General features: G+C 39.8%; 42 protein-coding genes, 2 rRNA genes and 1 other annotated feature (1 of these 45 running past the window's edge). Of the genes, 39 read left to right on the top strand and 5 right to left on the bottom strand.

Going from position 1 to position 49,814, the window contains the following annotated elements:
* The first annotated feature begins 522 nt into the window (after window positions 1–522).
* The 5 genes from rpmH to IGJ52_RS13470 all read left to right on the top strand — a co-directional run bounded on the left by rpmH (window position 523) and on the right by IGJ52_RS13470 (window position 3,936).
* Window positions 523–657, top strand: a complete 135-nt coding sequence (gene rpmH / locus IGJ52_RS13490) for a 50S ribosomal protein L34 (RefSeq protein WP_002356012.1) — start codon at window positions 523–525, stop codon at window positions 655–657.
* Window positions 658–860: 203 nt separating this feature from the next.
* Window positions 861–1,217, top strand: coding sequence for a ribonuclease P protein component (gene rnpA / locus IGJ52_RS13485; RefSeq protein ID WP_002356011.1), 357 nt, complete (start codon window positions 861–863; stop codon window positions 1,215–1,217).
* Complete coding sequence (locus tag IGJ52_RS13480) at window positions 1,217–2,044, top strand: YidC/Oxa1 family membrane protein insertase (protein WP_002356010.1); 828 nt, start codon at window positions 1,217–1,219, stop codon at window positions 2,042–2,044. Before rnpA ends, IGJ52_RS13480 begins: the two co-directional genes overlap by 1 nt.
* A gap of 14 nt (window positions 2,045–2,058) precedes the next feature.
* Complete coding sequence (gene jag, locus IGJ52_RS13475; protein WP_002361456.1) at window positions 2,059–2,835, top strand: RNA-binding cell elongation regulator Jag/EloR; 777 nt, start codon at window positions 2,059–2,061, stop codon at window positions 2,833–2,835.
* A gap of 378 nt (window positions 2,836–3,213) precedes the next feature.
* Window positions 3,214–3,936, top strand: coding sequence for a response regulator transcription factor (locus IGJ52_RS13470; RefSeq protein WP_002363545.1), 723 nt, complete (start codon window positions 3,214–3,216; stop codon window positions 3,934–3,936).
* 42 nt (window positions 3,937–3,978) lie between these two features.
* On the opposite strand, the gene IGJ52_RS13465 is transcribed toward IGJ52_RS13470, so the two are convergent.
* Both IGJ52_RS13465 and IGJ52_RS13460 read right to left on the bottom strand, forming a co-directional pair.
* Window positions 3,979–4,674 (bottom strand): GntR family transcriptional regulator, encoded by a 696-nt coding sequence (locus IGJ52_RS13465; protein WP_002356006.1) that lies wholly within the window; start codon window positions 4,672–4,674, stop codon window positions 3,979–3,981.
* Window positions 4,675–4,807: 133 nt separating this feature from the next.
* Complete coding sequence (locus IGJ52_RS13460) at window positions 4,808–6,205, bottom strand: CitMHS family transporter (RefSeq protein WP_002356005.1); 1,398 nt, start codon at window positions 6,203–6,205, stop codon at window positions 4,808–4,810.
* 403 nt (window positions 6,206–6,608) lie between these two features.
* Between IGJ52_RS13460 and IGJ52_RS13455 the strand changes: the two genes are divergently transcribed.
* The 32 genes from IGJ52_RS13455 (at window position 6,609) to guaB (ending at window position 43,488) form a co-directional block, all read left to right on the top strand.
* Window positions 6,609–6,971, top strand: a complete 363-nt coding sequence (locus IGJ52_RS13455; RefSeq protein ID WP_002356004.1) for a hypothetical protein — start codon at window positions 6,609–6,611, stop codon at window positions 6,969–6,971.
* On the top strand, window positions 6,955–7,356 hold the full coding sequence (locus IGJ52_RS13450) for an acetyl-CoA carboxylase biotin carboxyl carrier protein subunit (RefSeq protein ID WP_010816222.1): 402 nt from the start codon (window positions 6,955–6,957) through the stop codon (window positions 7,354–7,356). Before IGJ52_RS13455 ends, IGJ52_RS13450 begins: the two co-directional genes overlap by 17 nt.
* A gap of 29 nt (window positions 7,357–7,385) precedes the next feature.
* Window positions 7,386–8,501: a sodium ion-translocating decarboxylase subunit beta gene (locus IGJ52_RS13445; RefSeq protein WP_002383526.1), complete on the top strand. Its 1,116-nt coding sequence runs from the start codon at window positions 7,386–7,388 to the stop codon at window positions 8,499–8,501.
* A 21-nt stretch (window positions 8,502–8,522) separates the two neighbouring features.
* Window positions 8,523–8,657 (top strand): OadG-related small transporter subunit, encoded by a 135-nt coding sequence (locus IGJ52_RS13440; protein ID WP_002356001.1) that lies wholly within the window; start codon window positions 8,523–8,525, stop codon window positions 8,655–8,657.
* Window positions 8,658–8,689: 32 nt separating this feature from the next.
* A complete protein-coding gene (citC, locus tag IGJ52_RS13435) occupies window positions 8,690–9,682 on the top strand; it encodes a [citrate (pro-3S)-lyase] ligase (RefSeq protein WP_263306351.1) in 993 nt (330 codons plus the stop codon).
* A gap of 5 nt (window positions 9,683–9,687) precedes the next feature.
* On the top strand, window positions 9,688–9,996 hold the full coding sequence (citD, locus tag IGJ52_RS13430) for a citrate lyase acyl carrier protein (protein ID WP_002355999.1): 309 nt from the start codon (window positions 9,688–9,690) through the stop codon (window positions 9,994–9,996).
* Window positions 9,984–10,871, top strand: coding sequence for a citrate (pro-3S)-lyase subunit beta (citE, locus tag IGJ52_RS13425; RefSeq protein WP_002355998.1), 888 nt, complete (start codon window positions 9,984–9,986; stop codon window positions 10,869–10,871). The genes citD and citE overlap by 13 nt, the downstream gene beginning before the upstream one ends.
* A 2-nt stretch (window positions 10,872–10,873) precedes the next feature.
* Window positions 10,874–12,406, top strand: coding sequence for a citrate lyase subunit alpha (citF, locus tag IGJ52_RS13420; RefSeq protein WP_002355996.1), 1,533 nt, complete (start codon window positions 10,874–10,876; stop codon window positions 12,404–12,406).
* Window positions 12,399–12,935, top strand: coding sequence for a citrate lyase holo-[acyl-carrier protein] synthase (gene citX, locus IGJ52_RS13415; RefSeq protein ID WP_002390266.1), 537 nt, complete (start codon window positions 12,399–12,401; stop codon window positions 12,933–12,935). The genes citF and citX overlap by 8 nt, the downstream gene beginning before the upstream one ends.
* Complete coding sequence (locus tag IGJ52_RS13410) at window positions 12,928–14,325, top strand: oxaloacetate decarboxylase subunit alpha (protein ID WP_002355994.1); 1,398 nt, start codon at window positions 12,928–12,930, stop codon at window positions 14,323–14,325. The genes citX and IGJ52_RS13410 overlap by 8 nt, the downstream gene beginning before the upstream one ends.
* Before the next feature lie 117 nt (window positions 14,326–14,442).
* Window positions 14,443–15,615: an NAD(P)-dependent malic enzyme gene (locus IGJ52_RS13405; protein ID WP_010714967.1), complete on the top strand. Its 1,173-nt coding sequence runs from the start codon at window positions 14,443–14,445 to the stop codon at window positions 15,613–15,615.
* Between the two features lie 6 nt (window positions 15,616–15,621).
* Entirely contained in the window at window positions 15,622–16,491 is an 870-nt protein-coding gene (gene citG / locus IGJ52_RS13400; RefSeq protein WP_002419347.1) for a triphosphoribosyl-dephospho-CoA synthase CitG, read from the top strand.
* 741 nt (window positions 16,492–17,232) lie between these two features.
* Window positions 17,233–22,197: an Ig-like domain-containing protein gene (locus IGJ52_RS13395; RefSeq protein ID WP_202573746.1), complete on the top strand. Its 4,965-nt coding sequence runs from the start codon at window positions 17,233–17,235 to the stop codon at window positions 22,195–22,197.
* Window positions 22,198–22,429: 232 nt separating this feature from the next.
* A complete protein-coding gene (gene mnmE / locus IGJ52_RS13390) occupies window positions 22,430–23,827 on the top strand; it encodes a tRNA uridine-5-carboxymethylaminomethyl(34) synthesis GTPase MnmE (protein ID WP_002355989.1) in 1,398 nt (465 codons plus the stop codon).
* Between the two features lie 19 nt (window positions 23,828–23,846).
* Window positions 23,847–25,745: a tRNA uridine-5-carboxymethylaminomethyl(34) synthesis enzyme MnmG gene (gene mnmG / locus IGJ52_RS13385; protein WP_002355988.1), complete on the top strand. Its 1,899-nt coding sequence runs from the start codon at window positions 23,847–23,849 to the stop codon at window positions 25,743–25,745.
* 171 nt (window positions 25,746–25,916) lie between these two features.
* Entirely contained in the window at window positions 25,917–26,717 is an 801-nt protein-coding gene (locus IGJ52_RS13380; RefSeq protein ID WP_438792172.1) for an SDR family oxidoreductase, read from the top strand.
* A 15-nt stretch (window positions 26,718–26,732) separates the two neighbouring features.
* A complete protein-coding gene (locus IGJ52_RS13375; RefSeq protein WP_010816220.1) occupies window positions 26,733–28,595 on the top strand; it encodes a BglG family transcription antiterminator in 1,863 nt (620 codons plus the stop codon).
* Window positions 28,592–29,077 (top strand): transcriptional regulator GutM, encoded by a 486-nt coding sequence (locus tag IGJ52_RS13370; protein WP_002355985.1) that lies wholly within the window; start codon window positions 28,592–28,594, stop codon window positions 29,075–29,077. Before IGJ52_RS13375 ends, IGJ52_RS13370 begins: the two co-directional genes overlap by 4 nt.
* Window positions 29,077–29,631 (top strand): PTS glucitol/sorbitol transporter subunit IIC, encoded by a 555-nt coding sequence (srlA, locus tag IGJ52_RS13365; protein WP_002355983.1) that lies wholly within the window; start codon window positions 29,077–29,079, stop codon window positions 29,629–29,631. Before IGJ52_RS13370 ends, srlA begins: the two co-directional genes overlap by 1 nt.
* A gap of 16 nt (window positions 29,632–29,647) precedes the next feature.
* On the top strand, window positions 29,648–30,643 hold the full coding sequence (gene srlE / locus IGJ52_RS13360; RefSeq protein WP_002355982.1) for a PTS glucitol/sorbitol transporter subunit IIB: 996 nt from the start codon (window positions 29,648–29,650) through the stop codon (window positions 30,641–30,643).
* Between the two features lie 23 nt (window positions 30,644–30,666).
* The gene (locus tag IGJ52_RS13355; protein ID WP_002355981.1) at window positions 30,667–31,023 is read left to right on the top strand and encodes a PTS glucitol/sorbitol transporter subunit IIA; all 357 of its coding nucleotides are present in this window, start codon (window positions 30,667–30,669) and stop codon (window positions 31,021–31,023) included.
* 27 nt (window positions 31,024–31,050) lie between these two features.
* Window positions 31,051–31,728 carry a fructose-6-phosphate aldolase gene (locus tag IGJ52_RS13350; RefSeq protein WP_174092581.1) on the top strand — a complete coding sequence of 226 codons (678 nt, stop codon included), beginning with the start codon at window positions 31,051–31,053 and terminating at the stop codon, window positions 31,726–31,728.
* A 200-nt stretch (window positions 31,729–31,928) separates the two neighbouring features.
* A complete protein-coding gene (locus tag IGJ52_RS13345; RefSeq protein ID WP_002361446.1) occupies window positions 31,929–33,701 on the top strand; it encodes an oleate hydratase in 1,773 nt (590 codons plus the stop codon).
* Window positions 33,702–34,112: 411 nt separating this feature from the next.
* Complete coding sequence (locus IGJ52_RS13340; protein ID WP_192444915.1) at window positions 34,113–35,099, top strand: DUF3114 domain-containing protein; 987 nt, start codon at window positions 34,113–34,115, stop codon at window positions 35,097–35,099.
* Window positions 35,100–35,346: 247 nt separating this feature from the next.
* The gene (rsmG, locus tag IGJ52_RS13335; protein ID WP_002355977.1) at window positions 35,347–36,063 is read left to right on the top strand and encodes a 16S rRNA (guanine(527)-N(7))-methyltransferase RsmG; all 717 of its coding nucleotides are present in this window, start codon (window positions 35,347–35,349) and stop codon (window positions 36,061–36,063) included.
* 15 nt (window positions 36,064–36,078) lie between these two features.
* Window positions 36,079–36,840 carry a ParA family protein gene (locus IGJ52_RS13330; protein WP_002355976.1) on the top strand — a complete coding sequence of 254 codons (762 nt, stop codon included), beginning with the start codon at window positions 36,079–36,081 and terminating at the stop codon, window positions 36,838–36,840.
* The gene (locus IGJ52_RS13325; RefSeq protein ID WP_002355975.1) at window positions 36,833–37,723 is read left to right on the top strand and encodes a ParB/RepB/Spo0J family partition protein; all 891 of its coding nucleotides are present in this window, start codon (window positions 36,833–36,835) and stop codon (window positions 37,721–37,723) included. The genes IGJ52_RS13330 and IGJ52_RS13325 overlap by 8 nt, the downstream gene beginning before the upstream one ends.
* 117 nt (window positions 37,724–37,840) lie before the next feature.
* The gene (locus IGJ52_RS13320) at window positions 37,841–38,026 is read left to right on the top strand and encodes a DUF951 domain-containing protein (RefSeq protein ID WP_002355974.1); all 186 of its coding nucleotides are present in this window, start codon (window positions 37,841–37,843) and stop codon (window positions 38,024–38,026) included.
* Window positions 38,027–38,082: 56 nt separating this feature from the next.
* A complete protein-coding gene (ychF, locus tag IGJ52_RS13315) occupies window positions 38,083–39,198 on the top strand; it encodes a redox-regulated ATPase YchF (RefSeq protein ID WP_002355971.1) in 1,116 nt (371 codons plus the stop codon).
* Between the two features lie 112 nt (window positions 39,199–39,310).
* Complete coding sequence (locus IGJ52_RS13310) at window positions 39,311–40,000, top strand: DUF1129 domain-containing protein (protein ID WP_002363563.1); 690 nt, start codon at window positions 39,311–39,313, stop codon at window positions 39,998–40,000.
* A 166-nt stretch (window positions 40,001–40,166) separates the two neighbouring features.
* Window positions 40,167–41,849, top strand: a complete 1,683-nt coding sequence (locus IGJ52_RS13305; RefSeq protein WP_438792171.1) for a 6-pyruvoyl-tetrahydropterin synthase-related protein — start codon at window positions 40,167–40,169, stop codon at window positions 41,847–41,849.
* Between the two features lie 157 nt (window positions 41,850–42,006).
* Window positions 42,007–43,488 carry an IMP dehydrogenase gene (gene guaB, locus IGJ52_RS13300; protein ID WP_002355966.1) on the top strand — a complete coding sequence of 494 codons (1,482 nt, stop codon included), beginning with the start codon at window positions 42,007–42,009 and terminating at the stop codon, window positions 43,486–43,488.
* Between the two features lie 211 nt (window positions 43,489–43,699).
* Here guaB and serS read toward each other — a convergent pair whose 3' ends face one another.
* The 3 genes from serS to IGJ52_RS13285 form a co-directional block, all read right to left on the bottom strand.
* Window positions 43,700–44,971, bottom strand: coding sequence for a serine--tRNA ligase (gene serS / locus IGJ52_RS13295; RefSeq protein WP_002355965.1), 1,272 nt, complete (start codon window positions 44,969–44,971; stop codon window positions 43,700–43,702).
* Between the two features lie 87 nt (window positions 44,972–45,058).
* Window positions 45,059–45,267, bottom strand: a binding site (T-box leader).
* A gap of 38 nt (window positions 45,268–45,305) precedes the next feature.
* Complete coding sequence (locus IGJ52_RS13290) at window positions 45,306–46,487, bottom strand: sensor histidine kinase (RefSeq protein ID WP_002363566.1); 1,182 nt, start codon at window positions 46,485–46,487, stop codon at window positions 45,306–45,308.
* Window positions 46,477–47,166, bottom strand: coding sequence for a response regulator transcription factor (locus tag IGJ52_RS13285; protein ID WP_002355963.1), 690 nt, complete (start codon window positions 47,164–47,166; stop codon window positions 46,477–46,479). The genes IGJ52_RS13290 and IGJ52_RS13285 overlap by 11 nt, the downstream gene beginning before the upstream one ends.
* 667 nt (window positions 47,167–47,833) lie before the next feature.
* On the opposite strand from IGJ52_RS13285, the gene IGJ52_RS13280 reads away from it, so the two are divergent.
* Together IGJ52_RS13280 and IGJ52_RS13275 are read left to right on the top strand one after the other, a co-directional pair.
* Window positions 47,834–49,394: ribosomal RNA gene (locus IGJ52_RS13280) — 16S ribosomal RNA — on the top strand.
* A 226-nt stretch (window positions 49,395–49,620) separates the two neighbouring features.
* Window positions 49,621–49,814: ribosomal RNA gene (locus IGJ52_RS13275) — 23S ribosomal RNA — on the top strand; it runs 2,719 nt beyond the window's last position.
* Together the 16S and 23S rRNA genes form the textbook arrangement of a ribosomal RNA operon.

Raw genomic sequence — 49,814 nt, 5'->3', positions numbered from 1 at the left:
ACAGTGACCTCCTATATGTTTAAATTTTGGTTATCTAAAAAATGTGGATAACTTAAAAGAATGAGCATAGTCGATTTTAGCATTTTTTTAAAACTTTTTCCACAAGCAATTGTTCAATGTGGAAAAAAAGTACACAAGGGTGAAAAAAGTTTTCCACAGGGTGTCGACACTTGCGGAAGGAAGTGGTTGTTGAATGAGTTATCCACAAAAAGTTGAGAATAATTAAGCTTGGCACAATCATGTTTCAAGAACTTATCAACAGATAAAAAAACACCTGTGCAAAACTTTTTAACAGGCTGTTTTTTTGTGTAAAACTAGTGGAAAAATGGCTGTGAACAGAAAAAAATGTGGAAAACTATCCACAAGCTACTCACAGGAAAATTTAATTTGTGGATAATTGAAACGAATCTTTCTCAGGAAATATTTCTTAAATTTTATTGACAAAAGACCCTATTACTCGTTATACTATCAAAGTATGTCTATATATTGATGGATAGTTACAATTTCAGGAGGTGTAATTGCATGAAAAGAACGTATCAACCAAACAAACGTAAACGCCAAAAAGTTCACGGATTCCGTAAACGTATGAGCACTAAAAATGGCCGTCGCGTATTAGCAAGCCGTCGTCGTAAAGGTAGAAAAGTTATTTCTGCTTAATGATGGTCTGGTCTTTTAAACAGTCAATTTCTAAGAACCCTTAGTTATCTCCATAATTTTTTGGAAGATGTGAAGATAACTAAGGGTTCTTTTTCTGTTTTCAATAAAAGAAAGCAGGATTCTATAGAAAAGGCTACTAAAAAAGAGCGGAAATATGCTATTATTATTAAGAAGTAAAAAAATATAGAAACAAAGGGATGCCGATGAAAAAGTCCTACCGTGTCAAGAAAGAAAAAGAATTTCAACAGGTGTTTAATAAAAAACAATCTTGTGCAAATCGTCGTTTCGTGGTGTACGTTTTAGAGAAACCACAACAAGCCCATTTTCGAGTGGGGATTTCTGTTGGGAAGAAAATTGGAAACGCGGTCACAAGAAATGCTGTGAAGCGGAAAATCCGCGCGAGTTTATTTCAATTAAAAGACCGTATCTCTCCAGAAATTGATTTTATCGTGATTGCACGTCCAGGATTGGAAAAGTTATCGTCTGAAGAAGTGAAAGCTAATTTAACACATGTGTTAAATTTAGCTAAAATATTAGATGTAAGAGAGGGAATTGAGTAGTGAAGAAGTATAAGCGCTTATTATTAATGGCTGGGTTAGTGACCTTAGTCTTTGTTTTATCCGCCTGCGGAACCGCGCCCGTAAGTGAAAGTAGTACAGGAATTTGGGATCGATACATTGTTTATTATTTTGCCCAAGCGATTAAGTTCCTATCATTAGGCGGCAGTGTCGGAATTGGGATTATCCTATTTACGTTAGTCATCCGGATTATTTTATTGCCGTTGATGCATTTCCAAACGAAGAGTATGCGTAAAACACAAGAGTTGCAACCGCAATTAAAGGCCTTGCAACAAAAATATTCTTCAAAAGATCCTGAAACACAACGCTTATTCCGAGAAGAACAGCAACGTTTGTATGCAGAGAATAATGTGAATCCTTACATTGGCTGTTTACCATTGTTGGTTCAACTACCAATCATGATGGCTTTGTATCAAGCCATTTCACGCGTGCCTGAGTTAAAAGAAGGAACGTTCTTGTGGTTAAGCCTCGATAAGCCGGATCCGTATTTAATTTTACCGATTTTAGCGGCTGTCTTTACGTTTGCTAGTACGTATCTTTCAAGTATGAGCCAACTAGAAACAAATGCCTCACTGAAAATTATGAATTACGTTATGCCAGCGATGATCTTCTTTATGGGGATTTCATTAGCCAGCAGTTTATCTCTTTACTGGGTGGTCTCAAATGCCTTCCAAACAGGGCAAACATTGTTATTAAACAATCCATTCAAAATCCGTAAAGAGCGGGAGGAAGCAGCACGTCAAGCCAAAGCACGGGAGCGAGCGCTTGAACGAGCAAAAAGTCCTAAGAAAAAAGGGAAGAAAAAATAAAGGAGGTCGTTCAGATGCCGATTTATGAAGGAAATACAATCGAAGAAGCAACGCAGAAAGGCTTACAAGCACTTGGTTTAACCAAAGAGGATGTTACAATTGATGTGTTAGACGAAGGAAAAAAAGGATTTTTAGGTCTAGGAAAAAAACTTGCCCAAATTTCAATGGAACCAACGATTAGTGAGCAAGTCACAGAAGCGGTCGAAGAAACAGTGGAAGATATTGTTGTTGCCGATGAAGCAACAGCAGTGGAAGAAGCAGTTGAGGAATTAACCGAAGCAATTCCTAGTCTCTCAGAGGAATCAACACATTCTTTAGAAAATCTGGAAGACGAAGCTGCTATTACTGAATTAGCGATGTATTTAACGAATATTTCAAATGAACTGAACGCCCCTGCCATGGTTCGCATAGCGCGAGAGAATGGCAATATTATCTTCCATTTAGAAACAGAAAAACAAGGTATCTTAATTGGAAAACACGGAAAAGTGTTAAATGCGTTACAGTATTTAGCGCAAGTCTTTATTCACCGCATTGCAAGCAATAAGCTATCGATTGTTGTGAATGTCGGAAATTATCGCGAAAAACGTCATGAAATTTTGGAACGTTTAGCGAAACGCACCGCGGAAAAAGCCAAACGCACTGGGCGGCCAGTCTTCTTGGAACCAATGCCGGCTTTTGAAAGAAAACAAATCCATCACACGCTAAGTAAAGATGAGCAAATCAAAACCCATTCTGAAGGGGATGAACCTTATCGGTATTTAGTGGTTGAACCAGTTAAGAAGTATTTTTAAACAGAGGTCGGGACGGAACCGTTTAGCTCCGAGAAATAAGAAGGAATTTCCGAAAATTGCTTTTTAATTTTTGGAGACCAAGTAGGTATTGTTCATCATCGAATCACTACGTTCTTCGTGATTCTCAACAATTTCGGCTTATTTCCGAAGGACCTTCAACTCTTAGAGCTTTAGCTCTTAGAAGTTGTTGAGATCGGAGCAACGCGTAGTATTGGTTCTGTTCCCGCCGTTTATCAGGTTTTGTCCCAGGCTCTTTCCCAGTTAAATGATTTTTTAGCCGTCTTCGTTTCTTTTTTTATGTTATGATAATCAGTAATTACTCCAGTAGTAAATTCAAATGAAAAAGTTTTGTAAAGAGACGTAGGGGGAGCAACAGGTATGCGTACGGAGAAAATACTGGTTGTAGATGATGATGCAGCAGTTCGTCGCTTGATTTGGAAAGCATTACAATCAACAGGTATTCTTATTTACCAAAGTGAATCAATTGAAAAAACAAAAGATATCGTGTCCAGAGTTACCTTTGATTTGTTCATTTTAGATGATAACTTGGAACATGACAGTGATGGTTACTACTTAGTCCAAATGATTAGAGAGAAATATCCACTGGTGCCAATTATCTTTTTTAGTAGCAAAAAAGAAGAAGAGGATATCATTGCAGCCTTGGAAATGGGCGTGGATAGTTATATAACGAAACCTTTTTCCTTGAATGTTTTTAAGGCTCAGGTGATTGCTTCGTTGAATCGAGCTCGAATGATTCGAAAACAATTGAATGTTTATAAAAAAGAAGAGCTACAGGTAGGCGATTTCCGTTTTGATTATGGTCGTTATCAACTATTTAAAAAGGATTTACCTATTTCATTGTCTTCGAAAGAAGTTCAATTAATTCAATTTTTTCTGGAGAATCCCGAGCAAGTATTCTCTAAAGAACAAATTTATAGCAGTGTTTGGGGTACTGGGGATGTCGATGCGAATACGATTATGGTTTTTATTAATCGTTTACGAAGTAAATTAGAAGAAAACCCGAAAGAACCTTGTTACCTGCGGACCGTTTGGGGCATTGGTTATACCTTTACGCCAGATGGTTGCGTACAAAAAAAATGAAAAAAGGCCCGCAGTTGCACGAGCGACTGCGGGCCTTTTTGCTTATTCAATTTGCCGACGTTCCATTTCTTTCAAAATAAATTGAAGCGAACGATTTAGATGTTCATGGGTTAAAAGTGTGATCTGGTCAATATTCTTTGTTTTCATTCCGCGGAAAATTAACCAATGTTCTTCTAGGGCAATACTACGACGTTCTGAGGCACGAATCGCAATATCTCTGAAATAGATTAAGTAAGCATGGAGATCAGTCACAATTTTTTTTAAACGTAGCATCTGACTCTTAGTATAAATAAAGGAATTAAAATCTGAAAAGTTCTGTAGTAAGTCATCTACTTGGTTATTTTTATTGTATTGTTCTCCTTCGAGAAGTAAGGCTTCCAATTCATCAAAATCTTCTGGTGTCATGAGTTCCATGGCTTTAATGGTTGCTAAAGTGTCCAAAGATTTACGAATATCATAAATTTCATAAGCATCTTTCATACTAATCCCTTTAACCACGATACCCACCATAGGTATATGTTCCACCAATTGTTCTTTGACCAATTCTTGTAAAGCAAAGCGAATGGGCGTCCGACTAATGTTTAATTGCTCGGAAAATTCTTTTTCATTAATCCGTTCACCTGCAGGAATATCCCCTAAAATAATGGTTTTCTTAAAGGCTTCATAGGTACAAATTTTTAGAGGTTTACTGCTAGTTAAATCTAAGTTCCGTTTTACTGCTTCAACCGTTGGATTCATATGAGGCACCTCCCTATAGGTTATTTTTATAGATAATAAATATAATATTAAAAATGAAAATATAACGCAAGAAAAGACAAAATGAAAAGAAAACCGAGGAGAAAAGGTACTCCTACGGTTTCAGCGACGACGTTTAATTTTGTGGAATAAATAAAGGCATGTGACCTAAAGCAACAATTGTAACAACGAAAATAACGAAAATTCCTAAGGCATATTTTGCCGATTCTTTTTGCCATTGGCCCATATCTAAACCAGTTAAACGTAATAGCAAGTAAATAAATGCCACTAATGGACTTAATAAGTGGAACGCTTGCCCCATTAAGGAAGCTAAAGCCATAGACATATTGTCAAATCCATAAGAACGTCCAGCTTCTGCTAGGACTGGTAAGACACCGAAATAGAAACCATCGTTTGAAATAAAGAATGTTCCTGGTGCTGAAATGAACGCAATCACTAAGCCCCAAGCGCCGGCTAATTGTTTTGGAATAATATTAACAAAGCTATTTGCTAAGGCATTGGCCATACCAGAACCTTGGAATAAGCCCATGAAGACGCCAGCAGCAAAAACTAAGATAACTACTTGCACAGCATCACCAGCATTTGCACTGATACGGCTGCTTTGATCTTTTAATTTTGGATAGTTGATCATTAAAGCGATACAAGTACCAACTAGGAATAATAATAACGGTGGCATTTCAATCCACGAAGGCAAACCTAATTGACCAACGAATGAACTTAGGACTAACCAACCGATTAAGACAATCGTTAAAATACCATTGAATGCAAAATTCTTTGGACGACGAATTTCTAATAACTCAGGATCGTTAACAATAGTCATTTCTTCCAATTCTTTATCAGTAAGCGTTGTCACGCCTAAGCGAGCACGTTCTTTTTTCCCCATGCGATAAGCAACAAAGAAGATAACATACAATACAGATAAAATCATACCAGGTGCTAAATAAGAAAGAATGTCGGCATCAACTTCTAGTACGGCCATGGCACGAGCTGTTGGACCGCCCCAAGGTAATAAGTTCATAATGGTGTTTTGTAAGATAACAAGCACACCTAAATTCATCAATTTCATATTAAGTTTTTTGTAGATGGGAATAAACGCAGAACAGCAAATCAAGGTCGTAGTTGTTCCATCTCCGTTTAAGGAAACAGCAGCAGCAACTACCGCAGTAGCCATCAAGACTTTCATTGGATCGCCTTTAGCAAAGTAAATCATTTTTTTAGTGATTGGGTCAAACAAACCAGCATCCAACATAATAGAGAAGTAAAGAATGGCAAATAATAACATAATACCAGTTTTTGAAGTAGTTGAAATCCCATCTAAGACGAAATTCCCAATGTTGACTTCAGGGACAACACCGTCAGCACCAGGTGGCGGACTCGCTACTCCAGTTGCAATTGCAATCAAAGTAAAAATAAGAGGAATAATTACTAAAGATGTAAACGGTGACAATTTCTTTTTCATGATTACATACATAAAGATGATAATCATACCATAAGCTAAAATAGTGAGTAACATGTTTTTCTTCCTTTCTTTTTTAGAACTTTTTTGTAAGCGTTAACAACCGGTGTTAATAAAAAAGAATAGCCATGAGAAATGTTTCACAGTATTCTGGTTTACAACAAAAAATATTTTTTGTGTTTGTCTATAGTGTGAGAATATACAAACTTTCGCAGAGAATAAATAGCCTAAAACAAAAAGAACATCAAAAAAACAATTCAACAATCAAATTCTTATTAATAACTTAATATAATATTAATAGAATCTTAACGGTTGATAAATGCTTATATACCAATGTTTACAGAGTTTTTTTCACAAAATAAACAATAAAAGAACAATCTGAGCTAGTGTTTTCACTAGGTTTTTTAATGGTTTTTTCTATAATGAACGTATACCAAGAATTAGTGAAAGGAGAGACAATATGGGCCTATTTAAGTCCTTATTCAAGAAAGAGCAACACACGCAGGATACCGAGATTAATGAAAGCGTTATCCAACGTGAAGCGGATAACTTGGAAAAGCGATGGATAGATATACCAGCATATATTCCTGCTGAGCCAAAAGAATATCAATTGGTAAGTATTGTGGCCACTGCCATCGCAGCAGGAGAGTTTCCAGAAAGTCGTTTTGTTATCAAAAAAATCGCAAAACGAAATCCAGAAGCAAAAGAAGTTGCCATTATTGCAGCCAGTATAGCTGCAGAGCTTTCAGAAGAGTCTCAGCTAGTTGTCAAAAGAATTTCAAAACAAAACCTTGAGGAGGATCATTATGTTACGCAAATTTAAAATTTCAATTGATGGGAAAGAATATTTAGTCGAGATGGAAGAAATCGGTGGCGTCCCACAACCAGCACCTGTTGCGCCACAACCAACAGCGCCAGTTGCTACGAAAGAAACACCAGACCCTGCTGTTGAAGAAGCCCCAGCGCCAGCAGCACAGCCAGCCGCCCCAGCAGGAGCAGATGCAATGCCTGCGCCAATGCCAGGAACTGTGTTAAAAGTATTAGTCAATGTTGGTGATACGGTGTCCGAGAACCAACCATTGTTAATTTTAGAAGCAATGAAGATGGAAAATGAAATCGTTGCAGGAAAAGCAGGTACGGTAACAGGAATTCATGTTACCCAAGGCCAAATTGTGAACCCAGGGGAACCATTAATAACAATTAACTAGAATTAATTTAAGAAGAGGAAGTGATTTGTGTGGAGACACTGATTCAAGGTGTTATAGGAATGGGCCAAGAACCAGGACGCATTGTGATGATGCTGATTGGTGGACTATTAATGTATTTAGGAATAAAAAAAGAGTATGAACCAACACTTTTAGTGCCGATGGGTTTAGGAACGATTTTAGTGAACTTTCCTAATTCCGGCGTATTGAGCGCTGGCGGCGAGCCAGGTCCGTTTAATGTTCTTTTTGATTTTGGAATAAAAACAGAGTTATTCCCGTTATTATTATTTATTGGGATTGGGGCAATGATTGATTTCGGTCCATTGTTACAAAATCCATTTATGTTGATGTTTGGTGCCGCTGCACAGTTTGGGATTTTCTTTACAGTTATTATGGCTGTTTTATTAGGTTTTGATTTAAACGATGCTGCTTCGATCGGGATTATTGGTGCCGCTGATGGCCCAACGTCTATTTTCGTAGCAAATACCTTACATTCAAAATACATGGGGGCCATAATGGTTGCCGCTTACTCCTACATGGCGTTAGTTCCGATTATTCAACCAGTAGCGATTAAAGCAGTGACGACGAAAGCCGAACGTCGGATCCGTATGACTTATCGGGCCGGTGAAGTTTCTCAAACAGCGAAAATTCTTTTCCCGGTTGTTATTACGATTGTCGCAGGGTTAATTGCGCCGGTGTCATTACCATTAGTTGGTTTCTTAATGTTTGGGAACTTATTAAGAGAATGTGGCGTTTTGGATCGTTTATCCATTACAGCTCAAAATGAATTGGTGAATATTATTAGTATCTTGCTAGGACTATCTATTTCCGTTAGCATGAACTATGCAGAGTTCTTAAAAGTCGATACGTTGATGGTTATTGGCTTAGGGTTAGTCGCCTTTATTATGGACTCAGTCGGCGGCGTGCTTTTTGCTAAATTCTTGAATTTATTTAGAAAAGAAAAAATCAATCCAATGATTGGTGCTGCGGGTATTTCCGCTTTCCCAATGTCTAGTCGGGTCATTCAAAAAATGGCTACAGATGAAGACCCACAAAACTTTATTTTAATGCATGCTGCTGGTGCCAACGTTTCAGGACAAATCGCTTCTGTAATTGCTGGTGGCTTACTATTAGCCTTTTTAACATAGGACGGAAAGGAGAACGAATACATGTCTGTTAACATGGAAGATTTAAAAATTGCTTTTGAACTGTTAGGTTTTGGTTGGGGCGGCGTTTTCGTTGTTTTATTTATCATTTATCTAGCGTCTAAATTACTAACAAAATTATTTCCAATTAAAAAATAAAGGAGGTTATTGCTGTGAGCAGCGTATATACAATGAAAAGAATCTGGTTGCAAAAAGATAAAAAAGCTTATCAAGCTTGGCGCGAATTAATGGAAAAAGCCGAATTGCAAACGACAGAAGCACTTGATTACACCGTTGGCATATATGATGACACAGCATTAATCGCCTCTGGCTCGCTTTCAGGCAAAACGATTAAGTGCGTGGCCGTTTGTAAAAAATATCAATCTGAAAATTTGTTAACCCAATTGATGGTTCATCTACTTGAAAAACTGAGAGAAGAAAACCAATTACACAGTTTTTTGTATACAAAACCAAAAAATGAACAAATTTTTCAGTCGCTAGGCTTTCAAAAAGTGGTTGCGAATCAAGAGGTGCTATTTATGGAGCAAGGCAAACCAGATTTTGCCGATTATCTTGGTTACCTGACACAGCATAAAAAAGCAGGGCCAGCCAGTAGCATTGTCATGAATGCAAATCCTTTTACGAAAGGCCATCAGTACTTAGTCGAAAAAGCAGCCAAAGAAAGTCCGCACGTTTATGTGTTTGTTTTATCTGAAGATAAATCGTTGTTTTCAAAAGAAGCACGTTTCGCAATGGTGCAAAAAGGGGTAGCCCATTTACCCAATGTGACAGTCCTATCTACAGAAGATTACTTAGTTTCGTCTGCGACTTTTCCTACCTATTTTTTGAAAGAAAAAGCGCCATTAGAGGTAGCTGCAATTCAAGCAACGCTTGATGCAACGTTATTTAAAGAAAGAATTGCGCCAATACTTGAAATTCAACAACGTTATGTGGGAGAAGAGCCTTATTCAGAAGTGACCGCTGTCTACAATCAAGCAATGCAACAAGTTTTCGGACAAACGATAACGCTAACCATTGTCCCGCGATTAGCGAGTGATGGAGAGCTGATTAGTGCGACGAAAGTTCGCAAAGCGATGGCTGAAGGCGACAAAGAGACACTCAAGAAGTTTTTACCAGCAACAAGTTATCAATACTTAGTAGAACACAAGAAACTAATGAGGTGAAGAAAGTGAAGATTATCAAAAATGCTACTGCAGGAACAGTAGAATCAAGTGATATTATGATTACCGTCCAACCCATTGAATCAACAGAAAATACCATTGAATTAGAAAGTAGTGTCGAAAAACAATTTGGCAATCAAATTCGTCAGGTGATTACGACAACTTTGGAACATTTAGATGTCCAAGGCGTTGCGGTCAAGGCGATTGATAAAGGGGCATTAGATTGTACGATCAAAGCTCGGATGATTACAGTTTTACATCGAGGCGCTGAAAAAGAAACGTATGATTGGAAGGAGTTGGACTCATGGAACGTTTAAGAAGAACAATGATGTTTGTCCCTGGAGCGAACGCAGCAATGCTAAGAGATGCACCATTGTATGGGGCAGATTCAATCATGTTTGATTTAGAAGATGCAGTTTCATTAAAAGAAAAAGACTCTGCCCGTGTTTTAGTCCATTCTGCTTTGAAAACTTTCGATTATGGCAATATTGAAATTGTTGTTCGGATCAATGCTTTAGATGCCGGTGGCGCAGAAGATATTGAAGCAATGGTCTTAGCTGGTGTCGATGTGATTCGTTTACCAAAAACAGAAACAGCCCAAGATATCATTGATGTCGAGGCAGTCATTACAGAAGTAGAACAGCAAAATGACATTCCCGTAGGAACAACGAAAATGATGGCTGCTATCGAATCGGCCGAAGGTGTTCTAAATGCGCCCGCGATTGCCAAAAGTTCAACTCGATTGATTGGCATCGCGTTAGGCGCCGAAGACTATGTTACCAATATGAAAACACGCCGCCATCCAGATGGCCAAGAACTATTCTTTGCTCGTAGCATGATTTTACATGCCGCTCGAGCAGCTGGGATTGCAGCTATTGATACGGTCTATTCAGATGTAGACAATACGGAAGGCTTTGAAGCCGAAGTTCGTTTGATTAAACAGCTAGGTTTCGATGGGAAATCGGTGATTAACCCTCGTCAAATCCCATTGGTTAATACTATTTATGCGCCTACAGAAAAAGAAATCCAGAATGCTAAGGAAGTAATCTGGGGCATTCGGGAAGCCGAAGCAAAAGGTTCCGGTGTTATCTCCGTAAATGGAAAAATGGTTGATAAACCAATTGTTGAACGAGCTGAACGGGTCATTGCGTTAGCATTGGCGGCTAAATTAATTACCGAGGAGGAAATATAGACATGGTAGTAAATAAAGTAGGCAAAGACATTCCTCAATCTTATGCAGAGCAATACGGCATTTATGAAGGAGAATTAGCACACATTGATGCTTATCAAGAAGCGAGCCGAGCAATTAAACCAGTGAAACCTCGGGAGACAAAACTTTTAGGAAGTATTCGTGAAGCAATTGAAAAAACAGGGTTGAAAGATGGCATGACCATCTCTTTCCATCACCATTTCCGTGAAGGAGACTATGTGATGAATTTAGTTTTAGCCGAGATTGCCGCCATGGGGCTGAAAAACATTTCGATTGCACCTAGTTCAATTGCAAATGTTCATGAACCTCTGATCGAACACATTAAAAATGGAGTAGTCACCAACATTACTTCTTCTGGTTTGAGAGATAAAGTAGGCGCCGCTATTTCAGCAGGTATCATGGAAAATCCTGTGGTGATTCGTTCACATGGTGGCCGGGCACGGGCAGTAGCAGCAGGCGATATCCATATTGATGTAGCTTTCTTAGGTGCACCAAGTTCAGACGCTTATGGAAATGCGAATGGAACCAAAGGAAAAGCTACCTGTGGTTCTCTTGGATATGCGATGGTCGATGCAAAATATGCGGATCAAGTTGTCATCATTACTGACACATTAGTACCATATCCTAATACCCCTATTAGTATTCCACAAACAGATGTTGATTATGTAGTAGAAATTGATGCAATTGGTGATCCAGATGGAATTGCCAAAGGCGCGACACGTTTTACAAAGAATCCCAAAGAATTATTGATTGCTGAATATGCCGCAAAAATAATTACACATTCTCCTTACTACAAAGAAGGCTTCTCATTCCAAACAGGAACAGGTGGCTCTTCACTAGCAGTTACGCGGTTCATGAGAGAACAAATGCTTAAAGATGGTATTAAAGCAAGTTTCGCTTTAGGCGGAATTACGAATGCAATGGTGGAACTTTTGGAAGAAGGCTTAGTAGAAAAAATTATTGACGTCCAAGACTTTGATCATCCATCAGCTATTTCTTTAGGGGAAAATGCCAATCATTATGAAATTGATGCCAATATGTATGCTTCACCGCTTAGCAAAGGGGCGGTTATTAATCAATTAGACACAGCTATTTTATCTGCTTTAGAAGTGGACACAGATTTTAATGTAAATGTCATTACTGGTTCAGATGGTGTCATCCGTGGTGCTTCTGGCGGACATTCCGATACAAGTATGGCTTGTAAAATGAGTCTAGTGATTGCACCACTTGTTCGTGGACGGATTCCAACAATCGTTGAGCAAGTAAATACAGTCGTTACACCAGGTACGAGTGTCGATGTCGTAGTAACAGAAGTCGGCATTGCAATCAATCCAAAAAGAACAGACTTAATTGATTGTTTTAAAACTTTAGATGTTCCTCAGTTTACGTTAGAAGAGTTGAAAGACAAAGCCTACAACATTGTTGGCACCCCGGAACCAATTAAATATGGAGACAAAGTTGTTGCGTTAATTGAATACCGAGATGGTAGTCTAATTGATGTGGTACGCAATGTTTAATGGGGAAAAAGTAACACTTTTAGAGATGTTGGATGCTCGCGAACAAAGAGCTGCTACACAGAAGGAGTTGTTAGAAACAGCACCAGAAGCTAGTCTCTTATCTGCCACAATGAATATTCCTGGAGAAGTAAAAAATTCGCCCACCTTAACGGCTGTTTTTTTAGAAGTAATTGACGAAGTCGAGCAACAATTGCTGGATCAAGTACCGATTGTTAATTTTTACCGGAATGAAAAAACAGGGCCTGAATATTATTTGGCGGTTTCGTTAGCCCCGCAAGAGTTAAAACAAAGAATGGTCAAAATTGAAGAAACACATCCATATGGTCGTTTAGTGGACCTAGATGTTTTATGGGGAAATGAGGAACTAAAAAGCCTTCATCGAGGAGATTTAGGCTTGCCACCACGGCGCTGTTTTATTTGCCAAGAAGAGGCGAAAGTCTGTGGACGAAATCGACGTCACAGTCTTGAAGCAATGCAAGAAAAAATAACAGAAATAATTTTGACACGAAAGGAGCAGCCAAGTGAGTAAAAAAATTCGTTTTACAGAAACGGTGCTACGGGATGGACAACAAAGTTTAATTGCAACACGGATGCCAACCTCAGATATGCTGCCGATTATTAAAACAATGGACGAGGCAGGATTTCATGCATTAGAAATGTGGGGCGGGGCAACGTTTGATTCCTGTGTCCGCTATTTAAACGAGGATCCTTGGGAACGTCTTCGCCAAATTCGCAAAGAAGTTAAAAATACCAAACTTCAAATGTTATTACGAGGACAAAATTTACTAGGATATCGTCATTACGCTGATGATGTGGTGCGGGCCTTTGTCGAAAAATCAGTTGAAAATGGGATTGATATTATTCGTATTTTCGATGCCTTGAATGATGTCCGTAATTTACAAACAGCAATTCAAACAACAAAAGAAGCTGGCGGACACTGTCAAGCAGCGATCTCTTATACCACGAGTGAAATTCATACCATCGATTACTTTGTAAAATTAGCCAAAGAATTAAGTCAAACAGGAGCGGATTCCATTTGTATTAAGGACATGGCAGGCGTTTTGACGCCACAAACTGGTTTTGAATTAGTGAGCAAAATGAAAGATGCCATTGATTTACCTTTAGAGGTGCATACGCATGCGACTAGTGGTATTTCTGAGATGACCTATTTAAAAGTTGCTGAAGCAGGTGCGGATATCATCGATACAGCTATTTCTTCTTTCGCTGGCGGTACGAGTCAACCAGCCACAGAATCTGTAGCCATTGCGTTAGAAGATTTAGGCTTTGAAACAGGTTTAAATATGGAAAAAGTAACAGAGATTGCTGACTATTTCAATCCGATTCGTGATCGCTTTAGAAGTGAAGGCATTTTAAACCCTAAAGTTAAAGATACGGAACCGAAAACCTTGATTTATCAAGTACCTGGTGGTATGTTATCAAACTTATTAAGTCAATTAACGGAGCAAGGCTTACAAGACAAATATGAAGAAGTTTTAGCTGAAGTACCTAAAGTAAGAGCAGATTTAGGGTATCCACCACTAGTTACGCCGCTTTCACAAATGGTTGGAACACAAGCCTTAATGAATGTGATTTCTGGGGAAAGATATTCCTTAATACCGAATGAAATCAAAGATTATGTGCGCGGAGAATACGGCAAATCACCAGCACCTATCGCAGAAGAGATTAAACAAAAAATCATCGGGGATGAAGAGGTAATCACTTGTCGACCGGCGGATTTATTGAAACCAGAGTTGCATAGTTTAGAAAAGGAAATCCAACAATACGCAAAATCTGAAGAGGATGTCCTATTATATGCGATGTTCCCACAACAAGGAAAAGACTTTTTAGGCCGTCGTGAAGATCCTTTTTACGATGTACCGTTACAGAAAGTGACAGTCAAACTTGACTTGCCAGAATAGAACGAGCAAGTGCTCCGCAAATGTATAAAGAAGCAAGGGTTTGAGCGACGATAACGGTTGTTCAAACCCTTGCTTCATCAAATAGAAAAAAGGCAGCCCGTGAAAGGAAGTGACAATGTGTTAGAAGAAGTTCTAGCAATTCATCAAAAAAATATTGGTGTGCTAAGTCTTGAAGCAACAGAAGCGGTATTAAACCATCATGATTTAGCCAAAATGTATACACCTGGTGTCGCAGAATTGAGTTTAATGATTGCCCAAAATCATGAATTAGCGCGCGAGTGGACCATTAGTGGTAAGTTAATTGCAGTTATTACAGATGGGTCAGCTGTTCTGGGTCTCGGCAATATGGGCACGCAAGCGGGCTTGCCAATTGTTGAAGGCAAAGCTTTACTTTATAAAAATTTGGCGGGGGTCGATGCTATTCCTTTAGCACTGGAACAAAAATCAGTGGACGAGATGGTTCAAACAATTGAAAATTTACAAAATAGTTTTGCAGGAATCCATCTAGAAGATATTTCTGCACCAAAATGTTTTGAAATTGAAGAAAAACTTCAACAACGTTTGAACATTCCTGTGTATCATGATGACCAAGAAGGCACAGCCATTGTCGTTTTAGCTGGACTAATCAACGCAGCTAAAATTAAAGGAAAACCTTTAAATGAATTACGTGTGGTGATTAACGGAGTTGGTGCTTCTGGTGTAGCGACCGCTAAGTTATGTATTCAAGCGGGGATTACGCATCTCACCTTAGTAGATCGCCAAGGTGTTTTAAGAGAAGAAGACCCGACATTGAATCCTTACCAACGTGCTTTGCTTCGACAGGTAATAAAACCATCAGTAGAAAACAAAGATTTAGCCACCGCTGTCGTCAATCAGGATGTTTTTTTAGGCTTATCAGAAGCGGATGTGCTAACGCCAGCTCTGATTAAATCAATGAACCAAGACCCAATTATCTTTGCTTTAGCAAATCCTAAACCAGAAATTGAACCAGCCCTCGCCCAAGCTAATGGCGTCCGTTTATTAGCAACTGGTTCTTCCAAATATCCGAATCAGGTGAACAACATTTTAGCTTTTCCAGGTCTTTTTAAAGGGTTATTGGCAGCGAAAGGCAGAAAAGTTGATGTCGGTTTGCAAATGACAGTAGCACGAAGCTTGGCCGCTATGATTTCAGAACCCACAGCAGAAAAATTCATACCTAATGTATTTGATGGCGGCGTAGTTGACACGGTTTTTAATGCTGTACTAGACTATATAAAACAAGAAAAGACCATGGCAGAAGAAGGGACGTAAAAGGCAATGACAAAGCAAGCAAGGAGTAAATTAGCGCAGCAAGCACAATTGGCACTACTCTATGAAGTGACCTGTTTAAATAAACCAGGCTTGGTGGATCCAGTCGATGCAGGCGCCCATCAAGATATGGATGTTTTCACTTTTTTAGAAAGTAGTGTGGTTTTGACTCCTTATTTTGAAACCTTCGTTCAAGCTGGGACAGAGCTACGTCATTTGCCGATTGAGGCAACATTTCGCGCGATTCGACAAGTTGGTTTAGAAGCAGAACGAGCGATGTTTGAGGCAACAGAAGGGATCAACACACATAAAGGAGCGATTTTTTCTCTAGGTATTTTTTTAGCTATCTGTGGTCGTCTAATGATTTGGGAGACCCCTTGCACCTTACAATTGTTTCAACAAACGCTTCAAACAATGACGCAAGACTTACTGGCCGACTTTGAAAACCTCGCTACGAATGAGCTAGAAAAACTAACTTGGGGTGAACGATTATTTGTTCAGTATGGCTTGACTGGAATCCGTGGAGAGGCGCAACAAGGGTATCCCGCTGTCTTTAAACAGGGAGTGCCTTATTATCAAAAACATCAAGGCACACAACAACAAAAACTCATTGATACGCTCCTTTATTTATCGCTCTATGTTGAGGATACGAATTTGATTAAACGAAGTCAGAATGTCCGAATTTTTGAAGTATATCAACCGTTAATCCAGGAATATTTTGCTTTAGGGGGGACACAAACGTTACGGGGAACCCTTTGCTTAGAAAGATTGAATCACTTATTCAAAGAAAAAAATTGGAGTATTGGTGGCAGTGCAGATGCTTTAATTTTGGTGGTGTTTTTAGATAAACTAATGAAATTAAATTGGCTGACGCCTTAATTAAAAAGATAGTTACAACGCTGATTTGGTCAGTTATTTTGACCTTATATGCTTATGGAAAGGTCTCAAGAGAATTCAAGAAAGCGATTGACAAATACCACGAAACACAGTATATTTTATTACGAAATCATTCTTATCAGAGTATACAAATACGATGATAAACAGTTGAAGCGAATCTTGATTTGCTTTTCCTAAACCTGATTCTTTTAGAATCAGGTTTTTGTTTGTCTAAAAGGCGGCATTCGTTCAAAAACGGCTGTCGCCTTTTTTTATGAAATTTTTTTAATATAAAAAAATTCATAAAAAAAATCTTAAAAACAGAAAAAATTGTTATAGATTAGAGTCATTTTTTTGATGTAAAGTTTTTATGACCTACAGCCATAAAATTGATAAAAACAGTCAAAGAAGCAGAAAAAATAATAGTGGAATTTCTCAAAAAAATAAAAAAATTTTCCGTTATTTAATTATCGATTTATCAAACGATAAGTTATAATAAAATAATTTATTTATCTTTAATGATTGGGGAGAAACGTATAAACTTCCTCATTTTCCTCTCATTGTATAATAACTCACTAATGAATTAGTGAGTTTTTTAACATACCTAGGACGCTTGTTATCAAATGAATTTTTATATAAAAATTCACAGCATTATATTTTGAAAAGCTGAGGAAATGTACTAAACTGCAGGTGTTAAATCCATTTAAATCGCTAAAGGGGGAGATGAACAACTAGGGGAAGCTAATGATTTTGGTATTTATCGTTTATTTTAAAGAAAAGAGGGACGATCAGATGAAAAAGAAAATTGTTGAGGATTTTAATCGGAAAAGTCAGCATAAAAAATGGACAAAACGCAAGATGCTTAATTTAGCAATATCAAGTGGTTTATTATTTACGTCATTAGCAATCCCTGTAAGTATAGCTGTTACCTCTGGCACAATCAGTGCATCAGCAGCGGTCTTGGATATCGAACTATTATCAAATGTTACGTCAAATAATGACAGTGGCACTTCAACGAGTAATCGTTGGACAGCCGCAAACCAAAATCAACCAGTTAATTTCACGGTTTCTGGTGGCGCTTTAGCAGATGCTTCCGCTGTGTTTAGTGGACAAAAACAAGCGGTGTTAGTGGTTCCTCCTGAGTTAAGAGGAAATGTAGCTGCAGCAGGCAGCGCAGCAATCAATACCAATGTCACGATTGATCTTTCAAAAGTTACTTTTTTGACTGCCGTTTTGAATGCAGCCAATGATTTAACCAATGTCATTACTCAAATTACCAGTGGGGCGTTAGGGAATTTAACTGGTGTTGATATTGATTTGACGGAAGTGAATCGTCAATTGGAATTAGTTAATAACATTGAAAACTTAGGTGCTGCTTCATTTACAGCTCCGGAAACGTTAGCAGCTGACGGCTCATACATTAGTGCACCGATTAGTGATGGTTTAGGGTTAGTTTTAGCCCAAAATGTTTCAAACATCTTACAAGATTTGAATGCGGCAGTTCAAGCTTTGGAGGCAAAAGGAACCAGTATCCCAAGTAATCTTGTCGCCGCAGCTATAAATGCAGCCTTGCTTCCTGTCAAAGGCACGGTAAACGTGGCTGTTTCAGGTGCTTTGCCTTTATTAGCGGTTGGTGGTTCAGGCGTAAATGAGTTAGTGGATGCTTCTTTACTAGGCACAACCACGGTTACTTTACCAACTACCGTTTCAACACCTCAAAATTTATCCAATAATTTAGATGCTCGTTTTGTAGGAACAGTCGTTCAAACAGATCTTTTAGACGTTAATTTATTAGCAACAGCAGACGGTGTATCCAACATTTATTTTGCTGCAGGCACTACTAGTGAAGTAACCGCACCAACAATCACAGGAGTAACAGGTAATTCAACAGCAGGTTACGAAGTTAAAGGAACTGCCGATGCCAATGCCACGGTTGAAATCCGAAATGCAGGAGGCACCGTAATAGGCACAGGTACCGCTGATGGGACAGGAGCGTTTACAGTTACCATTCCCGCAGGTGAAGCAGGCGCCAATGAAACATTAACCGCCGTAGCGAAAAACGCCAGCGGTACAGAAAGTACGCCAACAACGTTCCAAACGCCAGCAGATGAGACAACCGTAACCGCACCAACAATCACAGGAGTGACAGGTAATTCAACGGCAGGTTACGAGGTTAAAGGAACTGCTGATGCCAATGCCACGGTTGAGATCCGAAATGCAGGAGGTGCCGTGATAGGCACAGGGAGCGCCGATGGGACAGGAGCGTTTACAGTTACCATTCCCGCAGGTGAAGCAGGCGCCAATGAAACATTAACCGCCGTAGCGAAAAACGCCAGCGGTACAGAAAGTACGCCAACAACGTTCCAAACGCCAGCGGATGAGACAACCGTAACCGCACCAACAATCACAGGAGTGACAGGTAATTCAACGGCAGGTTACGAAGTTAAAGGAACTGCCGATGCCAATGCCACGGTTGAAATCCGAAATGCAGGAGGTGCCGTGATAGGCACAGGGAGCGCCGATGGGACAGGAGCGTTTACAGTTACCATTCCCGCAGGTGAAGCAGGTGCCAATGAAACATTAACGGCTGTAGCGAAAAACGCCAGCGGTACAGAAAGTACGCCAACAACGTTCCAAACGCCAGCGGATCCTAATACGCCCGTGGCGACGCCAATTGTTGAGACTGTAACAGGTAGTACAACAAAAGGCTATGAGGTCAAAGGGACTGCTGAAGTTGGCACCACCATTGAGGTTCGCGATGCAGCTGGCACGGTCCTTGGTACTGCAACAACTGGAACTGATGGAAAATATACAGTGACTTTAGCTCCAGGAAAAGCAACAGCAAATCAAACGCTGAGCGTTGTAGCGAAAAACGCTAGTGGCACGGAAAGTCAACCAGCAACGGCGACAACACCAGCTGATGTCACTGCACCAACAGTTGATAACATCACAGGTAACTCTGGTTCGGGTTATGAAATTACAGGAACAGCAGACCCTAACACAACAATCGAAGTTCGTGATCCAGCTGGGGCAGTCATTGGTACAGGTACCTCTGATGCGAATGGTGATTTTACTGTAACGCTACCAACGGGAACGACCAATCCTGGGGATACGTTAACAGTGATTGGAAAGGATAACGCGGGAAATGAAAGTCAACCGACTGAAGTCCTTGTTCCTGCTGATGCTACGGTTACAGCACCAACTGTAACAGGAGTCACAGGTAATTCAGTTGCTGGCTATCAGGTGACAGGTACCGCTGATCCGAATGCTACCATCGAAATTCGTGATGTAGATGGGAATGTGATTGCAACAGGGACTGCCGATGGGACTGGTTCCTTTGCCGTGAACCTTCCAGCTGGGACGGCAAATGCGAATGAAACATTGACAGCGTTAGCCAAAGATCCTGCTGGCAATCCAAGTACACCGACAACCTTCCAAACACCAGCAGATGAAGTAGTGGCACCGCCAAGTGTCGACAAAATTACTGGGAATACAACACAAGGATATCAAGTGACAGGTACTGCTGAACTTGGCACCACCATTGAAGTTCGTGCAACAGACGGAACAGTTTTAGGTACCGCAACAACTGGACCGACTGGCCAATATACTGTGACGTTAGCTTCAGGAAAAGCAACAGCGAAACAAACAGTGAATGTAGTTGCTAAAAATGATACTGGACTTGAGAGTCAACCAACTACAGCTATGACACCCGCTGATGTTACCACACCAACAATTGGTGACATTACTGGAGATTCAACAACTGGTTATGAAATCACTGGGACGGCGGACCCTAATACCACCATTGAAGTACGGAACCCAGATGGAACAATTATTGGTACAACGACAACGGATGATCAAGGAAACTTTACTGTGGACCTTCCAGCGGGAGCCGCTAATCCTGGTGATACATTAACAGTTGTTGGAAAAGACGGTGACGGCAATGAAAGTCAACCAACGGAAGTGACGGTCCCTGAAGATGCAACCGTAGCAGCACCAACTGTGACGACTGTTACAGGAACAACCGCCACTGGGTATCAAGTAACCGGCACGGCAGAGCCAAATGTCACCATTGAGATTCACAATGAAGCAGGTTTAGTTATTGCTACGGGAACAACTGATGGTGCTGGCGCCTTTACAATCACTCTTCCGACGGGCACAGCAACAGCTAACGAAGCCTTAACTGCCATTGCGAAAGATGCTGCTGGGAAAGAAAGTAATCCGACTGCTTTCAAAACACCTGCTGATCCAGATGCACCAGTCGCGACACCTACTGTTGACAAAATCACTGGTAGCACGACAAAAGGCTATCAAGTAGTAGGAGCAGCAGAAGTTGGTACAACAGTTGAGGTGCGTGACGCCGATGGCACAGTCCTTGGCATGGCAACTACTGGAACTGATGGCAAATACACAGTGACTTTAGAGCCAGGGAAGGCCTCAGCTAACGAAACAATAACTGTCGTAGCGAAAAATGCAACAGGAAAAGAAAGTCAGCCAGCTACAGCAACTACACCAGCCGACTTAGCCACACCAACCATTGATTCTATTACCGGAAATTCTAGTAAAGGTTACGAAATCACTGGAACGGCGGAGCCCAAAACTACTATTGATGTCCGTGACGCAGACGGAACCATCATTGCTGCTACAACTGCTAACGAAACCGGCCAATATACGGTGACTCTACCAGCTGGCGTAGTGACACCAGGAGAAACGATTACGATTATTAGCAAAGATAGCGCTGGTAATGAAAGTCAACCAGCTACAGCCGTTATTCCAGCGGATGTTGTTTTAGCGGCGCCAACTATTACGAAGGTTGAAGGAAACAAAGCCAATGGCTATACAGTCACTGGAACTGCTGATCCAAATGTCACGGTTCAATTTTACAATAGCAGTGAAAAATTATTGGCAAGTGGCAATACAACTACTGGAGGCACCTTCTCCGTTCATATTGCAGCAGGGTTAGCAACAGAAAAAGAAACGTTAACCGCACTAACCACAGATACACAAGGAAATGTGAGTCCTAAAACCACATTTATGACGCCAGCCGATATTACGGGAGAACCAGAAATTAAAATTGCGGCACCAACTGTTTCTTCAGTTTTAGGAACGTCTAAAGCCGGCTACCTCATCAAAGGAACAGCTGAACCAAACCGAATCATTCAAATTAGTAACCGACTATTAAGAAGTGTGATTGCTGTAGGTGCCACCGATGCTGAGGGCAACTTCGCTATCCAATTAACAGCGGGACAAGCGACTGCTCAACAAAGTTTACTTGCGACAGCTACAGATGGCGCAGGACATTACAGTACGGCTACAACCTTCATGACACCAGCCGACCCAACGAATCCTGGAGGAGGCAATGGTAACACTGGCGGAAATAACGGCAATACAGGCGGCAACACAGGAAACAATGGCGCAACTGGTGGGAATAATGGGAATGGTTCAAACACAGGTTCAAATCCAAATGGAGGTTCTGGTTTAGGGACAACAGGTTCTGGCTTAGGTTCACTAGGCAATGGCCTCGGTACAAATGGTAGTGCCTACAATCCGAAACTAAGTACCATCAGTTATGGCACTGGAAATCACGGGAAAACAGGCTACTTACCTAGTACAGGTGAAAAAGAGTCCTCAGCCGTGACAACAAGTTTGTTTGGCGCCTTTGTCGCATTCCTTGCGAGCATGGGAATCATCAAACGCAAACGTAAAAACTAGCTCTCTCCTTTAATTCCTATAGATGAGAAAACGTATTGTTGAGAATTCCCCACTCAATGATACGTTTTCTCGTTCCATTTAATGAAGAAAAATTGCCAAATAGAATAAAATGTGCTATTCTATTTTCAGAAAATCGAAGGAACAAGCAGTGAAAGTGCTAAATCCAACCTGAATTTTTTAATGCAGGAGGAGTGGGCGCTTTTTTTGTTGTTATGAAGAAAGGAAGCTAATTATGCAATCAGCTACAATGGAATTTGATACAATTGCGGCGATTTCTACGCCGCCAGGTGAAGGTGCGATTAGTATTGTTCGCTTAAGTGGCGAGCAAGCAGTTGCTATTGCAAACAAAGTTTATCGGTCAGGCACTAAAGATTTAGCTAAAGTCCCCACGCACACGATTCATTATGGTCATATTGTTGATCCGCAAAACGATCAATTGATTGATGAAGTCATGCTTTCTGTGATGCGGGCACCGAAAACATTTACACGAGAAGACGTGGTAGAAATTAACTGTCATGGCGGCATTGTCGTGGTGAACCAATTACTGCAATTACTGTTACGTGAAGGCGCACGAATGGCCGAACCTGGGGAATTTACAAAACGTGCTTTTCTAAATGGCCGAATGGATCTTTCACAAGCAGAAGCAGTGATGGACTTAATCCGTGCTAAAACAGATAAAGCGATGAATGTTGCATTGAACCAATTGGATGGTAACTTGTCGGCGTTAATTCGTTCATTAAGACAAGAAATTTTAAATACTTTAGCGCAAGTAGAAGTTAATATTGATTATCCAGAGTATGATGATGTCGAAGAATTAACCACGAAATTACTTTTAGAAAAAGCCGAATTTGTGAAAGCGCAGATTCAACAATTATTAACGACCGCTAAACAAGGAAAAATTTTGCGAGAAGGTCTAAGTACAGCAATTATTGGCCGACCAAATGTCGGGAAATCCAGTTTGTTAAACCATCTGTTACGAGAAGAAAAAGCTATCGTTACAGATATTGCTGGAACGACACGTGATGTCATTGAAGAATACGTTAACGTTCGCGGCGTTCCTTTAAAATTAATTGATACAGCGGGGATTCGCGAAACAGAAGACATTGTGGAACGAATTGGTGTCGAACGTAGCCGCAAAGCGTTAGCAGATTCGGATTTAATTTTGTTAGTCTTAAATCAAAGCGAAGAATTGACAGAGGAAGATCGTCAACTGTTGGAAGCAACGAAAGGCTTAAAACGCGTTATTCTTTTAAATAAAATGGACTTACCGACAAAACTAGATCCTAACGAATTACAAGAATTAGTCCCTGCAGAAGAAATTTTATCCGTTTCGGTGTTGTCAAACACAGGCTTAGACCAGTTAGAAGCGAAAATTGCTGATCTTTTCTTTGGCGGCCAAACAGGCGAAAAAGATGCTACCTATATTTCTAATACACGTCATATTGCTTTGCTGGATCAAGCAGCGCTTTCGTTACAAGAAGTGATTAACGGCATCGAAGCAGGTATGCCAGTCGATTTAGTTCAAATTGATATGACCCGTTGTTGGGATTATTTAGGGGAAATCGTCGGCGATAGTGTCCAAGATGAATTAATTACACAGTTATTTAGTCAATTTTGTTTAGGAAAATAAGACAAGAGAGGAATTTTTTATGAATCAATATCAAGCAGAATCATATGATGTTATTGTCGTCGGTGCTGGACATGCTGGCTCTGAAGCAGCCTTAGCAGCCGCACGAATGGGCGTTAAAACGTTACTTTTAACGATTAATTTAGATATGGTTGCTTTTATGCCATGTAACCCTTCTGTTGGTGGACCTGCCAAAGGAGTCGTTGTCCGAGAAATCGATGCATTAGGCGGCGAAATGGGTAAAAACATTGATAAAACCTACATCCAAATGCGGATGCTAAATACTGGTAAAGGTCCAGCAGTGCGTGCGTTGCGCGCGCAAGCTGACAAACATGCCTATGCGACAGAAATGAAACATACCATTGAAAAAGAAGAAAATTTAACCCTTCGTCAAGGGATTGTTGAAGAATTAATCGTGGAAGATGGCGTTTGTCGTGGTGTTGTAACTTCAACAGGTGCCGCATACCGTAGTCAAGCAGTGGTGATTACTGCCGGTACTGCCTTGCGTGGCGAAATTATTATTGGTGAATTAAAATATTCATCAGGACCAAACAATTCGCAACCTTCCGTTGGTTTAGCCAATCATTTAAAAGAATTAGGTTTAGAAATCGATCGCTTTAAAACAGGAACGCCGCCACGAGTAAAATCAAGTACGATTGATTATTCTGTGACAGAGGAACAACCAGGCGATAAAGAACCCAACCACTTTAGTTACAGCACGCCAGATAGTGCCTACAATCAAAACCAAGAACCTTGTTGGTTAACTTATACGAATGAAACAACGCATGAAATTATTCAAAAAAATCTACACCGCGCCCCAATGTTTACTGGGATTGTTGAAGGTGTGGGCGCTCGGTATTGCCCATCCATCGAGGACAAAATTGTTCGTTTTGCAGACAAACCAAGACACCAATTGTTCTTGGAACCAGAAGGGTTGAATACCGAAGAAGTTTACGTCCAAGGCTTATCTACTTCTTTACCAGAAGATGTCCAAACAGAAATGCTTCATTCTATTGAAGGATTAGAAAAAGTAGAAATGATGCGTACAGGTTACGCCATTGAATACGATGTGGTAGTCCCTCACCAATTACGCCCAACATTAGAAACAAAGGTCATTGAGAATCTTTATACAGCAGGTCAAACGAACGGAACTAGTGGCTACGAAGAAGCTGCTGGTCAAGGCTTGATGGCAGGAATTAATGCTGCATTGAAAATTCAAGGCAAAGAGCCTCTTGTTTTAAAACGTAGTGACGGCTATATTGGCGTCATGATTGACGATTTAGTTACAAAAGGTACCAACGAACCTTATCGCTTATTAACGTCACGTGCGGAGTATCGTTTGATTTTACGACATGACAATGCGGACTTACGTTTAACAGAAATGGGTCATGAAATTGGCTTAGTCAAAGAAGAACAATATGCCGCCTATCTAGTCAAAAAAGCGGCTGTTGAAGCGGAAATTGCCCGCTTAGGCAAACATCGGATTAAACCGACCAAAGAAGTGCAAGCATTTTTGGAAACCAAAGGCGCTGCTGGCTTAAAAGACGGTATTTTAGCTAGAGATTTTCTGAAACGCCCAGAAATCAGTTATCAAGAAGTCGCTCAATTTATTCCCGCACCTGAAGAGGCGCTCGATCCGAAAGTGATTGAACAAGTAGAAATTCAAATCAAGTACGAAGGTTACATTAAAAAAGCCATGGAAAAAGTTGAGAAACTAAAACGCATGGAAGCAAAACGCATTCCAGAAAACATTGATTACCAAGCGATTAACGGCTTGGCTACAGAAGCAAAACAAAAACTACAAAAAATCCAACCAGAAACGATTGCCCAAGCAAGCCGTATCAGCGGTGTGAACCCCGCTGACATTAGCATTTTGATGGTCTACATCGAACAAGGAAAAATCGCGAAAGTGCAAGGATAATAAAAATTTGAAGCAGTTGCTTCTTCACGGATGATTGATTGTGAAGAAGCAACTGCTTTTTTGTTTTGAATTAGTCTACTCTTTTTTCTAAACTACAAAAAAAGACTGTCTTAAATAATTTCACAAACTGACCTATACTGAAAGCGCAAACAAATGATAGGAGTGGAACAAATGACAGATTGGTTAGGAATTAAAGGAAAAGTAGTGATTGTTACAGGAGGCTCATCTGGTATTGGTCGCAGCATTGTTGAAAGCTTGTTAGCACAAGAGGTCTATGTCGCTAATTTTGATATTTCAGCATCAGAAACGCAACATGAGCATTTACTCTTTGTGAAAGTCGATGTAACTTCTCGAGCAGAAGTAGAAGCGGGTGTCGCTCAAGTGGTGGAAAAATTTGGAACCGTAGATGGCCTAGTAAACAATGCCGGCATCAATATTCCGCGTCTATTGGTGGATAAAAATCATCCTCATGGGCCTTATGAATTATCGGATGAGGTATTCGATAAAATTGTAGCCATCAATCAAAAAGGGCTCTACCTAATGAGCCAAGCAGTGGGCCGGATTCTTGTACAAAAACAAGCAGGTGTCATTATTAATATGTCTTCAGAAGCTGGATTAGAAGGCTCCGAAGGGCAAAGTGCTTACGCTGCAACGAAAGCAGCGGTCAGCAGTTATACACGTTCATGGGCTAAAGAGTTAGGAAAATCAAACGTCCGTGTCGTGGGGATTGCGCCAGGCATTATGGAAGAAACTGGTTTGCGCACTTTAGCATACGAAGAAGCATTGGCTTATACACGAAACATTTCTGTGGAGCAATTGCGAGCAAGTTATTCAAAAACAAGTACGATTCCATTAGGTCGTAGCGGAAAACTCCATGAAGTCGCTGACTTAGTATGCTATTATTTATCAGACCGTTCAAGCTATATTACAGGCATCACCACAAACGTAGCTGGAGGTAAAACAAGAGGATAGAGGTGGGAAAACTAAATGACGCTAGTAAATAGATGGTACCAAGTAATAAAATTACTAGTTGATCACAAAGGAATGAGCTTACAGGAATTGCAAGAGAAATTAGCCGCAAGTCCTCAAACAGTTCGTAAAAACATTGATACATTGAATGATGAATTAATCGGTATCGCCCAAATTATTCAGAAGGAAAATCTCTTTCAGTTAGAAATCAATAACTTTGAAGGTTTTGAAGAGGTTTTGTCTGGACGGCTAAAAAGGGAATCTGATTTTAATTCTTCAAGCAAGCGTGTTTCCTACATTATCAAACGATTAATAGAAGAAGATCAATTTATTTCAACTTATGATTTATCCGAAGAACTCGCCGTTAGTCGCGGCACAGTTAATAAAGACATTAAGCGCATGAAAGAGCTGATTGCTCCTTGGCAGGTTGCGGTTGTAGGTACGCCAAACCGTGGCATTCATTTAGAAGGAAAAGAGTTTAATTTACGCTTGCTTCATGTGAATTACGTCCAAGAATATTTTGAAGAACAGTTTCTTCATGAAACTACCAAACAAATGATACAAAAAATAATCAAAGAAACAAGACTAGCGAAACAAGATAGTTTTCTTTTACGAAGAGTGGTTTCAATTGTTTTGCAGCGTGTTTTAGCTGGAAAACTCATTACGGAACTACCACCAGAATATGTTGATTATGTTCGTCATAACGAGCAGATTGAAGAACTGATGTATCACTTGGAAATAACCTATAATGTAACGTTAAGCCAATGGGAACGTTCCTTTATCAGCTTTCCTTTTAACATCAACACAAACCATATTCGTAACTCTTTATTGACTGATGAAGGACTCTTAGCTGACTATTTTCAAAAAATGATGAAAAAAATTCATCATTCAGTTGTTGTTGAATTTGATGAGGACTTCTTGTTTTCAGAAATGAAAGATCATTTAAGAAACGTGATGAATCGACTCGTTTTTCATGTGGAATGTCACGATTTATTTTATGGAGAAATTGAACGACAATATCCTTTGGCCTATGAATTAGCCAAGATTGGCTTGCAAGAATTGGGCCGTTTGTTGAATCGTTGTGTGCCGACGGTTGAATTTGGGTATCTCGCTTTGTATTTTGAACTAGCATTGAGAGGGAACTATGAAGCGGGAGCCAAAAAAGAAATCGCTGTAATCTGCAGTACAGGTCATGGAACGGCCTTGATCATTCAGCGGCAATTGGAAAAAGTTTTGGGTCCAGACGTCCAGATTGCCCATTTCTCTGAAGAAGAGGCAGAGAGAAGAGAATTGAATCAATATTTTGCTATTTTTACAACCATTCCCTTAAAAAATATTCGACCACAAACACCGATGATCCATTTAACTAATTTATTTAACGATACTTGGCTCAGAAATGAGTGGCAGAGAGCAAAAGAAATTCGTTCCGTGGAATCTCAAAATATTCATATGACCTATCAATTATTAGAGAATACTCAAGGTTACCGAGCGAATATCCAGAAAATGATTGCTGATTTAGAAGCAGAAAAATTAGTAGATCCCCAATTTATCGAACGAATTTTTACTAGAGAAGATCAACAAACAACTATTTTTGAATCGGGGATTGCCTTTCCCCATACAATTAACCAAGCCTTATCAACGATTATTTTATCGATTGGGGTTTTTGAAGAATCACTGGTTACACCAGAAGGTAAAGTTGATGTTATTTTACTGTTGGGTATTCCAGAAGAGCTGACGGCCACTGTTGAAGCAGAGTTACTACAACTATATGACCGCTTGTTTACAATCGCAGGAGACGAACGTTTACGTAATGAATTACGGAAGCAACGAGATGTTTTAGCGGTTAAAGAGTGGATGCAAAGGAAGGGGATTATCATATGAGTTTTATCTACGTATTCGGGGCGCTTTTTTTAACAGCTTACTTCGTTCAGATAGCTATGGGAATGAAACAGATTAAACACTTTAATCAAAACTACCAAGAATTGCGACAATTAGGAAAAGTCGCGATTGGTCGACGTGCAGGGAAGTTAAAAGCTGGCACGATTATCTTGTTTGCTGTGGATTCGCAAGGGAAAATCTTAGCCGCTAGAAAGATGCAAGGTGTCACCGTTCTAGCTAAATTTCATCCCTTACCTCAGTACGTGAACGAGGATATTCATTATATGGATCATTACCATCCACTCGTACAAAAGGAAAATAAATTAACCCAACAAGCGATGGAAAATGCACGAGAAATTTACTTACGTGTTGAGCTTGGCAATTATCAAGAAACACAACCATTAACGCCGCTTAATGGAGCCAAAATTCAATGGCAATTATGGAAAAATAAAGTACAAACAAAATTGAAAGGAAGTGTCGAGTAATGTCTTATATTACAAAATTTGCGGAAGGATTTATGCACCTTTTCCAAACAGGAGCAGAAACATTTATTTCTTGGATGACAGGCATCGTACCTGTTGTTTTGATGTTAATGGTAGCTATGAATACTTTAATTGCTTTTCTAGGAGAAGAAAGAGTAACCAAAGTAGCCAAACTTTCTGCCAAAAATCCTGTTACGCGATATTTAGTGTTGCCTTTTTTATCCGCTTTTATGTTAGGCAATCCAATGTCCTTTACGATGGCACGATTTTTACCAGAATACTATAAACCTAGCTATTATGCTGCACAAGCGCAATTTTGTCATACCAGTAATGGAGTTTTCCCTCATATTAATCCTGGTGAATTGTTCGTTTGGTTAGGGATTGCGCAAGGGATTGATACGTTAGGACTAAATTCGATGGACCTAGCGATTCGCTATATGTTTGTAGGGATATTAATGAATTTTATTGGCGGTTGGGTTACCGATTTCACTACCGCCTATGTTTGCAAACAACAAGGAATTACCCTTAGTAAAACAGTAGAGATTGCTGTAGATTAGAAAGGAGCAAGGTGAGATGACGTACAATAGTATTAAGGTAGTTAAAGGAAATGGCGGTTATGGTGGGCCCTTAGTGATTACACCGACAGAAGAAAAACATAAATTTATTTATATTACAGGTGGCGGCGAGAAACCCGCAATCGTTGATAAAATCGTAGAATTGACAGGAATGGAAGCGGTCAATGGTTTTAAGACATCGATTCCGGATGATGAAATCGCATTAGCCATTATTGATTGTGGAGGCACTCTTCGTTGCGGAATTTATCCTAAAAAAGGAATTCCTACTATTAACGTTGTTCCAACTGGCAAAAGTGGTCCCTTAGCACAATACATTAATGAGACAATTTATGTTTCCGCTGTAGGCCCGAAACAGATTACATTGACATCAGAAGAAGCTGCTGCTGATACAGAAAAGCCCACCTCGAAAAAAACAGAATTTAAATATGATACAAGTAAAAAAATTACTGAACAAAAAGCGGAACAACAAAGTTTTGTTGCGAAAATTGGTATGGGTGCAGGAAAAGTTGTAGCGACATTCAACCAATCAGCCCGTGAAGGCGTACAAACGATGATCAACACAGTGATTCCGTTTATGGCATTTGTTTCTTTATTAATTGGTGTGATTCAAGGTTCAGGAATTGGTGAATTTTTTGCCAATATCATGGCGCCATTGGCAGGAAACATTGTGGGGTTAACAATTATTGGTTTTATTTGTTCTCTGCCGTTTCTTTCTCCTTTATTAGGTCCTGGAGCAGTAATCAGCCAAGTAATTGGTACGTTAATTGGTGTGGAAATTGGAAAAGGCAACATTCCGCCACAACTAGCTCTACCAGCATTGTTTGCTATTAATACACAAAACGCGTGCGACTTTATTCCCGTGGGCTTAGGCTTGGAAGAAGCTGAAGCCGAAACCGTTGAAGTCGGGGTCCCTTCTGTTTTATATTCTCGTTTCTTAAATGGTGCCCCTCGAGTACTAGTTGCTTGGTTAGCAAGTTTTGGATTGTATAGTTAAAAAATTTTTTTGGAGGATGGGAAATGTCAGTATTTACAACAAAGGTTCAGTCTATTGGACCAGAAGCCGAATTATTTAAAGAAGAAAAAATGGTCATCTTATTTGGAAAAGATGCACCAGATGCTTTAGCAGATTATTGTTATAACATTGAGGTTCAGCCAGTCACAGAAGCGATTACGGACAAGCAAACGTTAGTGATTGATGAACAAACTTACCAGATTACCGCTGTAGGCGAGGTAGTATTAACTAATTTAGACACATTGGGTCACATTACTATTAAATTTGATGGCGCAACAACACCTGAATTACCAGGTACATTATATGTTGAAGAAAAAGCTATTCCTGAAATAACTGTTGGTACAACAATCACTATTCTATAATTATCGTTTAAGGGAGGAACGTAAAAGATGGAATTTATGCTAGATACAATTAATCTTGAGGCTATTCGAAAGTATCAGAAAATTTTACCACTGGCAGGCGTAACGTCTAATCCTAGTATTGTTAAGCAAGCAGGAAAAATTGACTTCTTTGCGCAGATGAAAGAAATAAAAAAAACGATTGGACAAGCGAGTTTGCACGTCCAAGTGGTCGGTCAAACGACAGAAGAGATGCTAGAAGATGCCCAAACCATTGTACAACAATTAGGCCAAGAAACATTCATTAAAATCCCAGTCAATGAAGCAGGCTTGGCAGCCATCAAACAACTAAAGCAGGCAAATTATCGGATAACAGCAACCGCTATTTATACAGAATTTCAAGGTTATCTAGCGATTGCGGCAGGTGCAGATTATTTAGCGCCTTATTATAATAGGATGGAGAATTTAACAATTGATTCTCAAAAGGTTATTGAGCATTTAGCTGCAGAAATTAAACGGACGAACGCAAAGAGTAAGATCTTAGCTGCTAGTTTTAAAAACGTGGCACAAGTTAATCAAGCCTGTCAAATGGGGGCGCAAGCGGTCACTATCGCACCAGAACTCGTGACACAAGGCTTGGCAATGCCCGCCATTCAAAAAGCAGTAAATGATTTTCAGGAAGATTGGGTTGCTGTTTTTGGAGTAGAAACGGTAAACGAATTAGCATAAAAAGAACGAGAAGAAAAAGCGGTCATTTTTCTTCTCGTTCTTTTTTTGTTTCACATGAAACATCTACGATTATTCACTTGCTTAAAAATTAGACAATTTCCTTTATTTGTCAAAGAATTTCTTAAAAAAAAGGGTTATCTTTTGGGTATTTTTTTTGGTAGCAGTATGATGAGGGTATCAAATGATAGGAGGAAACGAGAATGAGATACACAAATGGAAATTATGAAGCATTTGCTCGACCAAGAAAACCAAAAGGTGTAGATGACAAGAGTGCCTACATCGTTGGTGGTGGCCTAGCAGGTTTAGCAACGGCTGTTTTCTTAATTCGTGACGGTCAAATGAAGGGCGAAAATATTCACATTTTTGAAGAACTCACGCTGTCTGGCGGTTCTTTAGATGGTAAATTTATTCCCCATGATGGCTTTGTCACTCGCGGCGGACGCGAAATGGAAAACCATTTCGAGTGTTTGTGGGATCTATTTCGTTCGGTACCATCATTAGAAGTAGAAGATGCCTCTGTCCTAGATGAGTTTTACCGGTTAGATTTAGATGATCCGAATTCTTCAAATTGCCGCATTATTCATAACCGTGGCGAACGTGTCCCAGATGATGGACAATTTACTTTATCCAAAAAAGCACAAAAAGAAATCGTTGATTTATTTATGACTTCTGAAGATCAATTAATTGGCAAAAAAATTGAAGATGTTTTCGGCGAAGAATTTTTTGAATCCAACTTTTGGATCTATTGGTGTTCAATGTTTGCTTTTGAAAAATGGCACTCTGCCATTGAAATGCGCCGCTACATCATGCGCTTTATCCACCACATCAAAGGTTTGCCTGACTTTACAGCCTTGAAGTTTACCAAATACAATCAATACGAATCGTTAGTGAAACCATTACTAAGCTTTTTAACCAATCAAGGGGTAGACTTTCAATATGAAACAACAATCAATGATATCCAAGTCGACATCAAAGGAGCTACTAAAGTTGCTCGGCGATTATTGTTGACACAAGCGGGCAAAACCAAAGAAATTCCTTTAACTGAAAATGATTTAGTCTTCGTAACGAATGGCTCAATTACTGAAAGTTCGACGCAAGGAGATCATCATACACCAGCACCAATTACTCATGAACTAGGGGGAAGTTGGAATCTCTGGAAAAACTTAGCAAAACAATCCCCAGAATTTGGGCACCCAGAAGTTTTCTGTGAAAATTTACCAGATGAAAGTTGGTTTGTCTCAGCAACGATTACGTGGGAAAATTTCGATATTGAACCGTATCTTTCTCGGTTAACACATCGTAAATTACGCACAGGAAAAATTGTCACAGGTGGTATTATTACTATCAAAGACTCTAATTGGATGATGAGTTTTGCTATGCATAGACAACCGCATTTCAAAGAACAAAATGATCAACAATCTATAACTTGGGTATATGGATTACTTTCTAATAAACCAGGAAATTATATTAAAAAACCAATCGAACAATGTACAGGCCAAGAAATTACGCAAGAGTTACTTTATCATTTAGGGGTCCCAGAAGGGGAAATTGAACGTATTTCAGAAGAATCGGCTACCACTATTCCGGTGTATATGCCGTTTATCACTTCTTACTTTATGTTAAGAGAACCAGGCGATCGACCATTAGTTGTACCAAACGGCTCTAAAAATCTTGCTTTCATTGGGAACTTCGCAGATACTGAACGAGATACGGTGTTTACAACAGAGTATTCTGTACGGACAGCGATGGAAGCTGTTTATCAATTGCTAGAGGTTGAACGCGGAGTACCAGAAGTGTTTGCTTCTGCATACGACTTGCGCGTCTTAGCAAACTCTGTTTATTATTTATCTGACAAGAAAAAATTAACAGAAATGGATATGCCGTTCGTGGAACGCAAAATGGTTGAACACTTTGTGAAGAAATTTGAGGATACGTATATTGGTGATATTTTAAGAGAAAATCATTTAATTTAGTTGAAAAAGCGAGTGTAAATCACTCGCTTTTTTTGTTAGATTATCAATTGTTGAATAAATATTCATTATTATGTATATTTATTTTGTGATTTTATGGATATTAAATATATAATATATCGAATGGAGGTAGAAAGTATACAACTTCGCAAAAAAATCTTAATTTCTGAAGAGACTTTTTCAAAATTTTGTTGAAAAGAAGGCGCATTTTTACCATAGTTTCTTCACATTTAACGGCTATTATTTAAACATACCCGATAAACAAAACCCTAACAAAACACTTTTTCATTTTTTAACTCCTCCGCCCGCCCTTCCCCAAAGGGCGGGTTGTTTTTTTTGCGTTAAAGCAGTTGGCATTTTGCGGGGAAAGGATTATCATTATAGAAGAAGTATATAGAAAAAGGCGGCGAGAAGATGGGACGTTGGCAAGAATTACAACAAGCAATGAGTGCTGGTGTAGAGGCGGCGATTGACGCTGGCTGGGACCGCCAAGCTGTTTATGGATTAGTGGAAAGCGCCATAAAAGACACGCGTTTCTTGCCACTTAAGCAAGCGAAAACAGCAGTCGCGGAACTGTTTTCTGAAGTGGAAGAAGTGGGCTCTTCAGCGTATGAGCGATTATTTCGCTTTTCGGCTTATCGTCCGCAAGAAAAGCTCTCGTTACTTTTATGGCAATTAGGTGCAGTGTTGGATCAGCATGGCATGTTGCAATTAGTAGGACCTTATCGTTTCTCGAAGACGATTGCACCGCATGCGACGTTTTGGCACTTACTGGCAAAAACAGTTCAAAAAGCCTATCCGTTAGGTCTTCTTGGGAGCTTTAATCAAGAGAAAGCGAAAAAGATACATCAATTAAGAATGTATATTGATCGTCAAAATATCATGTATATCCGCGATTTTTTTAAACAAGAAGGGGACACCGATGAACAGGCATTAAAACGTTATGTTTTTGCGGCCAAGCCGCAAGGAATGGGCGGGCGGAAACTGAAAAAAAGCTCTGCTCGTTTGCATAACAAATACCCTGAGGGGGCATCTTATTCTTTAATTAATAAGAAACGATTGACGCCTAATTTTCACAGTGAGTTTATTTTGAATGAAGAAGGGACCTTTGTAACCCAGTGGGATGTGTTAGTTGAGGACTGGCGAGGCAGATTAATTAGTAATCCAGCCTATTATCAAGCGGCCAAAAACAGTGAATACCAGGAAAAAGTCTTGAATGGTGAATCGTTTAATTATGCAAATCGGAATAATCGTACCCATGAATTACTAGATAGTTCACCACCAGGGAGATTTGATCATCAATTACGAAAAACAGCCAAAAAAGGTTGGTTAAGTCCCCGTATCCAAGAATACGACTACCGCAGAGAACGACAAATAAAGTGCGATGATTATAGTAAGTAAAACAAGCCAATGTTTCACATGAAACATTGGCTTGTTTTAATCTTAGAGAAAGGCGGTTTTCGTTGCCGCCAATTGAACATTTTGGCCCATGGCTAGAGACTTTTTACCACATAAAAAGGCGGTTTTTTCTTTTATCATTCAGGCAAAAATCTTCCGAAAAGCATTGCAAGAAATTGCTATTTGCGTTAAAGTAGGAAAAGATGATTGTGAAACATTTTTCTGTTTCACAAAAAAGGAAGGAGTCCTTATGCTACCCGAAGAATTTAGACAACTATTAGCCGCAAAAGGCATTGAATTGACAGACCAACAGATGACACAATTTGACCAATATTTCCATTTATTAGTAGAATGGAATGAAAAAATGAATTTAACAGCCATTACAGAAGAAAAAGAAGTTTATTTGAAACATTTCTATGATTCTGTTTCGTTGGCATTCTTTGAAGATTTTGCCAGTGACAAAGCCATTTGTGATGTTGGCGCAGGCGCAGGATTTCCAAGTATTCCTTTGAAAATTGTTTTTCCTTCATTAAATGTCACAATTGTTGACTCTTTAAATAAACGAATTACTTTCCTAACAGAGTTGGTGAATCAACTAGGTTTGGCTAATGTTTCTTTGTATCATGATCGTGCAGAAACATTTGGTCAAAAAGCAGAATTTCGTGGCGCGTTTGATTACGTTACAGCGCGAGCAGTTGCACGGTTGAATGTTTTAAGTGAACTGTGTTTACCCTTAGTTAAAAAAGAAGGCTATTTTTTAGCCTTAAAAGCATCGAAAAGTGAAGAAGAAATTAATGAAGCAAAACCTGCAATCGCTACATTAGGCGGTCAATTTCAAAAAGAAGTTGGTTTTACTTTGCCGATTACGGCAGACGAACGCCACATTGTCGTGATTCAAAAGAAAAAAGAAACCCCTAAAAAATATCCCAGAAAACCTGGATTACCAAATAAACAACCGATTAAATAAGATGGAGGCACACACATGACACGAATTATTTCTGTAGCGAACCAAAAAGGCGGCGTTGGTAAAACAACGACCACTGTAAATTTAGGCGCATGTTTAGCAAACTTAGGCAAAAAAGTCTTACTGATCGACATTGATGCACAAGGAAATGCTACCAGTGGCATGGGTGTCCCTAAACCAGATGTCGCACACGATGTGTATGATGTCCTTGTAAATGAAGAACCAATCACTAGCGTGGTTCAACATACCAGCCGTGAAAATTTAGATATTGTCCCTGCTACTATTCAATTAGCAGGCGCCGAAATTGAGTTAACTTCAATGATGGCTCGAGAATCGCGCTTGAAATTAGCAATTGATGAAGTAAGAGACATGTATGATTTCGTTTTAATTGATTGCCCGCCTTCTCTAGGGCATTTAACAATCAATGCTTTTACAGCAAGTGATTCGATTCTAATTCCTGTTCAATGTGAATATTACGCATTAGAAGGCTTGAGTCAATTGCTAAATACGATTCGCTTGGTTCAAAAACATTTTAACCCTGAATTGAAAATTGAAGGGGTCTTGTTAACTATGTACGATGCTCGGACCAATTTAGGTGCCGAAGTCGTGGAAGAAGTCCGTAAATATTTCCGTGAAAAAGTCTATGACACGATTATTCCAAGAAATGTCCGTTTATCCGAAGCACCAAGTCATGGTTTACCAATCATTGACTATGATATTCGCTCAAAAGGTGCCGAAGTGTATCAAGCACTAGCAAAGGAAGTGTTGGAGAATGAATAAAGGCAAAGGTTTAGGCAGAGGCATCGATGCCTTGTTTCAAGATATCGCAAAGCTAGAAGATGTCGACGTTAAGAACGAACAAGTGACAGAAATTCTATTAAACGAACTTCGTCCCAATCCTTACCAACCGCGGAAAACATTTGATGAAACCTCTTTACAAGAACTTGCAAACTCGATTCTACATTCCGGTGTGTTTCAACCGATTATTGTCCGTAAATCGGCAGTTAAAGGCTATGAAATTATTGCAGGTGAGCGTCGGTTCCGGGCTTCTAAATTAGCCGGCAAAGAAAAAATTCCTGCAATTATTCGCGAATTTGATGAAGAATCCATGATGCAAGTTGCTGTTTTGGAAAACTTACAAAGGGAAGATTTAAATCCGCTAGAAGAAGCAGAAGCCTATGAAATGCTAATGAAAAATTTGAAATTAACACAAGCGGAAGTCGCAGAACGTTTAGGAAAAAGTCGCCCGTATATTGCCAATTATTTACGGTTGCTAACCTTACCAGATGCGGTCAAAGCAATGGTTCAAAAACAAAGCATGTCAATGGGTCAAGCACGGACGTTATTAGGCTTGAAGAACAAAGAACAGCTATTACCATTAGCTAATCGTTGTATTAAAGACAATTTAACGGTTCGACAATTAGAACAACTTGTCGCTGAATTAAACGAAACACAAGGCAAAAAGGGCAAAAAAGCGAAAAAAGCCATCAAAGAAAAACCCATTTATATTCGTGAAAGTGAAGACCGTTTAATGGATAAATTTGGGACAACCGTAGCAATTCAAGAAAAAGAAGGCAAAGGAAAAATTGAAATTGAGTACTTGTCCTCTTCGGATTTGGCTAGGATTTTAGATATTTTAGATATTCATTTTGACGAGGAATAAGAAGCAAGGTGAGAAAGTAAGATAGAAAGTCACAAATCCTTTTGCTAGTTTCGTTAAAAAATGGTATTGTAATCATGGTATTTTTATATAAGTAAGAGAAGAAAGAAGGCTTGGAACATGTATGATTTAGGCGATATTGTCGAAATGAAAAAGCCGCATGCTTGCCAAGCAAATCGTTGGCAAATCATTCGCATGGGCGCTGATATCAAAATCAAGTGCACGAATTGCGGGCATATTGTCATGATGCCGCGTCGTGATTTTACTAAAAAATTAAAAAAAGTAATCGAGAAAAAAGCAGACTAATGCTTTGATGCCTCTAATAGAAAAGAGAATAGACTGAGAGAAAGAGTGGAAAACAAATGGCACTAACAGCTGGAATTGTCGGCTTACCAAACGTTGGTAAATCGACCCTATTTAACGCAATTACAAAAGCAGGAGCAGAAGCTGCAAATTATCCCTTTGCAACGATTGATCCGAACGTCGGCATGGTTGAAGTACCAGATGCCCGTTTACAACGCTTGACAGAACTAGTAAAACCGAAAAAAACAGTTCCCACAACGTTTGAATTTACAGACATCGCTGGAATTGTTAAAGGTGCCAGCAAAGGAGAAGGGCTGGGAAATCAGTTTTTAAGTCACATTCGCCAAGTAGATGCGATCTGTCACGTGGTTCGTTGTTTTGATGACGAAAATATCATGCGTGAACAAAATCGGGATGCGGATTTCGTTGATCCTTTAGCAGACATTGATACAATTAATTTAGAGCTAATTTTAGCAGATTTAGATTCAATCAATAAGCGCTATACTCGCGTGGCTAAAATGGCGAAAGCAAAAGATAAAGAAGCGGTGGAAGAATTAGCTGTTTTAGACAAAATTAAACCAGTTTTAGAAGAAGGTTTATCTGCTCGTACGATTGAATTTACGCCAGAAGAAGAGAAAATTGTTAAATCTCTTTTCTTATTAACCACAAAGCCGGTCCTTTATGTAGCAAATGTTTCAGAAGATGAAGTGGCGGATCCAGACAACAACGAGTATGTACAACAAGTTCGTAATTTTGCAACCAGTGAAAATGCGGAAGTAATCGTGGTTAGTGCGCGAGCAGAAGAAGAAATTGCTGAATTGGATTCTGAAGAAGACAAGGCTGAATTTTTAGAAGCAATGGGTATTGAACAATCTGGCTTAGATCAATTGATTCGTGCGGCTTACGATTTGTTAGGCTTAGCTACCTACTTTACAGCTGGTGAACAAGAAGTTCGTGCGTGGACGTTCCGTAAGGGAATCAAGGCACCTCAAGCAGCTGGGATTATCCACAGTGATTTTGAACGAGGCTTCATTCGTGCGGAAACTGTTTCTTATGAAGACCTAGATAAATATGGCAATATGCAAGCTGCCAAAGAAGCGGGCCGTGTTCGTTTAGAAGGAAAAGACTACGTCGTTCAAGATGGCGATGTTATGTTGTTCCGTTTTAACGTTTAAGAAAAGACCCATGCCCAACAAGCAATTTGTTTTGGGCTAAGCCCACATATTTAAGGCCATTCAGCCGTTTAGAAAGAGGTTCCCTCTACATGAGGGTGAGGAGGATACAACTATGGAAGCAGAAGCATTACGAGCAATCGTGGCTGAGAATCGTCAATTAGAACAGAATTTGACTAAAAGAAATGAACAATACATTTTTGACTTAAAAAAATCATTAAAAGCGGCTAATTTATCTGAAGAAGAGCTAGCATTGGCTCTACACGGTATTTTGCCAGAATTAGTAGCCGGTCAAAAAACAGGCAAAACAGCCCGTCAGTTATTTGGCACTGTTTCAGAACGGACGGAAGCAATTTTAAATAAACCAGCAGAAGTCAAAGAACCAGCGGGCTGGATGATTTGGCTCGACAATACCTTACTATTGCTTGGTTTATTAACAATCATGTTAGCGGCGATGTCTCTATTTTCAAAAGGAACCGCACAGCCTCTCGGATTAACCACATATATCTTAGGTGCGATGGCTGGGGGTTATGTTTTCTATCTAATGCACAAATATGTTTACCGTTTTGATCGTCAAGGTGGCGACAAAAGCAAACGTCCTGGTTGGTTAAAAACGACCGCCATTCTATTTGGTGGGATGTTCTTGTGGATTGCAGTTTTCGCTGGTTCAGCGATGCTGCCACCAGTGATCAATCCCATTTTAGATCCGATGATTGCTTTAGTAATCGGTGCGTTAGCCTTTGTAGCACGCTATTTCTTCAAGAAAAAATACAATATTCAAGGTAGTTTCATGACACGTCAATAAACGGCGCGCGCTCAATTGTGAATGCGCTCGGCTGACGCAGAAACTGCAACAAGCAAAGTCGCTCTCTCAATAGAGCGTTTTAACAGTTAAAGCCTGGGGGATTAGTCGAAAAAACTAGTGTCCCAGGCTTCTGTTTTCAGAAGTTTGCTAAAGAAAGGAGCCTCTTATGGGACAACAAGTGAAGTCTTGGTGCCGTCAACACGAGCGGCTACTCATTTTTATTAGTTTTCTCTTATTAAGTGGACTTTCTCTTTATTTTGTCTATTTTCAAGAGAATTTTTTACGAGCAAGTGATTTCCGCTTTCATCAAAATCGGGTGGAAGGTCTCGCATTAGCAATTAAAAACAACGACTGGTTTCCTAAAATCAATTATTTTTTCTTGGGAGGCTATGGCTATGCCTCTAGTTTGTTTTATCCAGATGCGTATCTTTATTTGCCTGCGCTTTTGCGTGTTCTGGGGCTTTCCTTTGTCGCTAGTATGGCGATTTTTGTGTTTGCGGTAAACTTGGCAACATTTAGTCTTACTTATTATGCAGGCCGATTAATGGCGCTCTCTAAAAAAAGAAGCTATCTCTTTGCCATTTTGTATGGCTTATCTATTTACCGCATGCAAGACTTGTTTAATCGCCAAGCGTTAGGAGAATTTTTGGCGCTAAGTTTTTTTCCGTTGGTCTTAGCGAGCCTGTTTTTATTACGAAAGGGAACCACGAAATGTTGGCCGTTGTTAACGCTGGCGATGACTGGGATTGGGTTGGCTCACTTTATTTCTATTGAAATGGTTTCTATTTGGATTGGGTTATACATTCTGTTTTATTGGCAGCAGTTTTTTAAAAAGGAGGTCCTGTGGGCATTAGCGAAGGCTGCAGGTCTGACACTGCTTTGGCTGGCCTTTTATCTTTTACCAGTTGCTGAACAAATGAAAAATCAAGTGTTTAAAGTTACGTCCAATCCACTCACTTATATTTCCGAAAGAAGTTATCCTATTGTTTCTCTTTTCATTAATAGTTTAAAGAGCAGTGTTTTTCACGCGAAAACAGCGAATCTAGGAACCCTTTTGTTTGTGGGGCTTGTTGTAGCAGTGGTTTCGCTTGCCAGCAAAAAAATTCAGAACAAACGGTTTATTGGTTTGATGCTGGTACTCTTATTGATGGTTACCACGCTTTTTCCTTGGCACTTGCTGAACCACACGCCTTTAAATACAATTCAGTTTCCTTGGCGGTTTTTAGGGATTCTTTCTGTAATGCTCGCTTTTTTCATTGCACAAGACGAATGGGGCGTTTTCCGTAAATCTTGGACCGTGGCTTTGTTGGTTTTCATTGCCATCAGCAATTTAGGCATTTATCAACATCAAAGTATTCAGTCACAACAAGGCAGCCTGTTAACAAAAGCTGAGTATGAGCAGCCAGCGCCTTTTTATATCGGTGCGGGCCATGAATATTTACCAGATGAAATCAATTATCAGGAATTATTGAAACAGAAAAAACGACCACTTGATTATTCGGAAGAACAAGTAACCATTACAAACGTTAGAATGCCTTATGGGAAAATTTCATTTGACTACCAAGTGGTGAAGCAATCAGCGAAGGTGACCGTTCCTTTTATTTATTACTTAGGCTATCAAGCCACGATTCAAATGAAAAACCAAACGGGCGCTAAAAAAATGAGCCTAACCAATCAAGGAGGCTTAGCCGCTCTTTCTTTATCTGGTACAGGACATGTCGACATCCGTTACCAAAGAACAAAAGTGCAAAAAATAGGGACAATGATTACCTTGCTTTCTGTCGGCGGTTTTGGATTTAGCCGATTTTTACAACAAAAAAAGAAACACAAGATAAAAGAACAACGATGAAAGTAGGACCTTAATTAGGAAGAGTTGAATAAAGGACAAACCGATTTTGGCGTTTTGTCCTTTATTCCTCATTGATTATTTAAACAAATCTAGTTGACTTCCTTAGTATTATCTGTTATTTTCATATATAAAATTAAGTCGAGGAGTGGACAAAAAAATGTCAAATTGGGAAACAAAATTTGCGAAAAAAGGTCTTACATTTGATGATGTGCTATTAATCCCTGCAGAAAGCCATGTCTTACCAAATGATGTAGACATGAGTGTACAATTAGCTAAAAATATCAAGTTAAATATTCCATTGATGAGTGCCAGTATGGATACTGTTACAGATAGTAATATGGCAATTGCGATGGCTCGTCAAGGTGGACTAGGTGTCGTACATAAAAATATGACTGTCGCCCAACAAGCAGACGAAGTACGTAAAGTCAAACGTTCTGAAAGCGGCGTTATCATTGATCCATTCTTTCTAACACCAACAAACTTAGTAGCGGATGCAGAAGAATTAATGAGTCGTTACCGTATTAGCGGTGTGCCAATTGTAGAAACAATGGAAAACCGTAAATTAGTCGGAATTATTACAAACCGTGATATGCGTTTTGTAACGGACTACCAAATCAAAATCGAAGAAGTCATGACAAAAGATCATTTAGTCACTGCGCCAGTTGGCACATCTTTAAAAGATGCAGAAAAAATCTTACAAAAACATAAAATCGAAAAATTACCAATCGTTGATGAAGCAGGTCGCTTAAGTGGCTTAATTACAATTAAAGACATTGAAAAAGTGATTGAATTCCCAAATGCTGCCAAAGACGAACATGGTCGTTTACTTGTGGCGGCAGCAGTCGGTGTCACTAGTGATACGTTCGAACGTGCGGAAGCATTATTAGAAGCAGGTGCGGATGCGATTGTTATCGATACTGCACATGGCCATAGTGCCGGCGTTATTCGCAAAATTAAAGAAATTCGTGAAACGTTCCCTGAAGCAACATTAATTGCTGGTAATGTTGCCACTGCTGAAGCAACCAAAGCATTGTATGATGTCGGCGTTGATGTTGTTAAAGTTGGTATTGGACCTGGTTCAATTTGTACAACACGTGTCGTTGCAGGTGTTGGTGTTCCTCAATTAACAGCGATTTATGATGCTGCTTCTGTGGCTAGAGAATATGGTAAAGCAATTATCGCTGATGGCGGTATTAAATATTCTGGTGATATCGTGAAAGCCTTAGCTGCTGGTGGACACGCTGTAATGCTAGGAAGTATGTTAGCTGGTACTGATGAATCTCCAGGCGAATTTGAAATTTATCAAGGCCGTCGTTTCAAAACTTACCGTGGCATGGGCTCATTGGGCGCAATGGAAAAAGGATCAAGTGATCGCTACTTCCAAGGAAGTGTCAATGAAGCAAACAAATTAGTACCAGAAGGAATTGAAGGACGTGTTGCCTACAAAGGAAGCGTTTCTGATATTGTCTTCCAATTAATCGGTGGCTTGAAATCAGGGATGGGTTACGTCGGTGCAGCGGACCTGAAAGCGTTGCGTGAAGAAGCACAATTTGTTCAAATGAGTGGTAACGGATTGAAAGAATCACATCCACATGACGTTCAAATCACAAAAGAAGCACCAAACTATTCTGTTCAATAAAATAAAAGCTGATTTTTTTAAAATTTAAAAGAGGCAGACGTCATTTCGACGTCTGCCTCTTTTTCTGTAGAATGAAGGAGTTGCTTCTGTTTCCGCCGTTTATCAATTTTTAAGCCTGTAACAAAAATCACTTTGGATTTTTGTTACAGGCTCCTTTTCCTATAGAATAAAAGCCGTTATCTGATATCAGACAACGACCTTCATCTTCCCTTTATTTAATAACTGTTAGGTTACCCATGTAAGGAACTAGGACTTCTGGTACAGTCACAGAGCCATCTTCGTTTTGGTAGTTTTCTAAAATAGCAGCGACTGTCCGTCCTACGGCTAAACCAGAACCGTTGAGTGTATGCGCATATTGGACTTTATCATTTTCATCACGGTAACGAATCATCGCACGGCGCGCTTGGAAATCTTCACAGTTTGAGCATGAACTGATTTCACGGTACGTTTCTTGAGCAGGAATCCAAACTTCCAAGTCATAAGTTTTCGCAGCTGAGAAGCCCATGTCACCTGTTGAAAGAGCCATGACACGGTAAGGTAATCCCAGTTTTTGCAGAATTTCTTCGGCATTATTCGTCATTTTTTCTAATTCCTCATAAGAATGCTCTGCATCACTAAATTTAACCATTTCGACTTTATTAAATTGGTGTAAACGAATTAACCCACGTGTGTCACGACCAGCGCTACCAGCTTCAGAACGGAAAGAAGGGCTCAAGGCCGTAAAGTAAATCGGTAAATCCTTGCCATCTAAAATTTCATTGTTGTAGTAATTGGTTAAAGGGACTTCCGCAGTTGGAATTAACGTTAAATCCGTATCTTGTAATTGGAAGACATCTTCTTTAAACTTAGGAAATTGGCCAGTTCCGAACATGGCGGTGTCATTAACGATATAAGGCGTAATCATTTCTGTATAGCCATGTTCATAAACATGTAAATCTAACATGAAGTTGTATAACGCACGTTCTAAGCGAGCACCTAAGCCTTTGTAATAAACAAAACGGCTACCAGCTACTTTGGCACCACGTTCAAAATCTAGAATGCCTAAGTTTTCAGCGACTTCCCAGTGTGGTTTTGGTTCAAAAGCAAAAGTTCTTGGTTCACTCCAACGACGTACTTCTACATTTTCTTCTTCACCAGCACCAACAGGCACAGAATCATCTGGCAAGTTCGGTAAAGTAGTTGTGATCCCACGTAGCTCTTCGTCAATAGCGTTAATTTCTGCATCTAACGCTTTAATATTGCCGCCGACTTCTTTCATTTCTGCGATTTTGGCCGTTGCATCTTCTTTGTTTCGTTTTAATTGAGCAATTTCAGCAGACACATCATTCCGGTATTTTTTCATTTCTTCGACTTTGACTAATAAATCACGGCGACTTTCATCTAAACGCAGAAATTCCACTAAGATTTCTTCTTTCACGCCACGGGTTTGTAGCTTTGCTTTTACTTCGTCAAAATTTTGACGCATCATTTTTACATCTAACATATTTTTTCCTCCTTAAAATTAGTACATAATCAATAATAACTGTTGTAGAAAACAACAAAAAAGCCATCTCACCCCAAAAATAAATATTCTTGGGACGAAATGACTGGAAATCTCGCGGTACCACCCAAGTTCAGTAATGTTACTGCCCTTGATTTGCAGATAACGGCTGCAGACCGTTCCAACTTATTTCGCTGGACACTTGGAAGAGACGGACTTCTTTATAGATGAATGTTTGCTCGCACCCCCGCAAACTCTCTGGAATTCAGTGCCATAAATACTTTTTCTCTTAGTTTTCTCTTTTCTATAGAATACCGAAAAAGTTCAGGGATGTCAATTAACTCTCTGATTTCTTGTTGGTACGCTGTAAGGGTAGATGAATAATAAAGGAGGTCCACTTTTGATCAGACTTCGCATAAATATATCCACCATGTAAAGCGACAATACTTTGTGCAATAGCCAGACCTAAACCAGTTCCACCCGTTTCTTGTGATCGGGATTCTTCGACACGATAGAAGCGATCAAATAACTGATCTAAAGAATGTTTAGGAATAGCTGGTCCATCATTGCGAACAGCGATAATTGCTTCGGTGCCGACTTTGTCTACTTCCATCACAATATGATGGCCACCTTTGCCATATTTCAAAGCGTTTGAAAGAAGGTTGTTAAAGACTCGGACTAGTTTTTCCGTATCGCCTTCCATCATTAAAGAAGCTGGATTGGCTTTTACTTGGATTTGCATATTAATCTTTTTCGCTTCCAATTCAAAATCGGCAGCAAGCTGTTCAATTAATTGTGCCATATCAAAAGTCGTCGTATGAATCGGTACACTTGGTTGACGGACTTTTGTATATTCAAAAAGATCATCAACTAATAATTTCATTTGTTTCGCTTTGACGTAAGCGGTATGCGTATATTTCAGTAAATCTTCTTGGCTATGAAATTGACGATCTTCAATCAATCCCAGATAACCAATAATAGAAGTTAACGGTGTCCGAATATCATGACTGACATTCGTAATTAATTCATCTTTTGATTTTTCAATTCGCCGTTCATCTTCAATGGCTGCGACAGTACTATCCACCAGACCGTTAATACTCGTCACGACTTTTGCTAAATCACCACTTAATTCAAACGGAATGCGGTGATTGTAATTACCATCAGCGATGTAATGTAACTCACTGATAATATGACGCAATTGCATTTGATGGTAGCGACGAATTAAGCGCCAATAGAGAACAGCTGCATCTACTAAAAAGAAAATGGGTAAGACAAATTTATTCCAGCTCCAAAACAAATCAGTATTTAATTCTTTAGCGACCGCATCCTTAGTGGCCCAGATGACACCAGCTAAGGGCGAGTTTTCACTAAGTAGTTGTCCTAAAAGGAACATAATTGAGACATTTAATAGTAGTAATAAAACAATTGTCACAATTGCTTCTGCTAATAACTCGCTGATTTCTTTAGAAGTTAAGGTAATTCGTTTTTGTTTTTCAATCTTTTTAGGTTTAACGAGCATCGATCTTATATCCAACTCCCCACACTGTTTGAATGACTTTTTCTCCACCAGTTGCTTCTTCAATCTTATCTCTTAAATGACTGACGTGAACCATCACGGTTTTAGCAGAAACAATACTTTCTTGTTGCCACACACGCTCAAAAATTTCATCCGCACTAAACACACGATTTGGATGACTAGCTAATAGATAGAGGATACCAAACTCAAGAGCGGTTAATTGAATTTCTTTTCCTTCTATTGTTTTGACTTCGTGAGAGTCCTTATTAATCATTAATGGGCCGACTTCTAATTCATCGGGTTCTTCTTTGGTTAATTGCATTTGGCTTCTACGTAAAATAGACTTCACCCGAGCCATTACTTCTAAAGGATTAAAAGGCTTGGTGACATAATCGTCTGCACCAGCAACTAAGCCTTTGATTTTATCCATATCGGTTGTTTTTGCTGTTAACATAATAATTGGAATTTGCGATTCTTTTCGAAGTTCTTTCACTACTTCCATTCCATCCATGATTGGCATCATAATGTCCAAGATTAATAAATCGATATCTGGTGTTGTGTGCAATTTGGATAATGCTTCTTTTCCATCATAAGCTTTCACGACTTCGTATCCTTCATTATGAATATAAATACTCAATAGTTCTACAATTTCTTTATCATCATCTGCAACTAAAATTTTCATAAGCGTTCATTTCCTCCATATATAAAAAAATCTCTTTTCCATATTTTAACAAATAATTGCTAAAAAGGACAAAATCCTTGATATATTACGATAAATTTAGAAGATTTTGCTAAAAGTTAATAAACTATAGCCAAAAAAGGATGAAAGGGGGTAAAAAACGAACGAAAATACCTAGACCAATCATAATAATCGGTATTGAAAAAAAGTTTAAAAAAAGTGAAAATAATGATTGACCAATGCTTGAAATCTTGGTATATTATTACATGTCGCAAGGCGAGTCACACAGCTGAGCGATTCAGAAATCAATAATTAAATAACAATTCTTGATTTCAAATCTCTCGAAAAAAGTTTGAAAAAACAACAAAAAAGTTGTTGACAAATAACAAACGAGATGATAAGATATAGAAGTTGTCACAACAGACAACAACAACCGAGCAAAACAACTTAAAAAAACTTTTTTAAAAAAGTTCTTGACATTCAAACGAAAGTTTGTTATGATGTAAAAGTTGCTGCGAGGTAACGTAGACCTTTGAAAACTGAACAAAGAATAGACGAACCAAATGTGTAGGGCGTCTTGATTCAATTCAAGACAACAAACATTTTTAACAAGCAAGCAATATGCTAGCAAACAAATTGAGCTTAACAATCGCAAGATTGTTCTAACTTTTATTATGAGAGTTTGATCCTGGCTCAGGACGAACGCTGGCGGCGTGCCTAATACATGCAAGTCGAACGCTTCTTTCCTCCCGAGTGCTTGCACTCAATTGGAAAGAGGAGTGGCGGACGGGTGAGTAACACGTGGGTAACCTACCCATCAGAGGGGGATAACACTTGGAAACAGGTGCTAATACCGCATAACAGTTTATGCCGCATGGCATAAGAGTGAAAGGCGCTTTCGGGTGTCGCTGATGGATGGACCCGCGGTGCATTAGCTAGTTGGTGAGGTAACGGCTCACCAAGGCCACGATGCATAGCCGACCTGAGAGGGTGATCGGCCACACTGGGACTGAGACACGGCCCAGACTCCTACGGGAGGCAGCAGTAGGGAATCTTCGGCAATGGACGAAAGTCTGACCGAGCAACGCCGCGTGAGTGAAGAAGGTTTTCGGATCGTAAAACTCTGTTGTTAGAGAAGAACAAGGACGTTAGTAACTGAACGTCCCCTGACGGTATCTAACCAGAAAGCCACGGCTAACTACGTGCCAGCAGCCGCGGTAATACGTAGGTGGCAAGCGTTGTCCGGATTTATTGGGCGTAAAGCGAGCGCAGGCGGTTTCTTAAGTCTGATGTGAAAGCCCCCGGCTCAACCGGGGAGGGTCATTGGAAACTGGGAGACTTGAGTGCAGAAGAGGAGAGTGGAATTCCATGTGTAGCGGTGAAATGCGTAGATATATGGAGGAACACCAGTGGCGAAGGCGGCTCTCTGGTCTGTAACTGACGCTGAGGCTCGAAAGCGTGGGGAGCAAACAGGATTAGATACCCTGGTAGTCCACGCCGTAAACGATGAGTGCTAAGTGTTGGAGGGTTTCCGCCCTTCAGTGCTGCAGCAAACGCATTAAGCACTCCGCCTGGGGAGTACGACCGCAAGGTTGAAACTCAAAGGAATTGACGGGGGCCCGCACAAGCGGTGGAGCATGTGGTTTAATTCGAAGCAACGCGAAGAACCTTACCAGGTCTTGACATCCTTTGACCACTCTAGAGATAGAGCTTTCCCTTCGGGGACAAAGTGACAGGTGGTGCATGGTTGTCGTCAGCTCGTGTCGTGAGATGTTGGGTTAAGTCCCGCAACGAGCGCAACCCTTATTGTTAGTTGCCATCATTTAGTTGGGCACTCTAGCGAGACTGCCGGTGACAAACCGGAGGAAGGTGGGGATGACGTCAAATCATCATGCCCCTTATGACCTGGGCTACACACGTGCTACAATGGGAAGTACAACGAGTCGCTAGACCGCGAGGTCATGCAAATCTCTTAAAGCTTCTCTCAGTTCGGATTGCAGGCTGCAACTCGCCTGCATGAAGCCGGAATCGCTAGTAATCGCGGATCAGCACGCCGCGGTGAATACGTTCCCGGGCCTTGTACACACCGCCCGTCACACCACGAGAGTTTGTAACACCCGAAGTCGGTGAGGTAACCTTTTTGGAGCCAGCCGCCTAAGGTGGGATAGATGATTGGGGTGAAGTCGTAACAAGGTAGCCGTATCGGAAGGTGCGGCTGGATCACCTCCTTTCTAAGGAATATTACGGAAATACACATTTCGTCTTTACTTTGTTCAGTTTTGAGAGGTCTACTCTCAAAACATTCGTTCATTGAAAACTGGATATTGAAGTAAAAAGAATCAAAACAAACCGAGAACACCGCGTTGAATGAGTTTTTTAATAAGTTCAATTGCTTATTTATTGATTAACCTTCTATCGCTAGAAGAAGTGATCAAGACCCAACCGTAAGGTTGATAAGGTTAAGTGAATAAGGGCGCACGGTGGATGCCTTGGCACTAGGAGCCGATGAAGGACGGGACTAACACCGATATGCTTTGGGGAGCTGTAAGTAAGCTATGATCCAGAGATTTCCGAATGGGGGAACCCAATATCTTTTATAGGATATTACTTTTCAGTGAATACATAGCTGATTAGAGGTAGACGCAGAGAAC

Origin of the sequence: Enterococcus sp. DIV1758 (assembly GCF_051711985.1) — a bacterium.
Lineage (GTDB): Bacteria > Bacillota > Bacilli > Lactobacillales > Enterococcaceae > Enterococcus > Enterococcus faecalis.
The sequence above is the reverse complement of the archived record's forward strand: the minus strand, read 5'-3'. Positions and strand labels throughout refer to the sequence as shown.

Excerpts from the sequence above, each read along its gene's own strand:
- rpmH (WP_002356012.1), top strand. The coding sequence starts at position 523 with ATGAAAAGAACGTATCAACCAAACAAACGTAAACGCCAAAAAGTTCAC.
- rnpA (WP_002356011.1), top strand. The coding sequence starts at position 861 with ATGAAAAAGTCCTACCGTGTCAAGAAAGAAAAAGAATTTCAACAGGTG.
- jag (WP_002361456.1), top strand. The coding sequence starts at position 2,059 with ATGCCGATTTATGAAGGAAATACAATCGAAGAAGCAACGCAGAAAGGC.
- IGJ52_RS13470 (WP_002363545.1), top strand. The coding sequence starts at position 3,214 with ATGCGTACGGAGAAAATACTGGTTGTAGATGATGATGCAGCAGTTCGT.
- IGJ52_RS13465 (WP_002356006.1), bottom strand. The coding sequence starts at position 4,674 with ATGAATCCAACGGTTGAAGCAGTAAAACGGAACTTAGATTTAACTAGC.
- IGJ52_RS13460 (WP_002356005.1), bottom strand. The coding sequence starts at position 6,205 with ATGTTACTCACTATTTTAGCTTATGGTATGATTATCATCTTTATGTAT.
- IGJ52_RS13455 (WP_002356004.1), top strand. The coding sequence starts at position 6,609 with ATGGGCCTATTTAAGTCCTTATTCAAGAAAGAGCAACACACGCAGGAT.
- IGJ52_RS13450 (WP_010816222.1), top strand. The coding sequence starts at position 6,955 with ATGTTACGCAAATTTAAAATTTCAATTGATGGGAAAGAATATTTAGTC.
- IGJ52_RS13440 (WP_002356001.1), top strand. The coding sequence starts at position 8,523 with ATGTCTGTTAACATGGAAGATTTAAAAATTGCTTTTGAACTGTTAGGT.
- citC (WP_263306351.1), top strand. The coding sequence starts at position 8,690 with ATGAAAAGAATCTGGTTGCAAAAAGATAAAAAAGCTTATCAAGCTTGG.
- citE (WP_002355998.1), top strand. The coding sequence starts at position 9,984 with ATGGAACGTTTAAGAAGAACAATGATGTTTGTCCCTGGAGCGAACGCA.
- citF (WP_002355996.1), top strand. The coding sequence starts at position 10,874 with ATGGTAGTAAATAAAGTAGGCAAAGACATTCCTCAATCTTATGCAGAG.
- citX (WP_002390266.1), top strand. The coding sequence starts at position 12,399 with ATGTTTAATGGGGAAAAAGTAACACTTTTAGAGATGTTGGATGCTCGC.
- citG (WP_002419347.1), top strand. The coding sequence starts at position 15,622 with ATGACAAAGCAAGCAAGGAGTAAATTAGCGCAGCAAGCACAATTGGCA.
- IGJ52_RS13395 (WP_202573746.1), top strand. The coding sequence starts at position 17,233 with ATGATTTTGGTATTTATCGTTTATTTTAAAGAAAAGAGGGACGATCAG.
- mnmE (WP_002355989.1), top strand. The coding sequence starts at position 22,430 with ATGCAATCAGCTACAATGGAATTTGATACAATTGCGGCGATTTCTACG.
- mnmG (WP_002355988.1), top strand. The coding sequence starts at position 23,847 with ATGAATCAATATCAAGCAGAATCATATGATGTTATTGTCGTCGGTGCT.
- IGJ52_RS13380 (WP_438792172.1), top strand. The coding sequence starts at position 25,917 with ATGACAGATTGGTTAGGAATTAAAGGAAAAGTAGTGATTGTTACAGGA.
- IGJ52_RS13375 (WP_010816220.1), top strand. The coding sequence starts at position 26,733 with ATGACGCTAGTAAATAGATGGTACCAAGTAATAAAATTACTAGTTGAT.
- IGJ52_RS13370 (WP_002355985.1), top strand. The coding sequence starts at position 28,592 with ATGAGTTTTATCTACGTATTCGGGGCGCTTTTTTTAACAGCTTACTTC.
- srlA (WP_002355983.1), top strand. The coding sequence starts at position 29,077 with ATGTCTTATATTACAAAATTTGCGGAAGGATTTATGCACCTTTTCCAA.
- srlE (WP_002355982.1), top strand. The coding sequence starts at position 29,648 with ATGACGTACAATAGTATTAAGGTAGTTAAAGGAAATGGCGGTTATGGT.
- IGJ52_RS13355 (WP_002355981.1), top strand. The coding sequence starts at position 30,667 with ATGTCAGTATTTACAACAAAGGTTCAGTCTATTGGACCAGAAGCCGAA.
- IGJ52_RS13350 (WP_174092581.1), top strand. The coding sequence starts at position 31,051 with ATGGAATTTATGCTAGATACAATTAATCTTGAGGCTATTCGAAAGTAT.
- IGJ52_RS13345 (WP_002361446.1), top strand. The coding sequence starts at position 31,929 with ATGAGATACACAAATGGAAATTATGAAGCATTTGCTCGACCAAGAAAA.
- IGJ52_RS13340 (WP_192444915.1), top strand. The coding sequence starts at position 34,113 with ATGGGACGTTGGCAAGAATTACAACAAGCAATGAGTGCTGGTGTAGAG.
- rsmG (WP_002355977.1), top strand. The coding sequence starts at position 35,347 with ATGCTACCCGAAGAATTTAGACAACTATTAGCCGCAAAAGGCATTGAA.
- IGJ52_RS13330 (WP_002355976.1), top strand. The coding sequence starts at position 36,079 with ATGACACGAATTATTTCTGTAGCGAACCAAAAAGGCGGCGTTGGTAAA.
- IGJ52_RS13325 (WP_002355975.1), top strand. The coding sequence starts at position 36,833 with ATGAATAAAGGCAAAGGTTTAGGCAGAGGCATCGATGCCTTGTTTCAA.
- IGJ52_RS13320 (WP_002355974.1), top strand. The coding sequence starts at position 37,841 with ATGTATGATTTAGGCGATATTGTCGAAATGAAAAAGCCGCATGCTTGC.
- ychF (WP_002355971.1), top strand. The coding sequence starts at position 38,083 with ATGGCACTAACAGCTGGAATTGTCGGCTTACCAAACGTTGGTAAATCG.
- IGJ52_RS13310 (WP_002363563.1), top strand. The coding sequence starts at position 39,311 with ATGGAAGCAGAAGCATTACGAGCAATCGTGGCTGAGAATCGTCAATTA.
- IGJ52_RS13305 (WP_438792171.1), top strand. The coding sequence starts at position 40,167 with ATGGGACAACAAGTGAAGTCTTGGTGCCGTCAACACGAGCGGCTACTC.
- guaB (WP_002355966.1), top strand. The coding sequence starts at position 42,007 with ATGTCAAATTGGGAAACAAAATTTGCGAAAAAAGGTCTTACATTTGAT.
- serS (WP_002355965.1), bottom strand. The coding sequence starts at position 44,971 with ATGTTAGATGTAAAAATGATGCGTCAAAATTTTGACGAAGTAAAAGCA.
- IGJ52_RS13290 (WP_002363566.1), bottom strand. The coding sequence starts at position 46,487 with ATGCTCGTTAAACCTAAAAAGATTGAAAAACAAAAACGAATTACCTTA.
- IGJ52_RS13285 (WP_002355963.1), bottom strand. The coding sequence starts at position 47,166 with ATGAAAATTTTAGTTGCAGATGATGATAAAGAAATTGTAGAACTATTG.